Source organism: Francisella sp. LA112445 (genome assembly GCF_012224145.1).
Lineage (GTDB): Bacteria > Pseudomonadota > Gammaproteobacteria > Francisellales > Francisellaceae > Francisella.
In genome coordinates this window covers 1-57,671 of the sequence record NZ_CP041030.1, presented here as the reverse complement: position 1 = coordinate 57,671, position 57,671 = coordinate 1, and the positions used below count along the sequence as shown (strand labels likewise).

Below are 57,671 nucleotides of genomic sequence, written 5' to 3'. Positions count from 1 at the left end.
CCTGTACTAATGGGACTATCAATGTTCTTACAGCAAAGACTTTCTCCAGCTCCAGCTGATCCTATGCAAGCTAAGATAATGATGTTCTTACCTGTAATATTCACATTCCTATTTGCATCATTCCCATCTGGACTTGTGTTATACTGGTTAACAAACAACCTAATAAGTATCTTGCAACAATGGATGATTACAAAACGCTATCAAGCAACACACAAAAAATAATACTTATTTAGCCTATGGATAAATCTTTTCTAAAACCAAAATATTGGAGTATTTGGATCCTAGTTGGCCTATGTAAGGCTATTGTAAATATCCTACCATACAAAGCTTTAATGCGACTAGCTATAGGTATCGGCTTCTTAGCAAAACCTCTTGCAAAAAAGCGTAATCAAATTGCTATCACAAACTTAAAAATAGCTTTCCCTGAAAAATCAGACCAAGAGATAAAGAAACTTGCTGACGAGAGTTATAAATCAGCATGCATGGCAGGTTTTGAAAGTTTGATAGCATGGTTTATGTCGGATAAGAACTTCAAAAAATTAAATATAGATACTTCAGAATTTGATACTTTTATTAACACTCATAATGATCCAAACAAAACTCTTTTAGCGTTAGGATTTCATTTTCATTCATTAGAGATCGCTGGTAGATATGTTGGTGATAATATTAAACCTCTTTCAATAATGTATCAAAAGCATAGTAGCCCCCTAATGGAGCATATCATAACCACCTCTCGTGAAAAGTATATTGACAAATGCTTTCAACGTAAAAATATAGTCTCTGTAATAAAGAGTCTAAAAAGAGGTATGACTATGTGGTATGCACCTGACCAAGATTTTAAGGAGCATATTATTTTCGTAGATTTCTTTAGTAAACTTTGCTCTACTTTAACTGTTACACCATGGCTTGCACAAAAAACTGGTGCAACAGTAATACCTATGTACTACGTTAGAAAAAAAGATTTATCAGGATATAAACTAATTTCTTGTGAACCAATTGAGTTTACAGGAGATCCGTATAAAGATGCAAATATGACAAACAGGTTCCTTGAGGATGCAATTAGAAAGTATCCTGAGCAATACTTGTGGCAACATAGACGCTATAAAACAAGACCTCCAGGTGAAGAGGTAATTTACTAACCCTATGCTTTTCTCATTATATAAGCACTAATACTTAACTAAAAAATAATCAGAGAGATTAAAATGGATAAACATCTTCTAAAACCCAAGTATTGGGGAATATGGTTTTTAATTAGTATTTCTAAAGTGCTAGTCAATACTCTTTCATATAAGGCTCTAATGCATCTTGCTGTTTTCATAGGCTATTTGACAAAGCCTATAGTAAAAAAACGCCAAAAGATAGCTATGACTAACTTAAAAATCGCTTTTCCAGAAAAGTCAGATAAAGAGATAAAAAAGTTAGCTAATGAGAGCTATAAATCAGCATGTATGGCAGGCTTTGAGAGTCTTATTGCTTGGTTTATGTCAGAGAAGAATTTTAAAAAGATAAATTTTGATGATTCTGAGCTAACTACTTTCATAGATGCCCACAATGATAAAAGTAGACCAGCCATCTGCCTTGGATTTCACTTTCACACCTTAGAAATAGTTGGTCGCCATTCAGGAATAAGTTATTCACCATTAACATTGATGTATCAAAAGCATAAGAATCCATTAATGGAATATTTAATTACAACTTCACGAAAGAAATATGTCCATGAATGTTTTCAAAGAAAAAACATTATCCCTGTGATAAAAAGCCTCAAAAGAAAATATACTTTATGGTATGCTCCTGACCAAGATTTTAAAGAGCATATAATCTTTGTCCCATTTTTTGGTAAGCTATGCTCGACCCTAAAAGTTACACCATGGCTTGCGCAGAAAACCAATGCTTTAGTTGTTCCAACGTATTACATCAGAAAACCTGATTTATCTGGCTACAAAATAATATCTGGAGCTCCCCTAGAATTCACTGGTGATGACTATACTGATGCAAGAATGACTAATGAGTTTCTTGAAGATGCTATTCGCAAATATCCAGAACAGTATTTATGGCAACATAGACGTTATAAAACAAGACCTCCAGGTGAAGAAAAAATCTATTAATTATTTATGATTGATTTACTATATGTTAAACTTGAATGCAGTAACTTAAATGAAGAGTAATATGAGCAGTAAAAACTTTAAACCTGGAAATTGGGGAATATGGCTTATAGTTGGCATAATGAATTGTACTGCAAAACTGCCTTTGTTTACACATAAATATATTGTGCTAGCTATCGGCATCATTATCAAACCTTTTCTAAGAAGTCGTAATCAAATTGCTCGTGAAAATCTCAAAATTGCTTATCCAGAAAAATCAAATAAAGAAATCAATAAATTAGTACGCAAAAGCTATTATTCTATGGTTCTTTCTGGGGCTGAAACTAATGCTGCTTGGCTTTTATCAAAAAAAAGATTTAACAAAATTAAATTTGAATGGGGTGAAGGCTCAAGAGAAAGATTTGAGAAGTATCATAGTGATCCTAATCAAAAACTAATTATATTAGGCTTTCACTTTCACTGTATCGAGATAATTGGTAGATATATGGGACAAGAGTTCCCTCCTTTTACGGTAATGTACCAAAAAAATGGTAATGATCTTATTGAAAACTTGATAAAAGACTATCGTGAGAGAAACCTTTATAAATGTCTTGATAGTAAAAACTTTATCTCAGTTATTAGAAGCCTTAAGAAAGGCTATACCATGTGGTACGCTCCAGATCAAGATTTTGGCTTAGAGAGCTCAGGTCTTGAAAACTCGGTTTTTGCGCCATTTTTTGGTAAACTCTGTGCTACGCTTACGGTGACTCCATGGCTTGCCCAAAAAACAGGAGCGGTTGTAATCCCAGCGTATTATGTAAGAGAAAAATGTTTGAAAAAATATAAAATTGTAACTGGTGAACCTTTAGAGTTTACAGGTGATGCTTATAAAGATGCAGAAATTACTAACAAATTTCTTGAAGATGCTATTCGCAAGTACCCAGAACAATATTTATGGCAACACCGTCGCTATAGAACAAGACCAAATGGCGAGCCTCAAATTTATTAGAGCTTATTAATATGTTTAAAAAAAAATTATTACATATAGTTAAAGGATTTTCTTTAGTTGAGCTAATGGTTGTCATAGCTATTATAGCTATTCTTGCATCTATAGGTATACCAATGTATAACAACTATATTTTAAGAAGTCATCGTAGTGAGGCAACATCTGAACTATTATCAGCATCAAATGCTGCGGATAATTTTGAGATTCGTAACGGATCTTTCCCGCCTGGTAACGACATAAACTCTTTCTACCATGCAAATTCACAAAGCAGGCTTTATAGACTATCATACTGCTCTGGAAATACATGCCCTAACGCAGATGCAGACTATACAATTACAGCTACTGCTCAAGGAGCACAAGCTGCGGACACCCCGTGCACAAATATTGAGTTACAAGTCAATGGTGCTATCGTTGATAGAACGCCTACTGCATGTTGGAATTAACAAAATATAAGAAGTAATACTTAATAAAAATCAAGGACTACTAAAAATGGCAAATTATAGTACAAATGAATTCAAAGGCGGCTTAAAAGTTTTAATAGATGGTAACCCAATGGTTATTGTGGAAAATGAATTTGTTAAACCAGGCAAAGGCCAAGCATTCAATAGAGTTAAACTTAAAAATCTACTTAATGATAGAGTTATAGAAAAGACTTTTAAATCAGGAGAATCTGTTGAAGCTGCTGATGTCGAAGAACTAACTGCTGTATACTCATATTTTGATGGTGATAGCTATGTATTTATGCACCCAGAAACATTCGAACAATATATGGTTTCTGAAGAAGGGCTAGGCGAAGCTAAGAAATGGTTAAAAGACCAAGATGAGTACCAAATAATTTTATTTAATGGCCAGCCTATCTCAATAATTCCACCTAACTTTGTAAACCTTGAGATTATCGAAACAGATCCTGGTCTGAAAGGTGATACTGCTGGAACTGGTGGTAAACCTGCAACATTATCTACTGGTGCTGTTGTGAGAGTTCCTCTTTTTGTACAAACTGGTGAAGTTATTAAAGTTGATACTAGAACATCTAGCTATGTATCTAGAGTTAAGGACTAATAACATATGCAATCTTCAAATAACTTAGTTTGGATTGATCTAGAAATGACAGGTCTTGACGTAGATGAGTGTAAAATCATTGAGATCGCGGCAATTATTACAGATAAAGACTTAAATATAGTCGCTGAAGCAGAGCCTATCGCAATCTACCAACCTAGAGAAGTCTTAGAAAATATGAATGAATGGTGTATCAAGACTCATGGTGAGACTGGGCTTACTCAAAGAGTTAAAGATAGCAAAATTTCTCTTGAAGAAGCTGAACTAAAGATTCTTGAGTTTATCAAAGAATATGTACCATATCAAAGCTCTCCTTTATGTGGCAATTCAATATGGCAAGATAGGAGATTTTTAGCTAAATACATGCCTAAAATAGATGACTACTGCCACTATAGAATGCTTGATGTCACAAGTTTAAAGCTTCTAAATGAATACTGGGGCGATGGCGAATTCTTTAATAAAAAAGCTACACATAAAGCATTAGATGATATCCAAGAATCTATCGCAGAGTTAAAATTTTATAGAAAAAAACTATTATCACTTTAAAGAGATAAGATAAATGAAAAAAATATTGCTTTTAGTTATTTCAACTCTTTTAATAACTAGTTGTTCTACCCACCCTCTTGGTATATCTGATGAAACATGGCAGAACATGACTCCTGAACAACAAGCCGATGCTTACCAAAAACAAGCTGACATAGATGCAAAACAGCATGCTCAAGAGTTAGCTTATCAACATCAACAGCAGCAGGAAATTGCTAACATAAAAGCTCATCCTGAGTATGGCCAGTATATCCAATGTGTGATTAGAAAAGGTCAATATCAAGCTTTCATAAATAATTGGAATGATATTCAAGCATTTAGTTTTGATGCTATTAAAGGTAAAACCACTACAGCTAACCTGACCTACTATCAAAACAACAATAAATTTTTTAATGAGAACCAACAGCTATATATCTCATTCACAGGAACTCAAATTAAGATTTGTAAGGACCAAAATGCTTTTTCAGATGATTGTTCTGTAATAACTGCAACGATGCCTCAATATGCAAAAGGTGCTAGAGTAAAGATAACCTCTGGAATAATTAAAGGTACTGCTAGATGCGATATGGTTTATGATAATAACCGATCACAAGGGGGAAGTCCTAATATCATAATAAATGTTTGATAATAATTCTCATTATCGTATATCACAATTAAATATCTTTTGCTATACTTGTTACACCAAATTACCTTTAAAAAGATTTCTTGAGTACAAATTATGAAATATGCTTTAGTTGGCAATCCAAACTGTGGTAAAACAACGATATTTAACTCTCTAACTGGACTTAATCAAAAAGTTGGTAACTGGTCTGGAGTTACTGTTGACAAAAAAGTAGGTACTTTTAATTCAAATAACAAAAAAATAGAAATTATAGATATACCTGGCATTTATTCTTTGTCAGTATCAGATGAAAACTCAATAGATGAACAGATAGCTTATTCTTTTATTGTCAAAGAAAAACCAAATGCAATTATCAATGTTGTAGACGCATCAAACTTAAATAGAAGCTTATATTTAACTGTGCAACTTATAGAGCTTGGTCTACCAGTGATCTTAGCTGTAAATATGGTAGATGTCGCAACTAAAAAAGGTATTGTTATACATTATGATAAGTTAGAAAAAACTCTAGGATGTAAAGTTTTACCAATAGTTGGCTCAAAAAACGTTGGTATTCAGGATCTAAAGCAGACTTTAGCAAATCCTCAAGACACTCCATGCTTTGACCTTACAAAATTCTATCCTAAAACAGTATTTGACTTAGAAAAGCAAATTAGCGAACTTCGTCATAATCATATAGGCAACCTATGGCTTACAACTGAGCTACTAGATGGTAGAGACATCCAAGTTGCACAAGAAATTAAAGCTGAAGATTTAAATACTCTAAAAAAGTCTATAGATAAAAGTCAAAACTTTGATATTGCTAAATCTCGCTATCAGGCTGTTGCAGAAATTATAGATATTTCAACAGAACGTAAAAAAGTCTCAAGAATTAATCTAACTAAAGCTCTAGATGCAATATGTATGAATAAATATTTAGGAGTCCCTGTATTTTTATTCATGATGTATCTAATGTTCCTATTCTCTATTACTTTAGGGGCTGCTGTACAACCATTATTCGATGATTTCTCTAGTGCTATATTTATTGATGGTGTTGCTTACTACTCAAACCTAATAGGCCTACCAATAACCGTCACAGAGATATTATCACAAGGATTTGGTACCGGTATTAATACTGTTTTAGCATTTATTCCTCAGATAGGATTCTTATTTATATTTCTATCTATACTTGAAGACTCTGGTTATATGTCACGAGCAGCATTTGTTATGGACAAGTTTATGCAATCTATCGGCTTATCTGGTAAAGCTTTTGTTCCTCTTATTGTTGGGTTTGGTTGTAATGTTGCTTCTGTAATGGCTGCTAGGACTTTAGAAACGCGAAAAGATCGACTAATGACAATCATGATGGCTCCGTTTATGTCTTGTGGTGCAAGGTTAGCAATATTTTCAGTATTTGCGACAGCATTTTTTCCAAACCACGGAGCATCTATAATATTCTTACTTTATATCACAGGCATAATAGGTGCCATTATAACTGGCTATGTAATTAAATTTACCTTTCTAAAAGGTGATACATCTCCATTTATTTTAGATATCCCCAATTATCACCTTCCTCACGCTAAGACAATCATGCTATATAGTTGGAATAGACTAAAATCATTCCTTATCCGTGCAGGTAAAGTTATTGTACCTGTAGCAATTATTGTAGGTAGTTTAAACAGTATTTATGTAACTAAAGACGAAACTCTTCTAAGCTATGGAAGTAAAGAAATCACACCTATATTAAACCCAATTGGAGTTAGTAATGATAATTGGCCAGCAACAGTTGGTCTAGTAACAGGAACACTTGCAAAAGAGGTTGTTGTCGGTACGCTAAACACTATCTACACACAAGCGGATGATGATGGTATACCTAAAAGCTTCAGTGCGATAGATAGCTTTAAAGAAGCTTTGAGTACTACAATAGATAACTTTAGGCATATTGATTTTAACCCAATAACTTCAAATGAGGCTGATGCAAATATGAGTACTGCGGCTATGGGTAATATGGTTAGCAAATTTGGCTCTGGTATTGCAGCTTTCTCATACCTACTTTTCGTACTACTATATATCCCTTGTATCTCAGTAATAGGTGCTATGGTTAGAGAAGCTACTCGTGGATGGGCTATTCTATCAATAATCTGGAGTACATCTATTGCATATGTGGCAGCCTTATTAGTTTATCAAACGGCAAATATTCTTAATACTCCTGTAAAATCGATAAGTTATATTGCTGGAGCTCTTATATATACAATATTTATAATTTTTATTATGAAATATCTATCAACTAAAATAAGGTTTGTCGCCAACCTTACAGGATGTTCAAGTTGTAATACCAAGTGTTCTTAGGATTATTTTGAGATATAAATATGATTTCATCTTTCTAGATTCTTGATATCTTTAACATAGAACTATATGATTTAATATTATAAGACTTAAAAACGTATAAAAGCTTATGTTATATTTGATAGTCGGAATACTTATATGGTCTTTGATACACTTTATACCTACCTATTTTTTTAATTTTAGAAAAAAAATTATTAATATTACTGGTGAAAATTCCTACAAAGGAATCTTCTCAATACTAATAGTAATATCTATAGTTTTAATGGTAATTGGCTGGAGAACATCATCTGCTGAAACAATATACTCACTACCAGAAACTATAGCTCATCCGATCACTTTTATATGTGTAACAATAAGCTTTTTGCTATTCTTCTCAGGGCGTCTTAAATCAAGAATTATCAAATTCATACATAACCCTCAGTTGGTAGCTGTCATCACATGGGGAGTAGGTCATATAATTAGCAATATAAACCTAAAAGCAATAATCCTATTTGGAGGTCTAGTAATATGGGCTATTATCTCAATAATACAAACAAATAATAGAGATGCAAAAGTTCAAAAAAGCCTCCCTGAAAAGTTTTCTATAAAATCAGATATCTTAAATATTTTGGTTGGATTAATCGCACTCTGTATATTTATATTTTTGCATCCATTTATAGCAGGAGTTAAATTAGTTTAAAAATTTTCTTCATAAAGACCTTCCTTTTATTCATAAAAATATGATACGATGAAAAATAGTTGCACTTGAGGGTGTAGCGACATCAATTTAATTTATAAAAAACTTGAGAGGAGTTTTTATGTCGAAGTTTGTCTATGCCTTTAGTGAAGGCAATAAGTCTATGCGTGATTTACTAGGTGGAAAAGGTGCAAATCTTAGTGAGATGCTAAATAGTGGTCTTCCTGTACCCGATGGATTTACTGTAACAACGGAGGCTTGCCTTAAGTACTACGATGATCGTCAAATACTAAGCAAAGATGTTAGAGAGCAAATATTTGCTCACATTGCTGATTTAGAAAAAAGAACAGGTAAAACTTTTGGTGGTGGTAATAACCCTCTACTTGTATCAGTACGCTCTGGAGCTAGAGTTTCTATGCCTGGAATGATGGATACAGTTCTAAATCTAGGCTTAAATGATGAAGTTGCCAGAGCGATGGTAGCTAAGACAAACAATGAACAATTTGTTTATGACAGCTACAGAAGATTCATAATGATGTTTGCTGATGTTGTTATGGACTGTGAGAAAAAACCTTTTGACAAAATTCTTGATGATAAAAAAGAAAAAAGAAAGGTAAAAAATGACTGTGACCTAAGCGCAGCTGATTACAAAGATATTGTTGCTGAGTATAAAAAAATCTATAAAGATCTAGTTGGTAAAGAATTCCCTACAGATCCGATTCAACAGCTACTAGCTGCTGTCGAAGCAGTATTTAGATCATGGAACGCTGAAAGAGCTATCATATATAGAGAGATCAATAATATCTCTAATAACTGGGGTACAGCCGTTAATGTTCAAGAAATGGTATATGGTAACTCTGGTAATAATTCTGGTACTGGAGTAGCTTTTACAAGAGACCCTTCTACTGGAGAAAATAAACTCTTTGGTGAATACCTAATCAATGCTCAAGGAGAAGATGTGGTTGCAGGTGTAAGAACTCCTGCGCATATATCTACTCTTAAAGACAAAATGCCACAAGTATTTGAAGATTTTGTAAAAATTGCTAAAAACTTAGAAAGAGTATACAAAGATATGCAAGATATGGAGTTTACTATCGAAGATGGTAAGCTTTTTATGCTACAAACAAGAAATGGTAAAAGGACAGCTAGAGCGGCATTAAAAATAGCTGTTGATATGGCAAAAGAAGGCCTAATCACTAATGAGGAAGCTGTAATGATGGTAGAGCCTCACTTATTAGAGCAACTTCTTCACCCTAAATTTGATGAAAAAGCCCTAGCATCAAAACGCCCTCTTGGATCAGCTCTTGGGGCCTCTCCTGGCGCTGCTAGTGGTAGAATTTACTTTGACGTTGAATCATTACTTGCCGCAAAAGCTCGAGGCCAAGAGAAAACTATCTTAGTTAGAATTGAAACATCTCCTGAGGATATTGCCGGTATGAATGCTTGTAACGGTATTCTTACATTACGTGGTGGTATGACTTCGCATGCAGCCGTTGTTGCTCGTGGTATGGGTAAATGCTGTGTCTCTGGATTAGAGTCTGCGAGAATTAATGAAGAAAAAAGGACGATTACTTTTGAAAGAGGTCAAGTTTTCACAGAAGGTGACTACTTATCTCTTGATGGAACAAAAGGTAATGTATATAGAGGTATTATCAAGACTGTAGATCCTGAAGTTACTAAAGACTTTGAAGATTTTATGAAGTTTGTTGATAGCGTGCGTAAACTTCGTGTACGATGTAATGCAGATACATATAAAGACGCTTCTATCGCTAGAGCATTTGGTGCTGAAGGTATTGGGTTATGCCGTACTGAGCATATGTTCTTTGAAGAAGATCGTATCTCATATGTTAGACAGATGATCCTAGCAAAAGACAAAAAAGAAAGACAAAAAGCTCTGGATAAGTTACTTCCTGTACAACAGCAGGACTTTGAAGAGCTGTTTGAAGCAATGGATAAACTAGCTGTAACAATTAGATTTATTGATCCACCTCTACATGAGTTTTTACCTCATGAAGTTGATGAGATAGATGCTCTAGCAAGAGAGTTCAATATTAGCTATAGTGAGCTAGAAGCACGAATTGAATCTCTTAGTGAAATGAATCCAATGATGGGGCATCGTGGTTGTAGACTTGCTGTTACATATCCAGAAATTATAGAAATGCAGACAAAAGCAATCATATATGCTGCGATTTCTAGTAAGCGCATGGGTATCGATGTTAAACCTGAGCTAATGATTCCTTTAGTAAGTACTCTTGGTGAGTTTAAACTTTTAAGTGGAATTGTTAGAGAAGTTGCTGATAATATTCTTAAACGTGAGAATATGGATATTGATTATAAAGTTGGTGTAATGCTTGAAACTCCTCGTGGTGCTATTGGTGCTGGTATGCTAGCTGAAGCTGGTAGTGAGTTTTTCTCATTTGGTACAAATGACCTAACACAAATGACTTTTGGCTTTAGTCGAGATGATGCTAATAAGTTTATCAAAGATTATCTTGAGCATGGTATCTTAAGCTTTGATCCATTTGCTAGACTTGATCCAAAAGGTGTTGGTAAGCTGATGGAAATAGCTAAAGAAGGCGTAAAAGCTGTCAATCCTAATGCCAAAATGGGTATCTGTGGCGAGCACGGTGGCGAACCATACTCCGTAGGATTCTGTCATGATTTAGATCTTGACTATGTATCTTGCTCACCATTTAGAGTACCAATCGCAAGATTATCAGCAGCCCAAGCAAAAATTTACGCAGATCGTAAATAATATTTCTTTTAACTCTTAGATACTAACTATCTCTCAATTATATAAAACTGCTGTTGTTAGGTATTTGATAATAACAATTTTTAGTATAATTTCCTGATAAATATATAACTTAATATAATCATTTTACAAAAATATACCTTTTATAGAGTGATAAAAACTCTTAACTTTATAAAAAATTTTATAAAAAATCAACCGTTATGCTAAAACTAGGTTTACTCTAAAATATTATATGGCTACAATAACTGTATTAACTTTTAACTAAGAGTATTTTTACTCGAAAGTATTCTTTGTACTAAAAAGATAAGGGAAAATGCATAAAATAGTGAATTCATGTATACGAATGCGAATACATATAGACATTGTCTCTATAATTAAGATATATAGTAACAGCAAAGTTTTCTTAAACTCTGTAACTACTGTGTTCTTAAAAAAAAGCAAATCTCAAAGTAATTCTTCTCAAGCACTCCTCCCCCTCACAAAAAGTACTCTCTGTCTCTAATAGCAGGCAAAAAATAAAACATTCAAAATTTTAAATTTAAAAAAAATAATAATTAAATATCGAGGGTTAAAATGATAGATAAAATTTGGAAAAATGGCGCAATTATATCTTATGAAGATGCAAAAGTTGGTATAAATACACACTCTCTACACTATGGTTCATCAGTATTTGAAGGCATAAGAGCATATGAAACGCCAAATGGCGTTGGTGTTTTAAAACTAAAAGAACATATGGAAAGATTTGTATACTCAATGAATGTTCTTGGTATGAAATGTAAATATAGTATCGATGAGTTATGCCAAGCTGTACTAGATATAATTAAAGCAAGTGGTAAAAAATCCTGCTATATAAGACCTTTAGCATATTATGCTGAAGGTGGAGTAAGTGTGCTACCAGCAGATAATCATCCAGTAGATATTGCTATATATTGTATTGATATGGGCAAATATATGTCTGCTGACAAAGTTGACATCAAGGTTAGTAAATATATCCGTATTCACCCCCAATCAACTGTTTGTGATGCAAAAATTGGTGGTCACTATGTAAATAGTATCTTAGCCTCTAGAGAAACTTTAGATACTCATTATCATGAGTCTTTATTACTTGACTCAAATGGATATGTCGCTGAAGGTGCGGCAATGAATGTGTTTTTAATAAAGGATAAAGAAGTAATAACAACTCCTTTAGGAACAATACTAAATGGTATAACAAGAAAACTTATTATACAAATAGCTAAAGACTTAGGCTATAAAGTTACAGAGCGCTTATTTAAGGTAGAAGAGTTAGTTGATGCAGATGAAGCCTTCTTCTGTGGTACCGCAGCTGAAGTAACTCCAGTTGCAAGTATAGATGATAATAAATTAAAAAGTTCAGATCATACAATAACTAACCAAATAAAAGAAGTCTTTGAAAAAATTAAGCAAGGACAAGCTTATAAAGAAATTTTAACTTATGTAGAGGGATCTTAATATGGATAAGAAGAAAGTTTATATCTTTGATACAACTCTTAGGGATGGTCAACAATCTCCTGGAGCAGGAATGTCTTTTGAAGATAATATCACATATGCTGATCTAGCAGATAAGTTAAAAATTGATGTGTTAGAAGCTGGATTTCCTTCTGCAAGTAAGACTGACTTTGAAATAGTAAATACTATCTCAAAAAGAATGACTGAAAGGAAGTCTAACATGATTATTGCTGGACTATGCCAATTACGTAAAAACCAGGTTGAAATCACAATGGATGCTCTACGCCCTTCGCTAGAGATAGGTAAAGCAAGAGTTCATATGTATCTGCCGGTAGACCCTAATTTAGCTCAAGCAAGCTTAGGTAGCAAAAATGATAATGAACAAAATATCAAAAATGTTTACGAACTAGTTAAGCTAGCTAGTGATGAAGGCTTTGAGGTTGAGTTTAGTGCTGAGGGATACTCTAAGCTTGGTGATACTTTTGACTATGTAACAGATGTTTTTAGAGCTGCAGTTTCTGCTGGGGTTTCTGTAATCAACTGTCCAGATACTATTGGTGGAGCATGCGAAAGAGAAGGCGAAAACTACTTTGTCCATAATATGTCTAAACATGCAAAAATAATTAAAGAAGAATTTCCTGACAGGGATATAATTTGGTCAGCACACTGTCACAATGATTTAGGCTTAGCATTAGAAAACTCTATGAATGCTGTCTTTGATGGTCCTGCAAGGCAAATTGAGGGTTGTATTAATGGTGTAGGTGAAAGAGCTGGTAACGCATCTTTAGAACAATGTGTAATGTTTTTAAATCTTTTTGGTAAACAAAAAGAGTGTCACTACTACAATGATATTGATATTTCTAACTTTAAGACTATCTCTGACTTTATTGGTGAAAGGATGCTATCAAGACAACCTCATTACCCTATTACTGGTCTAAACTCTGCTAGACATACATCTGGTGGTCATACTAATGCTATTTTAAATAATCCATTAGCATACCAACCTTTTCACCCTGAATCTGTAGGTAATGAAATTAGCTTTGTTTTTGGACCTCTTTCTGGTGGTAATCATGCTAAGAAGATTATCGAAGAAAATGGTTATATTTGTGATGACAAAGAAAAAGCAAAAATTGCACAACAAATAAAAGATATTTATCATGAGCGTAGAAAAGGTATCACAGATGAAGAGCTTATTACTGCTTATAAAAAAATTAGAGCTCCGATCAATGCCACAAGTATTGATTATGGAAAATCTAATGGCGAAACATTTGTAGAGCTTAAAGGTAACTTCTTTGGTAATACAGACTATAGAATCACAGATCATAGTGAAAACTCTGCCTTATCAGCTTTATTAAAAGGTATCCAAGAGCACATTCCTGAAGTAAACATATCAGACTACTTCTCACGCTCATTAAAAGATGCTGGGATAAACTCCAAATCAGAAAGTACTATTATAATTAAAGCGGGTGAAAATAGCCCTACAGTTGAAGGAGTTGCTACTGATCAAGATATAGAAATATCTACTCTTAAAGCTTTAATTGCGGCTACAAATAAATTATTTATAGAAACAAATTATAGGAAATAATATGGCAAAGAATATTATAGATAAAATTTGGGATGCTCATGTTGTAAAACAAATACCTGATTTCCCAGATATGTTATATATAGATAGAATGTTGGTGCACGAAGTAACTTCGCCTCAAGCATTTGATAAAATTAGAGAACTAAAAATACCTATAAATAACCCAAAATCTATCATTGCAACTGTAGATCATAGTATATCAACATCTCCTATTAATCGCTTAGAGATGAAAGACAAAGTTGCTCAAGCTCAAGTTGAGAAGCTTCGTAATAATGTCAAAGAGTTTGGTCTTGATTTTTATGATTTCGAGAGCCAACATCAAGGTGTCGTACATGTAACAGGTCCTGAGCTAGGTTTTACCCTACCAGGAATAACTCTTGTGTGTGGTGACTCTCATACTTCAACTCACGGGGCTTTTGGAGCTTTAGCATTTGGTATAGGTACATCTGAAATTGGTCATGTACTTGCGACTAACTGTATACTACAGTACAGACCTAAGACAATGAAAGTTGAGTTTGTAGGTAAACCTTCAGAGTTAGCAACAGCCAAAGACATTGTAATGAAACTAATTGCTCAAATTGGTATTGGTGGTGCTGGTGGATATATTATTGAGTACACTGGTGAGGTAGTCAAAAATATGTCTATGGAAGAGCGTATGACTTTGTGCAATATGTCTATAGAATGTGGCGCAAGGGCTGGTCTAGTATCTCCAGATGAGAAAACTTTTAATTACCTTAGAGGTAAAAAATATGCTCCTCAAGGAGCTGATTTTGACAAAGCATTAGATAGCTGGAAATCCCTAAAAACTGATAAAGGTGCAAGCTACGATAAATATGTAGAAGTAGATGTTGCTAACCTTGGGCCAATGGTAACTTGGGGAATAAATCCTCAACATGCTATTAATATTTCAGCTAAGATTCCAAATCTTAAAGATATTCCAACTCATCAACATAAATTAGCTCAACAAGCTTATAGCTATACAAAATTTAATGCTGATGAAGATATTCTTGGTAAAGAAATACAGTGGGCTTTTGTCGGTAGCTGTACTAATGGTCGTATAGAAGATATGCGTGCTGTTGCTGAAGTTTTAAAGGGCAGAAAAGTAGCTAAAAATGTAACTATGTATATAGTTCCTGGCTCTGAGCAAGTTAGAAAAATAGCACTAGAAGAAGGCTTAGATAAGATCTTTACTGATGCTGGTGCTGACTTTAGAATGCCAGGTTGCTCAATGTGTCTAGCAATGAATGATGATAAAGTTCCTGCAGGCCAAAGATGTATAAGCACCTCAAATAGAAACTTTATCGGTCGTCAAGGTAAAGGTAGTATAACTCATCTTGCATCACCTCAAACAGTTGCTGCTAGTGCTGTAATGGGTAAAATTTGCAGTGTTGATAAACTATAACTAAGGAGCTATAAGAAATGCAAGCTTTTAAAAAACTAACATCTAATGCAATTCCTTTATGGCTAAGTGATATTGATACAGATATGATTATCCCAGCTAACTTTCTAACTCAAACAAGTAAAGATGGTTATGGGAATAGTTTATTTCATAATTTAAAAGAAAAAGATCATGATTTTATTTTTAACAACCCTGATTACTCCGATTCACAAATACTAATCGCAGGAAGTAATTTTGGTTGTGGTTCATCTAGGGAACATGCTGTTTGGGCTCTTACTCAAGCTGGTATAAGAGCTATAATTGCCCCTTCTTTTTCTGATATTTTTTTCAACAATGCTGCTAAAAATGGTTTGTTACTAATATCTCTAGATAAGGATATTGTTAAGGATTTATGCGATAAAGCAGAAGATCCAAAGTTTAATGTAACTATTGATTTAGAAAACCAGATAGTTTCTGCAGATAAAGATTCGTATAGCTTTGATTACGATCCTTTTCGTAAGACTTGTCTTATCAAGGGGCTTGATGATATGTCCTACCTTATCGAGAACTTAGATCTAATCAAACAATTTGAACAATCAAGAAGAGGCTAGAATGGAAAAAAATATTGCTATATTAGCTGGTGATGGCATTGGTCCTGAAGTAATGGAATCGGCAATAAAGGTTCTTGATGCTACAGCTAAAAAATATAATCACAAATTTAACTATACTGAAGCTCTAGTCGGCGGAGCAGCTTATGATAAATACAAAAGTCATTGCCCAGAAGAAACTTTAGAAATATGTAAAAACTCTGATGCGATACTTTTTGGCTCTGTTGGTGGGCCTGTTGAAGCTCAAAATGAGGAAAAATGGCAAGGCTGTGAAGCTAATAGTATCCTCGCGCTAAGAAAGCACTTTGGATTTAATATAAACATTCGTCCTAGCCAAATATTCCCATCACTAAAAGAAGCATGTCCTTTGAAAGATAGTCGTATCGCTAATGGTGCTGATATTGAGATCTTTAGAGAGCTTTCTAGAGATATCTATTTTGGGGAGCATAAAACTTTTACTGATGAAAATGGTACAAGGTGTGCTACAGATATCGCTGAATATGATGAACATACTATTAGAAATATTGTTACTCAAGCATTTGAAAGAGCTACACAACGCTCAAATAGATTGACTTCAGTAGATAAAGCTAATGTCTTAGATACATCAAGACTATGGAGAAATATAGTTAATGAGGTAGCAAAAGACTATCCAAATGTTACAGTCAATCATATGTATGTCGATAACTGTGCTATGCAAATGGTTCTTAACCCAAGTCAATTTGATGTAATGGTTACAGGAAACCTTTTTGGAGATATTATATCTGATTTAGCATCTGTACTGCCTGGATCAATTGGTTTAGTACCATCTATAAGCTTAAATAAAGATGGTTTTGGTCTTTATGAGCCTTCTGGTGGTTCTGCTTATGATATCAAAGGTCAGAACAAAGCAAATCCAATTGCACAGATATTATCAGCATCACTAATGCTTTCTTACTCATTTGGATTAGTATCAGAAGCTGAAGCTATTGCAAATGCAATTAATTTAACTCTTGAAGATGGTTTTAGAACTCAAGATATCTATACTCAAGGAACTAAATTAGCTTCTACTCAAGAGTTTACAGATGAGATTATAAAGAGATTATAATCTTATTTATCCTAATGAAATATTATGTTTATTAGCTATAGTAGTCACAATCTTGGCTACTACTCCATATACAACACCTAAAATGATCGTTATTACGCCTAGCCATAAGAAATAACTCTCATAAATACTTAGACTTACCATTGGATCAATCTTACCATCAGGCATAGCAACAAGCTGACCTAATTTACCAGATAAAGCACCTCCTAGAGCTATTGCAAGCATAAAAAAGCCCATACCTAGTGTTACTATTTCTTTTCTAAAGTAAATAGCAATCATTGAAAAACCTATTGCAGCAACTAATAACTCAGCTAAAGCTCCAAAGAAGAAATAGACAAACATCCAGTTACCATCGACAAAGCCACTTACCTGTGTCAGCTTTATCACCACATATAAACTTAGAGGCGCGATACCTGCAATTATTGTTCCTATAGAGTATTTATAAGGTACAGATAAGTGTTTTACACTCTTTTTGTATAAAATAGCTAATAACGGACTCAAAACGATTAACCAAAAAGAATCTAAAGATGCATAAGTTGCTGGAGATACATCAAACCCTATCAAGTTAAGTGAAACATTATGCTTTGCAAATAACACTAATGTCGAAAACATTTGGCTATAGACAATAAAATAAATCACCGCTTCAATAACTAAAATCACCCCTATTACTTGTAGAATAGTCTCTTTGCGATCACAAGCATTTCTTGCATCATTTAACATATATATGAATGTTAGAATACATAAGATTATTATCAAATATAAAGAAATATCTGTAACTTGGAATAATCCATAGCATATTAATAACTGAGCTAAGCATATTAGTGATATTAAAAGCTTAACCTTAGTAGTCATTGGTGGTGTATCAGACCCTATACCTTTTAAAAGCTTTGCTCGCCAGAAAAAGTTTGATATTGCAAGAAACATACCAATAACACATATGATGAATGCATAAGAATAACTAGTATATTTTGCAATTATTGGTGTAAATGCTATAGCAAGAAAACCACCAATATTTACTCCCATATAATATACTGTAAATGCTGAGTGAGACTGTGATGGATTATCATCAAAAATTCTTGAAATTAGTGAAGTTGGTGCAGGTTTAAAAAGCCCATTACCAACTATTATAAGTGATAAAGCCCAATTTACATGACTTAAATCCGTTGATATTGCTAAAACAATATAGCCTAATAATAAAAATACCGCACCTATAACTAAAGCATTTTTAACACCTATATATTTATCAGATAAATACCCACCTATCGTTGGTGTGATATAGATTAGTGAAGCAAATATTCCAAAGATTAAATACCCTTGTGACTCACTAATATGACTAGCTGTTATAAAAAGCATAAAAAGAGCTTGGAAACTATAAAAAGCATACCTTTCCCATAACTCTACAAACCATAATACAGAAAACTGCCTTACTTTTATGTCTTTTATCAAAACTATCCTCTACTTAATATTTAAATTAAAGAGATAATTTAACCTAAATAATGCTAAATCTAAAGGATATTTTATTTTATAAACTATAAATTGACTCTAATCATCTAGTCACATAAACTTTTTTATACACTAACTCTATTTCTAAAGAAATGGTTATAGATAAACTTGACGAAAAATCTTTTCGAATTCATGTCGCAAATAATGCAGTAATATCTTTTGACTATAGTACAAATCACCATGGTCAATTTAGACTTTATGACGGTAATAATATTGTTGAATGTTGCCCTATACAAACAACATCATTAAAAACAAAATACTATCATGTAGAATGGCTACTAGAATCAAACAAAGAGTATACTCTCAAAATAACTTGTGATATCCAAGATTTGAATATTGAAAATGGCTGGATATATGATGATACATTACTTGAGTATGGAGGAGTTTGCTTTAGCCTTAAACATGGACAATTCCAGTCACATCACTCTCATGATAACTCTAAGCTAAAAGATACCAAACACCTACAATATCACTTTACAGCAAAAAAAGCTTGGTTGAATGATCCTAATGGTCTGGTTTACTTTAAAGGTAAATATCATATGTTCTATCAGCACTACCCTTATGGTAAACATACCGCAATGCTGCACTGGGGACATTCTGTTTCTGATGATATGGTACATTGGCAACATTTACCTATTGCTATTTATCCACAAAACGATCTTGATGAGAGATATATAGGTGGAGCTTTCTCAGGTAGTGCCATGGTTGTTGATGATGAATTATTTCTTGTCTATACAGAGCATTTTGAGGATCTAGAAAATTCTCCTGATATTTTCATCGAAAAACAAAATCTAATAAAAAGTAAAGATGGTATACATTTTTCAAAACCTAAAACTATTGTTAATCGTAAGCCTGATTTTTGCTCTTATGATTTTAGAGATCCTAAAGTATGGTTTGATAAAAATTTCAACTGCTATTATATGGTGATTGGTACTTATGCAAACAGCTTCCCAAGCGTTGCATTGTATAGATCTGATGATGCTAAGAGCTGGCACTATCATAGCATCTTATTTCAAGAAAAAACTATCTCTGGGAGAACACTAGAATGCCCAGATTTATTTTATCTAGATGGCAAGTATGTACTAGTGCTTTCAATTTTTACAACAGAAAATAAAAAGGACTTCGATTATAAGTCTTTCTATTATATTGGTGATTTTGATGGTAAATATTTTTCAGCTAAGACACCTGCTACATATATAGATTCTGCAAAAGAGTTTTATGCCCCACAGACTTTTGAAGCTAACGGTAATAGGTATGCTATTGGTTGGATGAACTGTTGGGAAGATCATAAAAACCGAGCAAAAGAAGATTCAGCTGGTGCAATGAGTCTAATGAGACAATTCAAGGTAGTGAATAATAAGCTTATTTCCTACCCTACTGATGCTTATAATAACCTTAGAGTGCAACGTTTACAGATAGAAAACTTTAACAAAAATATTGATCTCCCATCAGATCTTATTGAACTAAATTTAGAGTTTAATTCAAACAATACGTGGCAGCTAGAGCTTTTAAAAGATAATCAAGGATCTGTGATTGATATTTGTTATCAAGATAGCCAAATCTCAGTAAAAAATAGCCTTAATCAAGTTATGAATGAAGCTTTTATAAAAGATATAAGTTCAGAAAACATATCTGTAGATATCTTCTTAGATACAACAAGTATTGAGCTTTTTGTTAATAAAGGTCAAGAATCTATCACAATGAGATTTGAACGCTCCAGCAAAATAGAAAATACTATGAAGATTAAAGTTGCAGACCAAAAAAGTCTAACTATCAAATTATATGAACTAAATTCAATATGGCAATAAAAACTAGAGAGAATACAAATGGCATCAATTAATACAAATAATCAATTATCGACATTCACTGTTCCAGAAAGTTTAATACTAAAAGCTGTGAGCATCTGTTTCTTCGCAGCATTTATTACAGGAGGCTTTGGTGCAATACTTGGACTAGTATCACCACAGATATCTAGTCATTATGGCGTTAATGTTTCTCATATTGTTTATATTGATGTTTTAAATATATTAGGGCTTTTGGTAGGTAATGCTTTAAGCTCAAAAACTATGAGCTCTTTAGGTTGTAGAAACACGCTACTCATTGCCCTGGTAATCGGTCTAATTGCACAATTTACTATCGCTGCTGGATTTCCTTTATATATCTATGCTATTTGTGCTCTTTTAAATGGTACTTGCGTAGGCTTTTTGGTACCGGCTGTTAGCCAAACAATCCATGCAGCATATACAAAAACTGGTAAAAGTGAATCACGCTTAAATGTTTTAAACTTTTTCTTTGGTGCCGGCTCGGCATTTGTACCTTTTGTCGGTGGTCATATAGTTGAGCAATTCTCATGGCGTGCAGTGTTTATAGGTATGGGTTGTTTATATTTGATCCTATTTATTATTATCTTTTTATCAAAATTTGAAGAAAAAGCAGCTGTAACTATTAGTGATGATCTAGTTGATGAATCTGATACAGCTAAACCAAAACTTTTAAATATAAGTGTAGTTCTAATAGCTCTAGCTATAATGATTTATGTATATATTGAGTATATTGTTTCATATTGGTTCTCACCATATTTACAAGAGGCTAAACATGTAAGTGTTACAGATGTTGGACTAGTTATTGGTCTATTTTGGGGAATTATTGCTATTTCTAGACTAATCGTAGGTCTATTTGTACTTACAAAAATTAAGCCTGCTGTTTATATTATGATTAGCTCATTTATTACTCTAGTTGGATTTATCATATTCTTAATTGCTAATAGTCTTACAGGATTTATAATAGGCGGTATAGTACTTGGTTTTGGTTGTGCTGCAATGTTCCCAACACTTCTTGGATACGGTATCAATAATGCAAACTACTCTAGTCCAAAGATCTCCTCTTTTTTAATAATGTCAGGCTCTATAGGTGCTTCAATTTGTTTATTTATTTCAGGATTCTTAGGTCAACATATCGATAAGCAAGTACCTATAATTCTTGGACCTATACTTTGTGTGATTATAATTATTTTGGTATTTATTACTCATACTAGAAAAGCAAAACTTTCTAAATAAAAAACCTCTCACTTTATTTTATATTTTCAGTAGTATTTTTGATACAATCTAAAACTGTTTATAAGACAAATATTTTTAAAAATGCTTAGTATAATTCAAAGAGTCAGTTGTGCAAATGTAATTGTAGAGCAGCAAAAAGTTGCTGATATAAATAAAGGTATCTTAGCCCTAGTATGTGTTGAAAAAGAAGATAGTCACCAAAACTTTGAGAAAATGGCTGAGAAAATCCTTAAATATCGTATATTTGAAGATGAAGCTGGTAAGATGAACTTATCCCTTAGAGATATCCAAGGAGAGATAATTCTTGTACCGCAATTTACTTTAGCTGCCAATACTCGTAATGGTAATAGACCTAGTTTTAGTGACGGCTGCCCTCCTGATATTGCCAAAGGTAAATTTGAAGAATTTCAGAAAATCTTCAAGAGTAAATATGAAAAAGTCCAATCTGGAATATTTGGTGCTGATATGAAAGTATCACTAACTAATGATGGACCAGTAACTTTTAGTTTTAAGATTTAGTAATTAGTAAAACTATAGATGACTTACTTCTTGTAGAAAAATAAATGCACATTAGCGATTAGTAATTTCAAAAATGAATAATAAGAAAATAAAACTGTTTGAACAATGTGAGTTTTTTATTTTCTATTTATTTTGAATTACGTTAGCGTAGTGCTAGGCAGTTTTGCATACTTTTTCTGCCATGAAAAAAGTATGTCGCTATAGCTTACAGAGTAAGCAGCGAAAAAATTAAAATTAAGGATTTTAAAAATGCAAAAAAGAATTTGTATAATTGGTGGTAATGGTGAAATGGGTCAGATGACTCAAAATATCTTTAGTAAGTTTTTACCTGAATATACTCTAACTATTTTTGGTCAAAATGATTGGCAGAATCCTGAGCAAAAGCTTACTAATCAAGATATTGTAATACTATCAGTACCAATATATATGACAGATGAGATTATTAAAAAGACTATCCCTTACCTCTCTGAAGGAACAATTTTAGCAGACTATACTAGTATCAAAAAAGAGCCTCTAGATAGCATGTTAGCAAATTATGACGGTCCAGTTGTTGGTCTTCACCCTATCTTTGGCCCAACTATTAGCTCTCCAGATAATCAAGTAATTGTAGTCTGTGATGGTAAGCAACAAGATAAGTATCAATATTTTATCGATGATCTAGCAAGGATTGGCTTTAGTATGGAGAAAATGACTGCCGAAGAGCATGATGAAGCTATGACTTTTATCCAAGGTATTGAGCATTTTAGTGTATATTGTCTTGGAATGTTTCTTAAGCATAAGAATGTTGATATTCAAAAAATGCTAAAGCTAGCTAGCCCAGTATATAAGATGGAGCTTAATATTGTTGGAAGGCTTTTTAGTCAAGGTCCTGGACTATATGCTGATATTATTATGTCTGATAAACAAAGACAACAAACTATCGCCGAGTTCGCGGAATTTGTAAATTCTAATGCTGAAAAAGTATCTGATGGAGATAAGCAAACATTTATCGAGAATTTTAAAGCTGTTAAAGAGTGGATGGGAGATTTTGCTCCACAATCATATAAAAATACAGATAAGCTACTACTTAAAAAGAAAGGTTATTGATGCCTAGTGTTCATAATACTACTAATCCAAAAGTATTCTGAAAAAATGTTCTGTCATCAACTATGTTAATAATTATAGCTTATAAAATTTTCAAATCTCTTTTTAAATCTCTAATTTTAGCGTTAGCTATAACAATAATTTTTCTCATAACAGCAATAAGAGCAACCATCTTCTTTTTTCCACTTTCGACAAGTTTATTGTAAAAAGTTCCAAGCTTTCCATTACTCCTAGAAGCTGTCATAGCAGACATAAATAATACTGGCTTTAAGTCAGCTCTACCACCATAAGTTTTCCTATAACCAATCTTCTTACCACTTTCATAAGCATAGGGAGCGACTCCAGCTAAAGAGGCTATTTGCTTACGATTCAAATTGTCTAGCTCAGGCATAAGTGCAAGTAATGATACTGCAGTAGCTTTTCCCAAACCTGCAACTTCTTTAACTAACAAGTCTCTTGCTTTTGTTAAATATTCACAGTCCTTTATAAGATTATCTATTAAGCTATCTAGAATAGCAATTTCTTGTTCAAGGAACTCTATTACTCTTTGATGAGATTCTTTTGTACACTCTTGATCTGGAGCTTGAATCCTGTTCTTTTCAGCAGCTAATTGTTTCTTAAGGTCTTGCTTTCTAAGTGTATATTTTACAAGCTTTTGAAGATTATTCTCATTAGGTTTATAGCAATCGAGGTGAGCATGTCTTTCATAGCCATATCTAGCTAAACCTATAGCATCAATATTATCTGATTTAGCTAACTGTCCAGTTGAACGAATAAAATGTTTAACAACACGAGTATTAGCTCTATGTACTATAATTTTTTCAACTAATAAATATTCAAGCAAAGCTTTTTCATACCCTCCTGTAGTCTCTAGAACCACAAGACTGTTATCTTTAAGTATAGGATGTTTTTCTAACAGATCATTAAAACCTTTAGAATTATTAAGATATTTAAAAGTTTTTTTACTACCATGTATAGCTACTACAAAATCATTTTTTGACATATCAATACCTATGAAATTATGATACATTTTTAAATATCTCCTTAGTATATTTGTTCTATGTTTACGATTGTAAGCGGTCGTTATAGACCATCCAACTATTCAAACGTATTAAGGAGATAACCTAAGTACCTTGATGACAACGATTGCTTAAATCTATCCTATGACGGTCGCTTAGGTTATAACTAAAGTTTTACACTTTAGTTTGACTCCTTAAACATAAATTATAAAGAAGATTTAACTTACAATCCTATGGCTTGACCATAGGATCTACTCATGATTAGTTTTAAAATTAGATTCTACGATCAAGTCGTAGAATGACAGCTTGGACGTTTTTATTTATGTAGTGTCAGATTAATGTAATAAGATAGTTCATCGCGCTGCTATTACAATAAAGATAATTAATTAAATAGTTGTAATAGGTTCTGTGCACAAAAATAAATTCTCATCGAAGCCAAATAAAAGTACAAGCTAATTTAATCATACCCAGATATGCTGAAATGGTTTTATCAAACCTAGAAAATACTCTTCTAAAATGCTTAATTTTAGAAAAGAAATTCTCAATCAAATGTCTTTCTTTGTATATTTGAATATCAAAATCTATAGGGTTTATAGTATTTGATTTGCAGGGAATAACAGCTTCAGAGGATATATTTTGAATATGTTCTCTAATTTCATTAGAGTGATATGCTCTATCAGCGATAACTTTTGTATTATATACCTTCTGTAGTAGGTCTATTGCCACTTTACTATCATGAGTTTTACCTTCTGACAGTAATACTTCCAGCGGGTTGCCTAAAGCATCGGTCATAGCATGAATCTTGGTGGTTACTCCACCAACTGATCTACCAATTGCTTGGTTATCATTCTTGTCATATCCTGTAGCACAGGCATGTGCTCTTGCTATCGTTGAGTCAAGCATAACTTCTTGTAAATCAGGATTTTGCACTGACTTAAATAATTTAGAGAATATGTCTTTATCACTCCAATCCTTAAAACGCTTATGTATTGATCTATATTTACCATAATAAAATGGTAACATTCTCCATTGGCAGCCTGTACGTAATACATAAAATACTGCTTCAATAAACAATCTTAATTTGTCTTCATCATTGGTATGTATACCTTTTTGTGATTTTAAGAATAATAAAATACTTGACCAGAATACTTCTTTTATATGATAATGCATTTGCTAAACCCTTGGTATTTATTGTCTTTCAACTTCTAAATAACAACGGTTTAGCTATCTTCAATCTAATTTAGCTTTTTTTGTGCACAGAACCTAGTTAAAAAAGAATCCTTTAGCCAAAATTTTTAATAATCTCTTTAACTAATTTTTTACCTTTAATAGGATTAAACATTATAGAACTTAGCGATAAATGATCAGCTCCTGCATCTATATATTTTCTAGCATCTTCAAGAGTATAAACTCCACCACCACCAATTATAGTAATGCTATCACCAAACTCTTCTCTAGCTTTTTTGATAGCAGGCAAACTATATTCATGTAACGGATAACCTGAAATACCGCCCTTATCTGTAGGTATAGTATTACATAAATGAAAAGTTGTAATACCTACTGCAAGGTACTCTCTAATCTTAGCATTATGATCTACAGTTGGTGGCATTTTGATACTGATATTTCTATCTTCAAATAAAGATGCTAGCTCAGTTGGAAAATCGACAATACTAGCATTTGGGCAACCTATATTTATCTCAATATTTTTATGATTAGCAAACTTTGGTAATTTTAAAGTTTCTGCAAAGCTATGCCAGTCTGCTATCTCTAGTGCCGCTAATGATATTATATCCTGAGCTCTCTTAGGTGGATTTGCATTTGCCAGTCCAGGATTACGTAAACCAATTTTATTACGCCAAGCATTTTTCTCTACCTTGCGAATAGTTTTAATTGCTTGTTTGATAAGTCCCCAACGTCTACTTACTGTAAAAGATCCATAGACATTAGAAGTTTCTCTAAACTTAAGATATTTGCCAAACGGCGGTGATATTATGATTTTCTTTAGATTATGATTTCGCATAGAATAAAGCTCAAAAACATTTTGGAAATTCTAACATCTTATAAACTCTTTGCATAGTATTATCAAAAACTGACATTGACTTGTTATAGTATTTATTCTATATTTATATTATGCATTTAAAATACATAATATAATTTACTAAGGAGATAGATATGGCAAAATTTATAAATTTTGTTGAAGGTGCTGACTTTAACCAAGATAAAGTTATTATAAAAAAACTAATAGAAACACCTCTGACTAAAGAGATGCAAGTGAGCATACCCAAAGATATAACAATGAAAGAGCATGCTGCTCCACACCCAATAACTATCATGTTAGTTAAAGGAGATCTTAACTTTTATATAGGTGAGGAAAAACATAATCTAAAAATTGGTGATTTAGTCTACCTAGAGCCAAATACTATGCATAGCTTAGAAGCTATAGAAAATAGTATTATCCGTCTATCATTAGCAAAAACAGACTCAGCTGAACATGTTAAAAAGATAGTAGATTAAAAATTTTATAAGCTAAATTCCCTTAACTTCTCAACTATATTTTCAGCACGTAGAAGAGGTCTACCTACTATGATATAGTCAACGCCAAGCTCTTTAGCTTTTTTAGGTGTCAAAGCATTAAAATGATCATCACTTAAATCACTCTCAAGCCTTACACCTGGGACATATAACTTGATTTTATCCCCAAACTTAGCTCTAACATCAGTAACTAAATGTGGATGACATATAAAGTTTTCCACACCTAAATTCACACATCTTTCAAATTTAGCTAGGCTATCTGCTTTATCAAAGTTTGCATCACTACTTAATGTAATCACTGCTAATGGAATAGCCTGTGTATCAGCATTAAGAGCTGCTTTGACCATTTCATCACTTGCAGTACCGTGAAAAGTAAAGTACTTAAAGTTTGGAATAGCTTTTGAATAATTTTCTATCGCAGTCTTAACTGTATTTGGAATATCATGAAACTTAAAATCTAAGAAGATATCTTTATCTCCTACTAGCTCATGAATTTCTTTAAATGATAGTGTCGAACATAAAATATGACCTATTTTGACACAGTCAACATGCTTTGAAACAGATGCTGTCTTCTCTAAGTCTGATTTAGAGATACCATCTGCTGAGAACATTATTTTCATTGAGTTTCTCAAAAGATTAATCGATGTTGAAACTATATATTAGTTCAATTTGTGTCGATAGTAAACTATATTTTAAAGTTAGTATTTTGTAGTTATTGAAATATTAAAGATAGTACTAGAATTAGTTAGTTTTTTTGATATTTTGTAAGCTATTAGCTATTAAACCTAAATATTTAGGATCTTGTGGAATCCCTTTAAGATCTTGCTTCTTGACAAGTTTTTTCAACTGAGATTCTAGGTTTTTATTTTTATGAATCGATGTAATATTTTTACTTATTGCTGGATATAGTTGCTCATCAACTTTCTTAATCTTATCGCGATAGTTAGTCAAACAATCTGAACCTTGTTGCTCAAGTTGCTGTTTTGTCGCGTTATTTAGATAATAATTTTCTATCTGCTTTGATAAATCCATTTGTAATTGAATAAATATTAAAAATGAATTCTTTTCTAGCTTATTTTGCTTTGCTAATTTTTCAGCATTTTGTAGCACACGCACCTCTTGACTAGCATCGTAAATAGATCCTTTAATCTTTGATTTACATATCCCAACACCTTTCATTAGTTCTGCTCTTTGTACCAAAAGATTAAGTGGCTTATTAACTCCAGCATAACAAACTCCTAGTAGCATAGAAAACAATACTAGTACTTTAATCAACCTTTTCATTTTTTATCCCTTATATATTTTTAGTGATGTTTGTAACTACTAAAAACTAAACCTTACAAAATTTTAACTGTGTAATACTATATTGTGATCTATAATTACTATTATAAATATCTTTTACAACAAAACTAGGAGTACTAGATATGTTAAAAAAATCTTTCTCAATAATCTCAGCTCTAGCATTATCATCTTGTAGTGTTTTAGGTATAAATGATACTCCTCAAGCTAAATATACAAATATTAAAAAAGACAAGGACTACTCTGTTAGAGTTTATGCCCCTCTCACAGAGGCTCAAGTAACAGTAGAAGATCCAAATTATAAGTCAGCTGTAAATAGAGGCTTTGGTTATCTGTTTAAGTATATAACAGGAGCAAATATATCTAAGAAAGATATTCAAATGACAGCACCTGTTAAAATAGAACAAACATCACAAAATATAGAAATGACAGCACCTGTTATGATAAAAGGCGATGATAAGATATGGACTATAGCTTTTGTATTACCTGCTAAATATACTCTAGAAAACGCACCAAAACCAACTAATAACAGAGTAAAGCTTGTTGAAAAACCTGAAACAAAAATGGCTGTCATTACATTTAGTGGATTCTTAGACAAAGATTCTATAGATTCTAATACCGAAAAGCTTAAAGCATGGATAAAATCTAATAACTATCAAGTCACTGGTCAACCAGAAGCAGCGGGATATAACCCACCTTGGACTATACCATTCTTACGCACTAATGAAGTTATGATACCTATTAAATAACCAATCTCATCATGAGAATTTCTTAATATATCTAATTTTTCAAAATAAATTAAAATAATATTTACTAATCTAAGTACATCTTTTTAATTTCTGATAGAATAAATCAAATACAAAAACTCAAATTTATAGATAAGAATATGGAAAAAGTAAGTTTTAAATCTCACGGTTCAAATATCGCGGCTTTACTATACAAGCCTGAAAACTTTAACGAAAATAACAAATACCCAGCAATAGTTCTTTGTCATGGTTTTGCTGGTTTTAAAGAAGTACTACTTCCAGCATACGCTGAAGCTTTTGCTAAAGCAGGATATATAGTTCTTAACTTTGATTATAGAGGATTTGGTGAGAGTGAAGGTGAAAGAGGTAGATTAGTACCAAAATTACAAATAGAAGATATCAACTCAGCGATAGACTATGTTACTAGCTTAGACTTCGTTGACTCTAGTAAGATCGGACTATGGGGAACTTCATATGGTGGCGCAAATGCTATCACTGCAGCAGCTCAAAATGATCTAGTTAAATGTCTATCTGTACAGCTAACTTTTGCTAATGGTGAAAGAGTAATCACAGGCGAGATGTCTACTGAAGAGAAAGAAAAGTTCTTTGGAATGATCGATAAAATGTTAGCTAAAAAAGAAAAAACTGGTAAGGAAATGATGGTTCCTTTACATAAGGTTCTAACAGATGAGCAATCTTTAGGTTTCTATGAAAGATATAGTAAAGAGTATGATGCTTTTGATATTAAGATTCCATTCCTTACAGTTAATGAAACTATCTCACACAAACCTGAAAACTATATAGGCGATTTAAAGATACCTGTATTAATAGTTGCTTCAGATACAGATTCTGTAAACCCTGTAGAAGAGTCTCATATCCTATATGAAAAAGCTAATGATCCTAAAGAGCTTATGGTTCTAGAAGGTGTTAGTCACTATGAATGCTATGAAGGTGAGCCCTTGCAGCAAATACTTACTAAACAAATAGCTTGGTTTAATAAGTATATTAAATAATTTTCTTAGAATATTTTCTAGCTTTAATCAAATTAAATTAAGCCAGTGATATTGAATAGTTTAAATGATTCTTATTTAACATTTCTTGTAATGCCAACTCTACAAGTAATCTTTTAGATTGCCCTAAAGCTTGAGCTATTTTTATAGCTTTATCTACGCTTACAGATTTTCTATTATTTTCTATATCACATAAGTACTGTTTAGATACTCCTAATTTTTTGGCTAGCTCAACCTGAGTCAACTCCCCACACTTACGTAAAGATGCTATAGTTTCGCCAAATGTAGGCTTACCCCCCAAGACATCATCTAATATATTTAAAGCTTCTTTACTCATAATAAGCTCCTTAATACTTGTGTTTATTAACTTCTATGACTTCAATATAGTTTAATTCTATATTTCCATTATCATGTTGTTTATAAATTGCTCTATATGCTTTATTTAACCTTACTGAACGTTGCCCTTTTCTGTCTCCATGTAAAGGCTCATCATGGTAGCCTTTTAATTTTCTTGTTTGAAGCAAACCAATCTTACTAACAGTAGCTATCCATGTTCTAAGGTTGATTACTATATGTTTTGGTAAACGTTTAATATCTTTAATAGCTTTACTATTTATCTCAACCTTTCTAGTATTCATAAGACTTTTAAAGTTTATTTATACCCATATAGTACTCCTTTAAAGTGTACTTTTCAATATTTAGGAGTTACTTTTCTTCTCCCTTCATTCAAATATAGTTTAGAATAACCCATTATTTTTTCAAAAAACTCTTCAAATGATCTAAAAACCAAGTGTATCGAACAGGTAGATCTTTATATTTTTTATATAAAACATATATGCTCTCATATGTCGGAACTTCTAAATCTAGAATTTTCAACTTATCAGAATATTCTGAGTTCTCTACTGTAAATCTAGGCAATATCGTAAAGCCTAGACCTAGAGACACCGGTAATAAAATCTGACTTAACTGATTAACATAACCAGTCTCTCTAACACCTTTTAAACTACTATGAGATTTGTTGTTATTTTTAAATATTTTCTCAAGGTAATATAACCCATCTGGATGATTAATAAATCCTGTATTTATAATGTCTTCTAAAGATTTCTCTTGTTGTCTTTTTGAGATCACTACTACAAGTTCTTGGACACCCACCTTTAATTGTGTGAACTGTTCTGAGTCTTGTTTATTTGTCACTATACCAATATCAATATCATTAGAACTAAGCATATCTATAATTTTCTTGTTTGGTATAGACTCTAGTGATATCTTAAGATCTTGATGTTTAGTTTGGTACTCAAGAAAAGGCTTATATATCTGTATTAAAATGCTTCCAGAGCAGCCAAATTTACACTCTCCTTCATAAGGATAGTCATGCCCTATTTCTGATACTAACTCTTGTTCTCTATCTCTTATATCTACAGCATATTTATAAAGCAAATGCCCTGCTTGGGTTAACTCAAACTTTTTACCAGTATTATTTATGATTGTTTTGCCGATACTTTGCTCGAGCTTGTCTATATGTTGGCTAACTCCTGATTGAGTCATATTTAGAAGCTTCGCAGTCTTTGTATAGTGACCAACCTCAACTAACTTTAGGAAAGTATTGAGAAACTTACTATTAATCATTTTTTATAATCAAAACTATTATTTTTAATAATTTTACATTATAACACTTAAACAATATAATCATCACATAAATTAAAGACTCTAATTAAAAAAGGAAGAAACAATGCAAAACACATACCCAAGAAATTTCTCACACATTGGAATATCTGTACCAGATCTTGAGGCAGCTGTTAAATTTTATACTGAAGTTTTAGGCTGGTATACGATTATGAAACCTACCGAAATCATTGAAGATGACAGCGCTATTGGAGAAATGTGTACTGATGTTTTTGGCGCAGGCTGGGGATCATTTAGAATCGCTCATTTATCTACTGGTGATCGTATTGGGGTTGAGCTGTTTGAGTTTAAAAACCAAGAAAATCCAAAGAATAACTTTGAATACTGGAAAACAGGTATTTTCCACTTCTGTGTCCAAGATCCTGATGTTGAAGGATTAGCTCAAAAAATAGTTGATGCTGGTGGTAAACGTAGAATGGCTAAACCTAGATTTTATTATCCTGGTGAAAAACCATATAGAATGATCTATATGGAAGACCCATTTGGAAATATCTTAGAAATCTATAGCCATAGTTATGAATTACACTATTCTGCTGGTGCGTATAACTAAGGTATAGTTAACTACATATAAGAACCTCGTACTGGATTTATCTCCTTTATATTTCATATGCTAGTGCAGTTGTTGTAATCGTTGTTATCGGTAGCTTACCTGGTTGACTTACATTAGTACCATTTAGTTGGAACTGAAGCTGGAGACTCAAGTTTTTATATAATTTAGCGGATAATATAGTATTACTCTGATAGATAAATACATTAGGATTGACCGTATTATTATTTTGATAAGCATAGTTAACTATAAAGTCTTCTTTAAAACTTGAATCTTTCGTAAAGTTCCATACATATTGCACACCTGATTGTGCACCAAAACCATTAGTAAATTGACCAGTGCTGTTAAGTTGGCTTTGTGTTAAGCTTGGTCCTGCTGTTACATTTAATGACATATTATCATTTTTATACAAAATTCTCTTATAACCTGCAGATTCCATAAAGACATAATTAAATACATCTAACTCATCACGTAGTACATTTAAATTACCGTATACCCCATTTCTCTTATCATAATCCCATGAGCTTTTCGCGCTTAGCTGAGCCCTATTTACTCTAACCCCTGATTTATCAGAAACTGTATCATCATGGCTATATAAGTAATTAAAGAGTAAATTATTTTGCCACTGCTCTGTTGGATTATAATTAATATTTATTCCAACATTTAAGTTTGTAGTAGCACTATTACCTGTAACAATACTTCCACCTAAACCGATAGATGTACCTTTCCAAGGACTAGTGTCTTTTTTATCATCTTTTAAGGCTTCTTGCTTAGGTTTAGAAGATGCTTCCTCTTTCTTTTCTGTGTTATCTTTTGGAGTGGTTTGAGTGGCCTTTTTAGCCTCTGTTTTATCTGCTACATTATCTTTAGTTGTAGAAGTTGTTTTATCTTGTTCTTCTTTGGCTGTATCATCTGATTGCTCTGCTAATTTTTTATATTTCTCAGCAAGCTTTTTATACTCTAAATATTTCTGCATAGCCTCTTGTTTGGTGATCGCTTCTAACGGCGTAGAAAAACATAAAAATGCAAAAAGCACTATAATGAATTTCTTAAAATTGCCACCTTGCATTGAGTATCCATTTCAGAGATAAAAATATCATTGCTAGTAGAGTAACATATTTTATAAAAACACCAATATATTTGAAGTCTAGCAGATTAAATATTATCCCGTTTTGCTTCGCAATCCACCCCATCACACTTCGACTCCGCTCAGTGACCATGAAGGGGAATTTCTACACATTAGGGTTAGTAGTCTCAAAAATAAATGACTCGAAATAAAACTATATAAAAGTAGTACGTCATTCCGTCAGGCTTGACCACGGAATCTAGCAAATAGCTTATTAATAAGCTATTTTGATCAAGTACTACTTTTAAACATAGTAGATATTTTAGGCTACGTTAGCGTAGTGCTAGGCAGTTTTGCATACTTTTTCTGCCATGAAAAAAGTATGTCGCTAAAACTTACGTAGTAAGTGGCGAAATATTATGATTTATTACATTCAAGATATTCTATAAGCCTTCTTTTAACAGCATATATCTGCTTTTTAAAAGTATTTGGTTGTCTAGGATGAATAACCTTTGTTAAATCTATCTTTAATTCATCTATAGCATTTTCTAGCCTACTTATATCTTCTTCAAGAGCAGGTAAGTCACAATTTATAATATCTTGTTGAGATGCAATGATTAAAGTAATTTTTTGTTCAATTTTTGCAAATAACGTTTGTAAAGACGGCCTTAAAAAAACTAATTTTTTATCTAAAGCATCATAAAGTTCGGCAGAGGAGTTATAAGCATCTATATAAGCAATAAGCTCACAACTATTAGATTCAAGATTATAAATATTCCCTTGTTGTCGTATAAATAATTTATTAACTTCTTGTATATATTCCTTTTTCTCTTCAGCACTTAACTTAAACAATAATTGTTCTAAATGTAACTTACATCTAATAACTTTAGTTTTAGTTTCTGATAGCGTTGTCCATAAAGACTCTATTGTTTCCAGTTCTTTATCTAACCATTTTTGTTCACGAATATATTTATAATCTGTTTTAATCTTTAAAGAAGTAATTATGTAAGTAAAAAACGCTGTAATAAAAACTATTAAAAATTTAGTCATATAAGAAAACTCTTTTTATATCAGGTCAAAACTCATGATTAAACTCTAAGCACTGCCCTCTTTGATCACTAACAACCTTACCTTTATGATACTTCACTACCCCATTAATAATAGTTGTCTGAACTTTTGATTGGAAAGTAACATTGTTAAACGGAGTCCAACCACACTTATAGTGACAACATTCATCTGTCACAGTATGCGGATCATTAAGATCTACCAGTACTAAATCTGCCATGTAACCCTCACGGATAAAGCCACGATCTTTTACTTTATAAACTATAGCTGGAGCATGGGCTGTCTTTTGCACGACTTGCTCTAAAGTTAAGAAACCTTTATGATAATGCTCTAATACTGAGATAAGAGCCTGCTCGACAAGTGGTAAACCAGCTGGCGCTTTAAAGTAAGTACCTTGTTTCTCTTCCCAAGTATGTGGTGCGTGGTCTGTTGCGATCACATCAATAGTATCATTGGCCACACATTCTAGAAGCTTCAAACGGTCACTTTCTTCTTTAACCGCTGGATTACACTTAATACGCGCGCCTTTATCAGCATAATCTTTACGTGAGAAGAATAAATGATGAGCACAAACCTCTGCTGTGATACGCTTTTCCTCTAATGGAATAGTATTATCAAAATGTACCATCTCTTCTGCTGTAGTTAGATGTAATACATGTAATCTTGAGTTATATTTCTTTGCTAAACCTACTGCAAGCTCAGATGATTTAAAACAAGCTTCACGTGAGCGAATCTCTGGATGTAAATCCATTGGCACATCTTCACCATATTTTTCACGTGCTTTGTTTTCAAGTTCTGTAATCATTGGCGTATCTTCGCAATGCGTCACAATAAGTAGCGGACTATCTTTGAAGAAACCTTCTAAAGTCTCAGGGTTGTTTACCAGCATATTACCAGTTGAAGCCCCCATAAAGATTTTGATAGCACAAGCATCGTTTGGTTTTAGACGTTTTAACTCCTCGACATTATCATTTGTCGCACCTAGATAAAAAGCATAGTTTGCATGTGACCTAGCTGCAGCACGCTCTTTTTTCTCATCGAGGCGCTCAACTACTGTAGTAGCTGGATTTACATTTGGCATCTCCATATATGATGTGATACCACCCATCACCGCAGCGCGAGATTCTGACTCGATATCTCCTTTATGCATAAGTCCAGGCTCTCTAAAATGCACCTGATCATCTATCATCCCTGGCAGTAGATGAAGGCCTGTCGCATCAATAATTTTATCTGCTGCTTTATTTATATTTGCAGCAACTTGAGCTATCTTGCCATTCTCAACTAAGACATCTGACTTAAAAGTTTTTCCCTCATTTACAACTGTAGCATTTTTGATAAGTAAGCTTTGGTTTTGCATTTTTCCCTCCTTTATAAATCTTAGAAAATTATAATAAACCGTACTCTAAATCACCAGGTTTAAAACTAATATTTACTTTATATCCATGTTAACATGTCTAATTAGCTAATAATTTCAAATCATAAGAGAATGGACAAAATAGAAACAAACAACAACCAATACTGGCTAGATAGATGGCAAAATAATGATGTAGAAAACTTCTGTCAAGAATCTCCTAATGAGTTTTTAGTTAAGCATTTTTCTAAGCTTCAAGTAACTAGCTCATCGACTTGTTTTATGCCAATGTGTGGCAAAAGTATAGATATATTATTTTTCCTCTCAAAGGGAGTTAAAGTGGTAGGTGTTGAGTTATCAGAAAAAGCAGTTATTTCGTTTTTTACTGAAAATCACATCAAATATGAAGTTATCGAAGAGAAAGACTATAAATATTATAAAAGTGATAATGTTGTAATATATGTATCTGATATTTTCAATTTGCCTAAAATAGCTAAAAATTTACCTAGTTTTGATATTTGGTATGATAGAGGTGCGTATATTGCCTTACCTCCTGAGTTAAGAGAAAAATATGCAAAGATGATGCAAGAGACATGCTCAGATAAAACACAAATATTACTCCTAGTAATGGAGCATGACAAAGAGTCTCAGACACCACCGTTTAATGTCTCTCAAGAAGAGTTAAGCAGAAACTTTTATCCAAGGATAAATCTTGGATTAATTGATAGTCAGTCAAGAGATAGTATTCCAGACTATAGAAAAGCGGAGGGAATGACTTTTCAATATTATAAAACTTATATAAGAGAATAAAACTTATAGTATAAAAGCAAGCTATTATCTTACAAGGCCACTGAGCGGAGTCGAAGTGTGACCATAGGATCTATAATATTAAGCTAAAACTTTAAATAGATTCTACGATCAAGTCGTAGAATGACACATATTTATGAAATTAGTTATATTTTTCAAACTTCTTATTGATACTCTGCATATACTCTTCTAATGCTACTAAAGTAAAGCTGTCATCTTTATTCATAATTGGTAATCTAACATACTTACCATCATATCTAAGCTTAACTGTGTAGTTGCTACCATCTTTGTATAGCTCAAACTGCAAATTACTTGCATAACCTGGAGCTTTTTCTAAAGGTACTCCTAAAGTTCCCATAATCTCAAGTAACGTTAAATCATGACCTGAATAATAAGTCATCTTATATTTTGATTTACCTACAGCAGCTTTATCAAGATCACTAATTATTCTATTAGTAATCTTACCACCCATGATATAAGAAACTTTCTGCGATTTAAACTGATCTGCTAAGCCCCAACTTGTTAGAGCAATTATTTTATTAGCATCATCTTGAGATAGGCCTTTTGGTAGTGGTTTATCATGAGCTTTAGCAACAATCAAAACATCACCTATTACTAAGATATCATCTAAACCAGATATTTTATTGCCTAATATTTTTTGCCACTTTGCAAAATCAGGCGCAACTTCTTTAGTCTTGTTCTGCCAAACCGGTGAATTATAAACATACTTTTTCAATACTGCTAAATACTTTGGATAAGGAAATTGAAGAAGCTTTGAATCAGCTGTTAGAGTCATTATAGGAACTAGTTGGACTCTATCTTTGATAGCTGCTTTACCATTACCTAAAACAGGACCAGTCCCAGGAGGATAAAGACCCATTAGCAAGCTTTGCGCACTTTCAACTGTTCTATTTGTATGACTCGATAATACATAGATACTTTGGTTTTGATAGTTTTTTGGCAAAAGTTTAAATTGCTCAACATATCTCTTTCTTAGCTGTCTACCTTCGGTGTAAGTTCTGATAAAGAAGTCCCCCAGTCATAGTTCGCATTTTTGATATTCGCAAAAGGAGCTCTATCACCATGACGAGTTACCAACGATACAAAAACTAGTTTACCTTAAGAGTATGCTACAGGAATTAATAGCACGAATAATGTAATTGCTGTGACAAATTTTTTCATTTGATTTATTACCTATCATATTTAATTTGCATAATATTAGCATTTTTGAAAACTAAAGTCAGAATCAACTTAGAAAAACGCTAGAAGCATTGAAAATAAAGGGGGTTGCTAAATAAACTGATATGCTTTTTATATAATTTTAGCAGTATAAAACCTAAGGGATAAAAATCAATTCTAATATAAAAATGGCTCTAAAACTACCCTAAAAACTAATTTATGCAAAAGTTAAAAAAACACCCTTTACATATAGTAATCGAATGCCTAGAATATTTTCAATTTGTCTATTAACTTTATAAGAAGTAAATGATAAAAAATTTTTTCAGACACTTTTTTTCTTTAATTCTCACTCATCACAGTAAGGTTGTTTTATGATATTAGCTAATGATATGACTAATGCGATATTGGTTTTCCCAGATGGTACTTATTATCTAGGAAGATCAATAGGTGTTCGTGGCTGGACTGACGGCGAAATTTGTTTTAACACGTCAATGACAGGTTACCAAGAGACTCTAACAGATCCATCATATGCCGGACAGATTATCACATTTACATTTCCACATATAGGTAATGTTGGCATAAATAATGAAGATAACGAGTCACTAGGCGTATTTGCCAAGGGTCTAATTGTTAGAGAAAACCTAACTAGCCCATCAAACTTTAGATCAAAAAAACATATTGATACATGGCTTAAAAACAGAAACATCGTTGGTATATGTGGTGTTGATACTCGAGCAATCGTTCGTAAAGTACGTAAAGAAGGTGCTGTAAGGGTTGCGATACTATCTGTAAAACCAGGTGAATTTCTTGATGCAAACTATGTCAGATCAAGAATCAAAAACAAATCAAACCTAAGTGGTAGAGACTTAGCAATAAGTGTCACAACAAATAGAGAATATGACTGGAATGAGCATACTTTCTCACTAGGACAAAGAGTTTATAAACATCAAGAAAGCTATAAATACAGCGTCGTAGTTATAGACTATGGTGTTAAATACAACATCCTAAGAAACCTTGTAGATGCTGGATTTAAGGTCACAGTAGTGCCTGCTGATAGTACTTATGAAGATATTATGAAACATAACCCAGACGGTGTATTTTTATCAAATGGTCCTGGAGATCCATTTGCGACTTCTGACTATACTATGCCGGTTATCAAAAAGCTCCTAGAAGATAAAATGCCAATATTTGGTATCTGTCTAGGCAACCAGCTACTAGCTCTAGCGGCAGGTCTAAAGACTAAAAAAATGCATAAAGGTCATCGAGGTGTTAACCAACCTGTATTAGATGCAAATACTAAAAAAGTACTTATCACAAGCCAAAACCATGGTTTCGTAGTATGTGATGATACCGTTCCTGAGAATATCCAAATCCACATGAGTTCATTATTTGATGGTACTGTTGAGGGTCTGAGATTTACAGATAGGCCAGCTTTTGCAGTGCAATATCACCCAGAGAGCTCGCCTGGCCCTCATGACTGTAAGTATTTATTCAATGAATTTGCCGAAATGATAGCAGAAAGTAAAAAAGGGAATTAGTAAGATGCCAAAGAGAACAGATATAAAAAGTATTTTGGTTTTAGGTGCTGGACCGATTGTTATTGGTCAGGCTTGTGAATTTGATTACTCAGGAACTCAAGCATGTAAAGTTTTAAAAGAAGATGGCTATACAGTATTTCTAGTCAACTCAAACCCTGCAACGATCATGACCGACCCAACAACTGCTGATAAGATTTTTATCGAACCAATCTCGGTTGAAAGTGTTGGTAAAATCATAGCTAGAGAAAAGCCTGATGCTATCTTACCTACAGTAGGTGGTCAAACAGCTCTTAACTGCGCTTTGGAGTTAGATAAAGCGGGTATCTTAGAAAAGTATAATGTTGAAATGCTTGGTGCAAAGGCTGACTCTATCGATAAAGCAGAAAATAGAGAAAGATTTAACAAAGCAATGGCAAAAATTGGCTTAGAAGTACCAAAAAATGTTGTTGTGCAATCTATGGAGCAAGCTTATAAAGCTCTAGAAGATATCGGCTTACCTGCAATTATTAGACCATCATTTACACTTGGTGGTAGTGGTGGCGGTATCGCTAATACTAAACAAGAGTTTGAAGCAATTGTTAAAAATGGCTTGAGCCTATCTCCGACTAATGAAGTACTAATTGATGAATCTATCTTAGGTTGGAAAGAATACGAAATGGAAGTAATCCGTGATAAGGCTGATAACTCTATCATCGTGTGTTCAATAGAAAATATTGATCCTATGGGAATCCATACTGGTGATAGTATTACAGTAGCACCAGCTTTGACTCTAACAGATAAAGAATACCAAATAATGCGTGATGCTTCGATTGCTGTACTTAGAGAGATCGGAGTTGAAACTGGTGGTTCAAATGTACAGTTTGCGGTAAACCCTAAAGATGGTAAATTAGTCGTTATTGAGATGAATCCTAGAGTATCTAGATCATCAGCATTAGCATCAAAAGCTACTGGTTACCCTATCGCAAAAGTAGCTGCTAGACTAGCAGTTGGTTATACTCTTGATGAGATTGATAATGATATTACAAAGGTTACACCTGCTTCATTTGAGCCAACTATTGACTATATAGTTACAAAGATTCCTCGTTTTACATTTGAGAAATTCCCAACAACTAAAGCTAACCTATCTTCACAAATGAAATCTGTTGGTGAAGCTATGGCAATCGGTAGATCATTCTCTGAAAGCTTACAAAAAGCTTTGGTATCTCTTGAAACAGGCTTAACAGGTTTAGATCAAGTTGAAATCCCTGGTTATGATGAAGAGAAGTCTTTCTATCAAAACAAAGCTGTAATCCTAGAGTCACTAAGAGAGCTATCTCCTATGCGTATCTTAAGAGTTGCTCAGGCTATTAGATATGGTATCAGTGAAAAAGATATTCATGATGCTTGTAAGATAGACCCATGGTTTATCGAACAAATTGCTAATATTGTTGCTGCAGAAGAGACTCTTAAAAAGTCTGGTTTGCCAAATAGTAAAGAAGAGTTCTCATATTATAAGAATATTGGTTTCTCAGATGCAAAAATTGCAGAGCTTGTTGGCAGAACAGAGAGATATATTAGAAACTTTAGATTTGGTAAAGAGATCTACCCTACTTTTAAACGTGTAGATACCTGTGCTGCTGAGTTTGAATCAAAATCCTCATATCTGTACTCAACTTATGAGCACTACTGCTACGAAGAGATTGTGCGTGACTGCGAGTCTGATATATCAGATAACAAAAAAGTTATAATTTTAGGTGGCGGTCCAAACCGTATTGGTCAAGGTATCGAGTTTGATTATGCTTGTGTTCATGCAGCAAAATCTCTTAAAGAAGAAGGTATCGAAACAATCATGATCAACTGTAACCCAGAGACAGTTTCTACAGATTATGATACTTCTGATAAATTATACTTTGAGCCTCTATGTGCTGAGAATGTTTTAAACATTATCAAAAATGAGATGCGTAAAGGTGAAGTACTTGGAGTGATCGTACAGTTCGGTGGTCAAACTCCTCTAAAACTAGTATCTGCCCTTCATGAAAATAATATCCCAATACTAGGTACAGACCCTGATAAAATTGATCTAGCTGAAGATAGAGAAAGATTCAAAGAATTACTGGATAATGTCGGGTTAAAACAGCCTCTAAATACTATCGCATACACTATTAATGAGCTAAAGAAAAATATTAGTAAAGTTGGCTATCCTGTAGTTGTCAGACCATCTAATGTACTAGGTGGTAGAGCTATGGAAATTATCCACTCTCAAGAGGAGCTAAACTCTTATATTGAAACAAATGCTAAATGTATCCTTGAAGGGCCAATCTTGATAGATAAGTTCCTTGAGAATGCCATTGAGCTAGATGTTGATGCTCTTGCTGATGGTGGTGATCGTGTATTTGTGGCAGGTATTATGGAGCATATTGAAGAAGCGGGTATTCACTCTGGAGATTCAGCTTGCTCTATACCAACTAGATCTCTTAGTGATGAACAGATTGAAGAAGTTAAACAAGCAACTATCAAACTAGCTAGAGAACTAGATGTAATAGGTCTAATGAATGTTCAGTTTGCTTACCAAAATGGTGAACTTTTTGTGATCGAGGTAAACCCTAGAGCTTCAAGAACTGTACCATTTGTTGCAAAAGCTACAGGTAACAGTATTGCTAATATAGCTACTAAACTTATGATTGGTAAAAAGCTTTCTGACTTTATATTAAATAACCCAATACCAAGACACTTCTCTGTAAAAGAAGCTGTGTTTCCATTTGGTAGATTTGAAGATGTAGACTGCTATTTAGGTCCTGAGATGAAATCTACTGGTGAAGCAATGGGTATGGATAGAACTTTTGGTGTGGCATTCTATAAAGCTCAAGAAATGGCCTTTAATAAGCTTCCTCTAAAAGGAAATATATTAATATCTGTAAGTGATGCAGATAAGCCTAAGATAGTTCAACCTGTTAAGGATCTTATTGAACTAGGCTTTAATATCTTTGCTACAAAAGGTACAGAACGCTTCTTAAGAGAAAATGGTATTGAGTGTAAATTCTTTGATAAGGCTTCTGATAATATTGGCAATGATCAAGTACATAGTACTGTCAATGCTATAGAAGATGGCGAAGTTGATCTACTTGTTAACACTTCTATCAGACAAGAATTAAAGATCAGTTTAGCCCTAAGAAGGTCAGCTATTATGAGTAGAGTTCCTTATGTAACAACAGCTGGTGCTTTTGAAGCTTTTGCAGCTGCAGCAAAAGATATGAAAGCTATTGATAACTCCTTTAGTGTTAAAACTGTAAAAGAGTGGATTAATAGTTAGATTAAAACTACCCTGTCAGTCTACAACTGTCATCCTTTCCCTACTAAAGGGAAAAAACATTGCTTAATAATAGATTCTACGGTCAAACCGTAGAATGACAGCATTTTGGGAGGATTTAAAATGCTATCGTTTCAAAAGCTTCTACGCGGCGATCAAATAAATAAAGCTGATCTATCAAACCTTTTTCACCAAGCTGATATTTATAAAGATAAGTTAGCTAAATCAGAGCCTATAAAAGATCTAGAGAATAAGGTTTTAGCATCTTTATTTTTTGAACCAAGTACTAGAACAAGATTCTCATTTGAATCAGCTATGAATAGGCTTGGAGGAAAAGTTATATCACTAGAAAATGGCTCATCTAGTTCTACTCAAAAAGGTGAAACCCTTGATGATACTGGTCGAATGATGGATCAATATGCTGATATTATCGTTATGCGTCATCCGAAGCCTCACAGTGTCGAAGAGTTTTCTAAATATGTAGAGTCTCCTGTTATAAATGCTGGCGATGGTGATAATGAACACCCTACTCAATCTCTAGTTGATTTATATACTATTTATTCTGAAAAAGGCTCTCTTGATAATCTGAAGGTAGGTTTTATTGGTGATCTAAAATATGGGCGTACTGTTCACTCTTTAACAAACATCCTTGCTAAGTATAATGCTTCGTTTAAGTTTATATCATCAAAAGAGTTACAAATACCTGAAAAACTTAGAGATTTTGTTAAAGAAAATGGTAACTCTTTTACTGAACTAGAAGAAGTAAGTGCTGAAGCTTTGAAAGACTTAGATGTGCTTTATGTAACTAGAGTGCAAAGAGAGAGATTTCCTAATGAAGAAAGCTACCTAAAAAATAAAGACCTTTGTTATCTTGATAGAAAACATATTTCAACAGAAAGTAATTTTATAATCCTTCATCCACTACCAAGAGTTGATGAAATGGATAGATCTATAGATGAACTTAGTTGTGCAAAGTACTTTGAACAAGTTAGATATAGTATACCTATTAGAATGTCTTTGCTTTATTCATTGTTAAAACCTCAAAAATAATTCTTCATTTTTTCATCTATCTTTTGACAAAAATCTTAGTTTACATTAAAGTCTATTAATTATTTTTTTAATTGTTACATAAATTTATATAACTTTTATCCTAATTTTAGTATGAAAAGAAACGAAGATTTAATGTGGTCACTTAGCTTATTTGGTACAGCTATTGGCGCAGGGGTATTATTTTTACCCATCCAAACCGGTATCTCAGGAATAGTTCCTGTTTGCATTGTTTTACTATTTATATTCCCTATGGTTTTTTTATCTCATAGAGCTCTTTGTAGGTTTGTAATATCAAACCCAAATACAAACTCTGATATCACGGTAGTTGCTGATGATTATTTTGGTAAGATTGGAGGGATATTTTTTAATATTCTATACCTATTTGCAATACTTCCTATACTACTTGTTTATAGTGTTGGTATTACAAATACTTTGGCAAATTTTTGTTCACATCAACTGCACTGTGAAGTTCCAAGTAGGCTTCTTTTAAGTTTCTTAACTATAGCTTCTCTTGTATTTATTATTAATTTTGGCCAGAAGCTTATTATACGAGTTATGAGCTTTTTGGTTTTTCCATTTATTTTTGCTTTAATAGCTCTATCTCTATGGATGATTCCTTATTGGAATTTTTCTATAATCTATACTAGCTTTGAGCATAATCACTCATTTTCAGGAGTTATATTAGCCATTTGGGTAATTATGCCTGTGCTTATTTTTTCTTTTAATCACTCACCGATTATTTCTTCATTAGCTGTTTATACAAAAAACAAATATAAGCAAAATGCTGATGATAAAGCTTCAAAGATTATTGCTTATAGTAATATTTTAATGATTATTACAGTAGTAATTTTTGTTTTCAGTTCAATGCTAACACTAAGACCTGATGATCTAGCATTAGCAAAACAACAAAATGTTTCTATTCTTTCATTCTTGGCTGATCATTTTAATAGTCCCTTATTAAAATATATAGCTCCTTTGGTAGCCTTAGTTGCAATGAGTAAATCATTTTTTGGTCACTATTTAGGCTCAAAAGAAGGTATAGATGGTATAGTTTGCAAAATATCTAAAAATAAAGTCAAAGAAAAAAATATAAAACCTATAACTCTTAGTGTTGTATTTTTATTATGTTGGCTTGTAGCTTATTTAAACCCTAATATCTTAGATATGATCTCTAGTATTGGTGGTCTTGTACTAGCTGTTATACTATTTATAATGCCTATATACAGTATTTATACAATCAAATATTTAAAGCCTTACAAAAACCTACTTGCTGATATATTTATCCTAGCCGTGGGAGTTATCGCACTTTCCTCAGCTATCTACGTTTTATTCTAATTGATCATATATATTTGACATTTAGACAAATAAGATATAAATTGTATCCACCCTAATGGGGGCGAATATGGTTTCGACATGAATGTCAAAATCTAAGGTGCATGCCGAGGAAGTACCGTAACCTCGTTAATAACAGTACAAATGCCGATAATAACTGGCAATAAAAAAGCAAACCGCGTAGCGGCTAACGACAGCAACTTTGCTGCTGTTGCTAAAGCTGCCTAGTCTAGCTTAAGAACCTAGATGCGCACGGATATGATAGTCTTTCTTATGACACTATCTTTACATCCGTTCATATTCCGCATAAGACGGTCTTTGCTTTTTGTCTGGAAGTTCAGGCTGTATTTAACAGACTCGCTAACTATTACCCTGGCTAATTGGGGAATAGCTAAGCTAAACTCAAATAGATTAGCCTAAGCATGTAGATCCAAGGACGGAGAGTTTGTGGACGCGGGTTCAAATCCCGCCGCCTCCACCAGTGAAAATCCCTTATTTTCAATCAATTTCACTAAATACTATAAACTTTAAAAGTTATAAATATTTCAGAGTAGTGTATATAACTTATTGTTATTGATTTAATAAAAACTATATATTTTACTTTAATCAAGTCAAAGACCATAATAGCAGTATAAAATTTATATACCTTAGAGATCATCAAAATGAAAAAAGTAATATTAACAACAGTAATAGTTTTAAGTTTAATTTCAACTGGTTTTAGCTATAGTGCTTTTGACCAAGTTTCTAGTAGTTCTTTTCCTCCTCCAGTAATGCAGTTAGCACCTTAAATATGAAAAATATCAAAGCTACACCTTTTTTAATCACTAGTTTATATTGATGAATAAATTAAATAATTTTTTATTTTACAAATCCTTATACAGCAAATTTTAATGATTATATAGCACACCAAACTCTTAAATATATTTATAAGCCATTGAAACTATTGTCAGCTCTATTTTTCAACCATAGTGTAACCTCAAATCTAAAAAAATAGTCTGTAAGTCAAGCAAAAGCATATAAGAATTTCTTATATATTAATTTATGTAGAAATATCAATAAGGAGAGCAATTTTAGAAAAATTTCAAGTCTATTTTAGAGCAAAAAAAATGCTAATATTAATCTCCGTACTCCTTATAGTACTTTTTATAAATGAAGTTTTTATACCAAAGATAAATAACAAAAGTAGGTTTAAAGATGCAAGAAAATAATACAAAAATAAAAATATTATTTACTGATAAATCTACTTTATTTAGCAACTATAAGGAGACTAACCATGTACAAGAGTATCTTAGTTGAAAACCGACAGATGAGACTTTTATTATCAGTTATAAAATCTCATTATATATCAGATAATCATAATAGAATACAAGAAGTAAATATGATTCATGTAGTTAATAGAATTAATGATGAGACAATAAGAAACTATGTAATAGATTGCTGGTACAATCTTCAAAGAAAAGTCGGATATGAAGTTACTTTATTAGAAGATAACTCAAAAAAAAGTATTATTAACAAATTATATAAAAGATCTAGCTCTTTAAGCTTTGTCATTAAAACAAAACCAGATCAATCATCTTATGAGATCCATAAATCTATTAAAAGAATATCTAATATTGATGTAATAATTAAAGAATTTAAAATTTAATATTTTAACTGTGTAACCCTACTAAACCTATAAATCTTCCAAGATTAACCTATACTTTTTAAAAAAAGTATCACTTTAATAAGTGTAGTATTCGATTTAATTGCATATAAACTCTGTTTGAAACTTTTGCCAAGAGTAGCTCTCTTACTTTTTTGTTGATCTTCATCAAAAATATGCTATAAAAAAATTTTTTTGAAAATTTATAATTTATAGTTAATTATGAAAAAATATACATTTATACTTGCGAGTATTCTTATTGGTGGAATTTTAGCAAGTTGTACGCCTCATAATGGAGGTCTAAAAAGCTCTACAACTGTAGTCTCACCAAATAGTACATCGCTTGTTGACTACGGTGGTTGGCCTATTGGTCCTGGTGGTCGCCTCCCTCAAGCTATTTTTGATAATAGTATAGCATTCGATCAAATCTCAAGTGCTCCACCAACATTTAAAGTAACATGTCCAGATGGTCAAGTTTTACTTATACAAAAAGATCTAGCTAACGGTTCATCCGCCACCAAGAAATGCCAACGTGAAGGTGGTTGTAGCTATGTAGGTATTGAAGCATATAATCCAGGCAGTAATCAGAAAAACATAACTGATAATAATGAAACAGCTCCTAATCAACAAGAGCTTACAGTATATAATAATTCAGCTAATTATAGCGGTGTAGTATGCATTCCTAAAAATCAATATGCTGACTGGGTTGATGAATAGTTAAAACTTTAGAGTATTGTCCTTCTTATCATTAACTTAGTTCGAATAATATTTGACTCCTCTTTTAATTTTTTCTTTACCATTTTCAACTCGCCATTTATTAGTATCTCGAAGGCTATAAGCACAGCCACAATACTCTTGCTGATAAAACTTCTCTTTTTTAGATATTTCTAACATTCTGTATGAACCACCCTTCTTTCGCCAGTTAAAATCCCAATACTGAATATTTTCAAACAAAGAAGCCGCCTTTTTACCTGAAGTGTTTATTTGCTCCATATTTTTCCATTTAGAGATTCCTAATGTACTTGATATTAGAGTAAAGCCATTTTTACTCGCATATTCAGCTGTTTTGACAAACCTCATATCAAAACACATTGTACATCTGATACCTCTTTCTGGTTCATCTTCCATACCCTTAGCTAAATTAAACCAGTTATCTTTGTCATAATCAGCATCAATAAAAGCCATACCTAACTTTTCAGCATATCTTTTATTCTCTTCTTTTCTAATTATGTATTCTTCAGTTGGATGAATATTAGGGTTGTAAAAATATATAGTAACATCAATATCTGAAGCAGCTAAAGCATCCATAACTTCTCCAGCACAAGGAGCACAACATGAATGTAATAATATTTTCTTACTACCATCAGGAGTTTCTAATTTAGGTCTTTTATAGTTATCTAATAGATATTCTTCATTCATCATAGTCGATAGCTTCTCTAAACTTATTATAATTTCTATAACATAGTATTTATTTTAAAAAATAAATAAAGCGATGACATACCAAAGATGCTATTTTTAAATCTAACTCTATTAAATTAATTTACAAAAAGATATCATTTACATAGTAGGTAACCATTATAAATATTAGAAAATGAAAAAAACCTTTCTATTTATTTTTTTAGTAATATTTTTGAATAGCTGCACATTCCAGCATAGACCTGATCACTTTTCTGTTGCTCCATTAACAAAAAACAATCAAAAGAAGCTTATTACAAATAAAACTGTTAATAATCACGATTTCTTTTAATAATAAATAACTTTCTTATTTCCTCTCAAACTAGCATTCTCTAAAATTTTTTTATAAAATTAGCCTCTAATTAATATAATGTTAAATAAAAATGCTAAAAAAATATTCTCTATTGCTTGCTATAGGTCTTATTTGGGGATCTCAGTTTATTTTTCAGAAAGAAGCTATAGAGAACTTTCCTCCTATATTAATAGCTTTAGCAAGGTCTTTTATTGGCTGCATAATACTTTGTTGTGTTTGTTATTTTCTAAAATTAAAATCAAACTCTTTTAAAAAAGATTTTGCGATATATTCATTAATTGCATTTTTAGAGGCCACGATGCCTTTTATGCTGATACCATGGGGACAAAAGTTTACTAGTCCATCAATCACAGCTATTCTAACAGGTACTGTTCCTTTTTTTGTCGTTTTGCTAGGTCCTATAATAATAAAATCAAGAATTACTCTATCAAATATACTAAGTATATCTGTTGGATTTATTGGTCTTTTAGTACTATTTTATCCAGATCTAATATCTCAAAATCATTCTATTAATATAATTGGGATATTAGCTATATTAATAGCAACTACATCTTTTGCTTTGGCTTTACTCTTATTAAGTAAATTTTGTTTTCATGATAATCCTGTTATAGTTTCTAGAAATATCCTGATCGCATCAACTATACAGATAATCATATTAATGCTTATATTTAGACCTAATTATAGTAGTATTCATTACTCTATTTTCTCCTTGTCTTCACTGTTATATTTAGGAGTTTTTTGTGCAGGAATTGTTTATTTTTTATATGCATCTCTTATAAAACTTGCTGGTCCTGTATTTACATCTTTTACAAACTACCTTGTCCCCTTATTTGGTGTTATTTTTGGAATTCTAATAAATCATGATCCTTCTAATTTAACTGTTTGGATATCTCTAATAATTATTCTTTTTGCTGTTAGTCTAAACTATATAACTAGACACTAAATATGAATTTTTGTTAATTCTTATCCCCTATGCTTATTTTGTTTTTATTGGTAGAATATAACTGCAATTAAACAAAAGGAGAATACAAATGAAGTGTCCATTTAAAGAAAGTGAATCTTGTGGTAAAAAGTTTGGATTATGTGCCTTAGCTATGTTCTTGACAATTCTTGGTGTTGCTATAGCATTAAAAATTATTACTTTAATTCTTTGTATATTTCCAGGGTCTATACATGAAAATACATGGTTAGTAGTTATTTCTATTATTCTGGTTTTATTTGCTGCTAAGTGTCATAAAAGTTGTCACTGTTGCGATTCTAAATGTAGCAAATCTTGTGATAAAGAAGATTCTGGTAAAAAATGTTGCACTAAAAATGAAGAATCTCAAAATTAGTTTTCTTTAGTATTTTATTCTACCTTTCATCTATAATAATTTTAGGGGCTGTCCTAGATAACTAAGTTATGTTAGGATGGTTTTGATGAGGAAAAGTAGATTAAGTACATACAAGCAAGACAAATTAATAGAGTTATTTATAGCAGGAAGTACAGCACGAACTGCATCAGAATTAGTATCAGTAAATAAAACCACAGCCAGCTATTATTTTCATAGATTAAGATTATTAATTTATGAAAATAGTGAGCATTTAGAAATGTTTACAGGAGAGATTGAAGTAGATGAAAGCTATTTTGGAGGAACTCGTAAAGGGAAACGAGGTAGAGGAGCTGGTGGTAAAGTTCCTGTATTTGGCTTACTTAAACGTAATGGTAAGGTATATACAGTAATCATTCCAAATGCTAAGAGTGATACTCTATTACCAATAATTAGAGAAAAAGTTAAACCTGATTGTATCGTTTACACTGATACTTTTAGGAGTTATAATGCCTTAGATGTTTCAGAGTTTAAACATTATAGAATTAACCATAGTAAGCTGTTTGCAAAGAAGCATAATCATATAAACGGTATAGAAAACTTCTGGAATCAAGCTAAGAGACATTTGAGAAAATTTAATGGTATTCCTAGAGACCATTTTTACTTGTTTTTGAAGGAATGTGAGTGGAGATTTAATCACAGTGATTCTAAGGAACAGCTAAAGCTAATTAAACACTGGGTTAGAGAGAGTTTAAAGTAAACTTATCTAGGACAGCCCCTAATTTTATATACAAACAATCATTTCAAATCTATAGTTAAATGAAATACCTAAAACAAAATTGTGAACTTACCTTAAATCAAGGCTTACAAGAATATAATAAAAACTATCCTTTTTTAAATTCTAATGATGGTCATGATGAAGCTAGTAAATGGTTCAAAAACCATGATATTACCCATGTTTTATTTGGAACTGTTCCTTTTGAGATTAGAGGAGAAGCTATAAATGACACATGGACTTTATTTGGTTCTAATGTCACTTTAAAAGGTTATAAAAAATTCTTTAAATTTGTAGATTATAAAACTGTTATAAATAGTTATCTCAAAAAGTACAAATATAAATTTGTAGTCTATTTTGTAATGCTAAGGTATAGTCCTATATGCTTATTAGCCGCATTTAAAGCCTATAGAATGTCTAAAAAATGGGATTGGTATAATTATGATAGTTATTTAAATATCCCTCTTAAAGATATAAGGAAAGAGTTTAATATAAAGGTTATAAAAGCCTAATTATTATCAAAGCCACTTCAATTTTTTGAATAAATATATCTGAAATATAACTATAACTAATAAAATAACTAAAAATGTCCAAAAAGCATATGCATTTTGAGAACCTGGTATTCCAGCAACATTTATACCTAAAAGCCCCGTAAGAAAACTCAATGGTAAAAATATAGCTGCTATAATAGCTAAAAAATACATTTTTTTATTGAGCTTATCACTTAGAGCATTGCTTATTTCATCTTTTACAACTTGTAGACGATCACGAGCCTCCTCAAGATCCTCTATATAACGTACAACATAGTTATATATTTCTACTAAATAACGCTTATGAGAGTTTGTTAACCAACTTAGACTACTTAAGCGTAACTGCTCTATTACATCTCTTTGAGGAACTAGGTATCTTCTAAAAACTATTGTTTGTTTACGCAAAGCAGCTATTGATTCTCTCAAGTCATTGTCTGTTGGTTCTATAGTTTGTTCTTCTATATCTATAAGCTTATCATCAAGATCTGACAAAACAGGCTCCATACGATTAGATAGCTTCGCTATCACAGTTGTTATAAAGTCTGCAGAATTTTTTGGTCCTGTATTATCATTAAAGCTTTTTTTAATATCGTTAAACAAATTTAAAGATCTAAAGCGTGTGCTAATTATACGAGTTTTATCTATCCATAACCTTATTGAAATCATATCTTCAGGATTACCCTCTTTATTAGGATTCATGCCTCTCAAAATGATTAACATACCATCATTTATTTGTATAAATCTAGGTCTTGTTTCTTCGGCAATTAAAGCATCTGCAATAAAAGGATCTAAGGAGCCTAACTCTTGATTTAACCATTCTTTAGTTTGTGGATTTTTGGCATCTAAATGTGTCCAAATGATTTCTTTATTAGTACTCATTAATTGATGAGTATTATTTTGGGCATCTAATCGCGTCGCATTACCTTTACCATCCAAAAGATAAGAAAATAAAATATGATTCATATGTAAAAACTATTATTCTACATATTAATAAATAATATCAGGATAATTTATTTTTAATAGTATAAGAAGAATCTTTTATTTAGAGTAATAATCTCTTTGGTTTACTAATAGTAGATATAAACCTGCTGAAACCACTACAAAGACTAAGAAGAATAAGTTACAAGTAGTTATATTCTCATATGCAAACCCAAGTATTAACTCTACTATTAAATATGCAAAAATAGCCCATGAAGAAGCAAAAGCTCTTAAAATATTAGCTATATTTCCTTTGCTATCCATATATGCATATATTAAGAAAAATACTATATGAAGTACTAAAGCTACTACTAAATTAAGAGTCCCTGCTATCATCAACAAATACGTTAAAACTAGATATACAAGAAAAGCTACAGTTCTAGGAAAAGGTATATAGTTTATTGGCAATGGATCATCTTTATTACTTTTAATTTTTGCATAAGCAATAGGTAAAGCAATACAAGAAACTAGAATAAAAGTAGTTGTCAAAGATGCTATCATCTGCCAGTTTCTAAAGAAAAATATCAAAACTATAGAACAAATAAAGGTAAATATAAGTGAAGTACGCGATATATTAACTCCTTGAGTTACCTTAGCAAAATAACCAGGCATTTGCTTTGCTTTTGACATTTCATTAAGCATACGAGCACTACCACCTAAATATACAATACCTGTTCCTGACGGGCTAACCAAAGCATCTGCATACAAGACTATTGCTAACGCATTTATACCTAAAATACCTGCTAATTGAGCTAGTGGAGATTCAAAATTTAATCCGCCCCAACCATTTGCTAACATCTTTTCAGGTACACCACCTATAAAAGAGATTTGCAGTAAAAGGTAGATAAATAAAACGATTAGTACACTACTAACCAAAGCTATAGGTATGTTTCTTCTTGGATTTTCTAATTCTGCTGAAAAGCTAGCTGCCATTTGAAAGCCAAAGAAAGAATAAAAAATACCACAAGAAACTATAGCATTGAATACCCCACTTACCCCTTTAGGCATAAAGCTGACATTGCTACCACCAAAGTTACTAGTGTGAAATGCTGCAAACATTATTATCAAAGATGTAACTATTGGGATAATAATCTTTAACGAAGTCAAAGAGTTATTTATTTTTGATAATGATTTTATACCCCAATAATTTATCAGTGTATATAGCAACATAAATAAAACAACTACAACAACTCCTAAAAAAGTAAGTTCTCCAGCGCTAAAAACATAAGGAGTAATTGGCTTATATATCGAAGAAATATATTGTGTAGTAGCCATAGCTTCTGATGGTACGATAATAAGTCCTAACATCCAGTTTGATAACCCTGTTACAAATCCAAAATGTTGGTTATGTGATAAAGTTATCAATTGAGTAAATAGCCCATTTGTTTGATATTTAACAGCAAGTTCTGCAAGTAAGAAAGCCATTACAAGAATTATAAATGCACCTATAATCCATGAGAATATTGATGCCGCTCCAGCTGCCTGAGATGCATAGTATGATGCATATAGCCAACCACTTCCTACCATAGTCCCTACGCTTAATGCTATAGCTGTAAATAAGCTAGGTTTTTTCGTGTTTTTCATATTTTTTATAAAATATTAGCTTTTTAAAGTAGGTATATTATTCTTAACTACGAATAAATAATCAATATTTTTATCCTAACGAAATTATATTTATATAAAAACTAACTGTAAAAAAATTATATAACTAAATAACTTCAAGAGTATAAACGCTTTTTTTTATACCCTTAAACTGAAAATATATACTTAAAACTTTTGAGATATTATCTAAAAATGCTATAAAGTTAATAACCAAATTAAAATTATAATAATCGTTATATAAAAAGTTAAGGAACTCCATGAATAAAGATCGCTTTAGTAAGAATATATTACCTGCATTAGCTGGAAATATTGCAGATTGGTACGAGTTTTATATATATGGAATGTTTGCTGCTCCAATTGTAGCTAAACTCTTTTTACCACAGCAAGAGTACTTTATTGCTTTATTATATACATATTTAGCCTTTGCTTTAGGTTTTTTTATTAGACCTTTAGGAGCATTAGTCTTTGGATACTTTAGCGATAAATATGGTAGAAAAAAAATATTATTTTATTCACTGCTGCTTATGGGTATACCAACTCTAGTTATGACTATACTTCCCACATACGCTTCAATAGGTATATATGCACCTATTTTTCTTATGATTATTAGAATATTACAAGGGTTTGCTGTTGGTGGAGAAATAGGTGGAGCTGCTGCATTTATTTTAGAAAGCTCTAATAAAAATAAACAAAATCTCTCTGGGGCTTTACTTATAAGCTCTTCATTTTTTGCATTACTAATTGCTAGTGGTATTAGTTATTGTTTACTTAAATTACTAAATAGGGCTCAGATACTAGAATGGGGCTGGAGAATTCCTTTTATTTTTGGATTTATAATAATACTTACAGGCCTATATATCAGATATAAATCATCAGAAACTCAAGAATTTATAGAACTTAAAACCAAAAACGCTACCGTTAAAAATCCTATTAGTGATGCTATCAAATATGAATGGCATAATATGATTATTACTTTCTTTATTTCTTCTTTAGTAGCAGTCTTAGTTTTCATGGGTATTTCATATATGCCAACATATGCAAGTCATTATCTAGGTTATGATTTAAAACATATTTTATTAATCTGTACATTAAGCATCGTTGTATTAATGATTTCAACAATATCATTTGGATATATTGCTGATAAAATTGGCGGTAAAAATGTCCTAATTTATGCCTCAATAACATTATTTATTTGTGCTTTCCCTATATATCAAACTATTATTAAAAGTCATCATTTTGCAGCTATCGCTATATTTACTTTAGCTATAATAAGTGGTGCTATCATAGGCCCTATATTTGCAAATACAGCAGGATTATTTCCTGTTAGAAATAGAAATACTGGTTTTGGCCTAAGTTTTAATATAAGTGTTTCTATATTTGGTGGAACAGCTGCATTTATTATGACATTATTAATTACAGCTACTGGAAACTATTTGATCCCTGCTTTTTATATAATCTTTTTATGTATACCTTTTTTTATTGCTGTACTATTTATTCCTAAAGATTTATTTTTATGAAGTTTTTCTCAGAAAATTAAATAATATAGATAAAAAATGATCAATTTTTTGAATTAATTTATAGAATTTATTCAGATAAATATTATCTAAATTTTCATTGGCATAATAATAAATAAACTATTATCTTTTTCATCCTTAATCAAAGCACTCATATTAGGATTATCAAGATAAATAGTCATTGTTTCTTCACTAATTACATTGATTATGTCTAGTAAATATTTATAGTTAAAGCAAATTTCCATTGCATTATCACTATATTGAACTTCTACTTTATCTTCTGCTTTTTCATTATCAGGGTTATTCGCTGATAAAAGCACTTGTCCTTGAGATATATTTAAACGAACACCCTTATACTTATCATTTGCAAGAATTGATGTTCTTAATAATGAATTTTTCAAAACTTGCTTATCAACAGCTAAAAGTTTTGTATTATTCTTAGGGATTACTTTTTGATAATCAGGATAACGCCCATCTATAAGTTTAGATATAAATGCATAGCTACCAAATTCTGCTTTTAGATAGTTTTTGCCTAAATAAATTTTGATAGTTTCTTCAGATTTACCAACAATCTTTTTAAGCTCTAATATAGCCTTTCTTGGGATAATTGACTGGCTAGCACTATCAAGAACTTTACTATCTATTATAGCCTCTGTAATAGACATTCTATGTCCATCAGTAGATACAGCTCTTAAAAGATTTGAGTTTATCTCCCAAAACATACCATTAAGGAAATATCTAGTATCATCATTTGCCATAGAGAAATCTACTTTTGAAATAATATGATGAAAGTCTTGTTGAGATATATCAAAACTTGCTTGTTCACTTATATTATTATCAATAAGTGGGTAGTTATCAGCATTTAATGAAATCAGATTAAAAGTACTATTATTAGAAATAATAGTTACTTTATTATCTACGATTCTAAAATCAATCATAGAATTATCATTAAGACTTCTAACTATGTTATAAATTTTGTCAGCATTTAATGCTAATTTTACAGTTTCATTACAACTAACAGTTATATTACAAGATATCTCAGTATCTAAATCTGATGCTGTAATTTTCAAATTATTATTACTTATATCAAATAAGATACAAGATAATAAAGGCATTGTACTTTTGCTATTAGCCACAGATAGCATAGACTGCAAAGGCTTTAGTAAGTCATCTCTATTTAGTACAAAATTCATTTTTTAAAAACCCCTATGAATCATATATATATTTAACGAGAAATTTTATCTAAAAGCAACTCATAATCATCCGATATAGATGTATTGCTTTGTCTTAATTTAGTTATAGCTTTAACAGCATGCATCACAGTAGTATGATCTCTACCACCAAAAGCATTACCAATTTCAGGCAAGCTATGTGATGTAAGCTCTCTTGCTAGACTCATTGCTATTTGTCTTGGTCTAGCTATATTTCTACTTCTTTGATTAGAAGTTAGATCTTTTACTCTAATTCTATAAAAATCAGCTACTACCTTCTGGATATTATCTATTTTTACCTTTTTTTCTTGGATTTTTATAACATCTCTTAAGCAAGATTGAGCAACTTCTATAGTTGGATCTTTGTGATTAAATTTAGAAGTTGTTAAAACTCTATTTAAAGCTCCTTCAAGCTCTCTAACATTTGTTCTGACATTCTCTGCTATAAATGCAGCTGTTTCATTAGGTAGTTTTTGTCCTAAATCATGAGCTTTTTTAAGCAAAATAGCTATTCTAGTTTCTAAATCTGGCATATCTACAGAAACTGTTAAACCATATCCAAAACGTGATACTAGTCTTTCCTCTAATCCTTCTATTTCATTAGGATATTTATCACTAGTTAAGATTATCTGTTTACCACTTTCATATAATGCATTAAAAGTATGGAAAAACTCTTGAGCTGTACCTTCTTTACCTGCTATAAACTGAATATCGTCTATCAAAAGAATATCTGCTGATCTATATACTCTTTGAAACTCATCTTGATCTTGTAGACGAATAGAGTTTACATAGTCTTTAATAAACTGTTCTGAGTTTGTATAAATAATCCTAGCATTTGGATTAACTTCTCTAGCATGATTACCAATCGCTTGCATTAAGTGAGTTTTACCTAAACCACTACCGCCATAGATAAATAAAGGGTTGTGTAATTTACCAGGATTAATAGAAACTTGCATAGCAGCTGCTCTAGCAATTTTATTAGCATCACCTACAACAAAACTATCAAAAACATATTTTTCTTTTAAAGGTAAACCAAAAGAATATTGCTCATCATCTTTTGCTGTGATAAGCATAGCTTCATCAAAACCAAATAATTCTTGAGATGAAGATTTAGAACTCTTTTTTTGTGTTTTTTTAAGTTCTTTAAGTTCTTTAAGTTCTATTTGATCTTCTGGATCATCATCTTTAATTTCAATATTAGTTTTATTGAAAAAATTTGCTTGTGGGCCAGCTGAAACAGCTTCTAATTTTTTTTCGCCAGAAAATTTTTTATTTGAATATTCAATAACTAAATCACCATCATGAAATTCTTGAATTGTTGATAAAATAAGATTTCCATACTTAGATTTTATATGTTTTTTGAAATACTCATTATTACAGTAAATTGTGAATAAGTTACTATTTTGATCTACATAGATAGGCTTTATCCACGTTTTATATTCAAACGTAGAAAGACTTTTTTTTATTTTTTTTAAGCATTTATTCCATGTAGTCAT

The 57,671-nt window shown here is 32.0% G+C and carries 53 protein-coding genes, 1 other RNA gene and 2 pseudogenes (1 of these 56 running past the window's edge); 38 read left to right on the top strand and 18 right to left on the bottom strand.

Annotation, left to right across the window (positions count from 1 at the left end):
* The 16 genes from yidC to leuB all read left to right on the top strand — a co-directional run.
* Positions 1–222, top strand: the 3' end of a protein-coding gene (gene yidC, locus FIP56_RS00275; RefSeq protein ID WP_192577012.1) for a membrane protein insertase YidC. Its footprint begins 1,431 nt before the window's first position; the window shows 222 of its 1,653 coding nt (coding positions 1,432–1,653); its start codon lies off the left edge, out of view; it ends in the stop codon at positions 220–222.
* Between the two features lie 14 nt (positions 223–236).
* Positions 237–1,139, top strand: coding sequence for an LPS biosynthesis protein (locus FIP56_RS00270; RefSeq protein WP_192577011.1), 903 nt, complete (start codon positions 237–239; stop codon positions 1,137–1,139).
* A gap of 63 nt (positions 1,140–1,202) precedes the next feature.
* Complete coding sequence (locus FIP56_RS00265; protein ID WP_192577010.1) at positions 1,203–2,105, top strand: lysophospholipid acyltransferase family protein; 903 nt, start codon at positions 1,203–1,205, stop codon at positions 2,103–2,105.
* 61 nt (positions 2,106–2,166) lie between these two features.
* Entirely contained in the window at positions 2,167–3,090 is a 924-nt protein-coding gene (locus FIP56_RS00260; RefSeq protein ID WP_192578812.1) for a lysophospholipid acyltransferase family protein, read from the top strand.
* Between the two features lie 11 nt (positions 3,091–3,101).
* Entirely contained in the window at positions 3,102–3,530 is a 429-nt protein-coding gene (locus FIP56_RS00255) for a type IV pilin protein (RefSeq protein WP_192577009.1), read from the top strand.
* 46 nt (positions 3,531–3,576) lie between these two features.
* Positions 3,577–4,146 carry an elongation factor P gene (gene efp, locus FIP56_RS00250; RefSeq protein ID WP_192577008.1) on the top strand — a complete coding sequence of 190 codons (570 nt, stop codon included), beginning with the start codon at positions 3,577–3,579 and terminating at the stop codon, positions 4,144–4,146.
* Positions 4,147–4,152: 6 nt separating this feature from the next.
* Positions 4,153–4,689: an oligoribonuclease gene (gene orn / locus FIP56_RS00245; RefSeq protein WP_192577007.1), complete on the top strand. Its 537-nt coding sequence runs from the start codon at positions 4,153–4,155 to the stop codon at positions 4,687–4,689.
* Between the two features lie 13 nt (positions 4,690–4,702).
* Complete coding sequence (locus FIP56_RS00240; protein ID WP_192577006.1) at positions 4,703–5,311, top strand: hypothetical protein; 609 nt, start codon at positions 4,703–4,705, stop codon at positions 5,309–5,311.
* A gap of 93 nt (positions 5,312–5,404) precedes the next feature.
* Positions 5,405–7,633, top strand: coding sequence for a Fe(2+) transporter permease subunit FeoB (gene feoB, locus FIP56_RS00235; protein ID WP_192577005.1), 2,229 nt, complete (start codon positions 5,405–5,407; stop codon positions 7,631–7,633).
* A gap of 106 nt (positions 7,634–7,739) precedes the next feature.
* Entirely contained in the window at positions 7,740–8,309 is a 570-nt protein-coding gene (locus FIP56_RS00230) for an NnrU family protein (protein ID WP_192577004.1), read from the top strand.
* Positions 8,310–8,427: 118 nt separating this feature from the next.
* Complete coding sequence (ppdK, locus tag FIP56_RS00225; protein WP_192577003.1) at positions 8,428–11,061, top strand: pyruvate, phosphate dikinase; 2,634 nt, start codon at positions 8,428–8,430, stop codon at positions 11,059–11,061.
* A gap of 570 nt (positions 11,062–11,631) precedes the next feature.
* Positions 11,632–12,528 carry a branched-chain amino acid transaminase gene (locus FIP56_RS00220; protein ID WP_192577002.1) on the top strand — a complete coding sequence of 299 codons (897 nt, stop codon included), beginning with the start codon at positions 11,632–11,634 and terminating at the stop codon, positions 12,526–12,528.
* Position 12,529: 1 nt separating this feature from the next.
* Positions 12,530–14,110, top strand: a complete 1,581-nt coding sequence (locus FIP56_RS00215) for an alpha-isopropylmalate synthase regulatory domain-containing protein (protein WP_192577001.1) — start codon at positions 12,530–12,532, stop codon at positions 14,108–14,110.
* Position 14,111: 1 nt separating this feature from the next.
* A complete protein-coding gene (gene leuC / locus FIP56_RS00210) occupies positions 14,112–15,509 on the top strand; it encodes a 3-isopropylmalate dehydratase large subunit (protein ID WP_192577000.1) in 1,398 nt (465 codons plus the stop codon).
* Between the two features lie 17 nt (positions 15,510–15,526).
* A complete protein-coding gene (gene leuD, locus FIP56_RS00205; protein ID WP_192576999.1) occupies positions 15,527–16,096 on the top strand; it encodes a 3-isopropylmalate dehydratase small subunit in 570 nt (189 codons plus the stop codon).
* A 1-nt stretch (position 16,097) separates the two neighbouring features.
* Positions 16,098–17,177: a 3-isopropylmalate dehydrogenase gene (leuB, locus tag FIP56_RS00200; protein ID WP_192576998.1), complete on the top strand. Its 1,080-nt coding sequence runs from the start codon at positions 16,098–16,100 to the stop codon at positions 17,175–17,177.
* A gap of 6 nt (positions 17,178–17,183) precedes the next feature.
* Here the strand turns inward: leuB and FIP56_RS00195 are convergent, their stop codons facing one another.
* On the bottom strand, positions 17,184–18,620 hold the full coding sequence (locus FIP56_RS00195) for a peptide MFS transporter (protein ID WP_192576997.1): 1,437 nt from the start codon (positions 18,618–18,620) through the stop codon (positions 17,184–17,186).
* Between the two features lie 149 nt (positions 18,621–18,769).
* Between FIP56_RS00195 and FIP56_RS00190 the strand changes: the two genes are divergently transcribed.
* The 4 genes from FIP56_RS00190 to tyrA all read left to right on the top strand — a co-directional run bounded on the left by FIP56_RS00190 (position 18,770) and on the right by tyrA (position 23,338).
* Positions 18,770–20,485, top strand: coding sequence for a glycoside hydrolase family 32 protein (locus tag FIP56_RS00190; RefSeq protein ID WP_192576996.1), 1,716 nt, complete (start codon positions 18,770–18,772; stop codon positions 20,483–20,485).
* 18 nt (positions 20,486–20,503) lie between these two features.
* Positions 20,504–21,733, top strand: a complete 1,230-nt coding sequence (locus tag FIP56_RS00185; RefSeq protein ID WP_192576995.1) for an MFS transporter — start codon at positions 20,504–20,506, stop codon at positions 21,731–21,733.
* A gap of 81 nt (positions 21,734–21,814) precedes the next feature.
* Positions 21,815–22,252 carry a D-aminoacyl-tRNA deacylase gene (gene dtd / locus FIP56_RS00180; protein ID WP_192576994.1) on the top strand — a complete coding sequence of 146 codons (438 nt, stop codon included), beginning with the start codon at positions 21,815–21,817 and terminating at the stop codon, positions 22,250–22,252.
* Between the two features lie 249 nt (positions 22,253–22,501).
* Positions 22,502–23,338 carry a bifunctional chorismate mutase/prephenate dehydrogenase gene (tyrA, locus tag FIP56_RS00175; RefSeq protein ID WP_192576993.1) on the top strand — a complete coding sequence of 279 codons (837 nt, stop codon included), beginning with the start codon at positions 22,502–22,504 and terminating at the stop codon, positions 23,336–23,338.
* 79 nt (positions 23,339–23,417) lie between these two features.
* Here tyrA and FIP56_RS00170 read toward each other — a convergent pair whose 3' ends face one another.
* The 3 genes and pseudogenes from FIP56_RS00170 to FIP56_RS00160 form a co-directional block, all read right to left on the bottom strand.
* Positions 23,418–24,365: an IS110 family transposase gene (locus tag FIP56_RS00170; RefSeq protein WP_192576992.1), complete on the bottom strand. Its 948-nt coding sequence runs from the start codon at positions 24,363–24,365 to the stop codon at positions 23,418–23,420.
* A 415-nt stretch (positions 24,366–24,780) separates the two neighbouring features.
* Positions 24,781–25,524 (bottom strand): IS5 family transposase, encoded by a 744-nt coding sequence (locus tag FIP56_RS00165; protein ID WP_192576991.1) that lies wholly within the window; start codon positions 25,522–25,524, stop codon positions 24,781–24,783.
* A 65-nt stretch (positions 25,525–25,589) separates the two neighbouring features.
* Positions 25,590–26,374: pseudogene (locus FIP56_RS00160) on the bottom strand (diguanylate cyclase).
* Positions 26,375–26,526: 152 nt separating this feature from the next.
* Here FIP56_RS00160 and FIP56_RS00155 point away from each other — a divergent pair.
* Positions 26,527–26,868 carry an AraC family ligand binding domain-containing protein gene (locus FIP56_RS00155; protein WP_192576989.1) on the top strand — a complete coding sequence of 114 codons (342 nt, stop codon included), beginning with the start codon at positions 26,527–26,529 and terminating at the stop codon, positions 26,866–26,868.
* Positions 26,869–26,873: 5 nt separating this feature from the next.
* On the opposite strand, the gene pyrF is transcribed toward FIP56_RS00155, so the two are convergent.
* Positions 26,874–27,506 carry an orotidine-5'-phosphate decarboxylase gene (pyrF, locus tag FIP56_RS00150; RefSeq protein WP_209451845.1) on the bottom strand — a complete coding sequence of 211 codons (633 nt, stop codon included), beginning with the start codon at positions 27,504–27,506 and terminating at the stop codon, positions 26,874–26,876.
* A gap of 121 nt (positions 27,507–27,627) precedes the next feature.
* The gene (locus tag FIP56_RS00145; protein ID WP_192576988.1) at positions 27,628–28,170 is read right to left on the bottom strand and encodes a chorismate mutase; all 543 of its coding nucleotides are present in this window, start codon (positions 28,168–28,170) and stop codon (positions 27,628–27,630) included.
* A 140-nt stretch (positions 28,171–28,310) separates the two neighbouring features.
* Between FIP56_RS00145 and FIP56_RS00140 the strand changes: the two genes are divergently transcribed.
* Together FIP56_RS00140 and FIP56_RS00135 are read left to right on the top strand one after the other, a co-directional pair.
* Entirely contained in the window at positions 28,311–28,934 is a 624-nt protein-coding gene (locus FIP56_RS00140) for a heme-binding protein (RefSeq protein WP_192576987.1), read from the top strand.
* A 137-nt stretch (positions 28,935–29,071) separates the two neighbouring features.
* Positions 29,072–29,944: an alpha/beta fold hydrolase gene (locus FIP56_RS00135; RefSeq protein WP_192576986.1), complete on the top strand. Its 873-nt coding sequence runs from the start codon at positions 29,072–29,074 to the stop codon at positions 29,942–29,944.
* Positions 29,945–29,981: 37 nt separating this feature from the next.
* Here the strand turns inward: FIP56_RS00135 and FIP56_RS00130 are convergent, their stop codons facing one another.
* The 3 genes from FIP56_RS00130 to FIP56_RS00120 form a co-directional block, all read right to left on the bottom strand.
* Positions 29,982–30,278, bottom strand: a complete 297-nt coding sequence (locus tag FIP56_RS00130) for a helix-turn-helix transcriptional regulator (RefSeq protein WP_192576985.1) — start codon at positions 30,276–30,278, stop codon at positions 29,982–29,984.
* 10 nt (positions 30,279–30,288) lie between these two features.
* Positions 30,289–30,579: a type II toxin-antitoxin system mRNA interferase toxin, RelE/StbE family gene (locus FIP56_RS00125; RefSeq protein WP_192576984.1), complete on the bottom strand. Its 291-nt coding sequence runs from the start codon at positions 30,577–30,579 to the stop codon at positions 30,289–30,291.
* A gap of 112 nt (positions 30,580–30,691) precedes the next feature.
* Positions 30,692–31,567, bottom strand: coding sequence for a LysR family transcriptional regulator (locus FIP56_RS00120; RefSeq protein ID WP_192576983.1), 876 nt, complete (start codon positions 31,565–31,567; stop codon positions 30,692–30,694).
* Between the two features lie 103 nt (positions 31,568–31,670).
* Between FIP56_RS00120 and FIP56_RS00115 the strand changes: the two genes are divergently transcribed.
* A complete protein-coding gene (locus tag FIP56_RS00115; protein WP_192576982.1) occupies positions 31,671–32,174 on the top strand; it encodes a lactoylglutathione lyase family protein in 504 nt (167 codons plus the stop codon).
* 46 nt (positions 32,175–32,220) lie between these two features.
* On the opposite strand, the gene FIP56_RS00110 is transcribed toward FIP56_RS00115, so the two are convergent.
* The 3 genes from FIP56_RS00110 to FIP56_RS00100 all read right to left on the bottom strand — a co-directional run bounded on the left by FIP56_RS00110 (position 32,221) and on the right by FIP56_RS00100 (position 35,659).
* Positions 32,221–33,240 (bottom strand): DUF481 domain-containing protein, encoded by a 1,020-nt coding sequence (locus tag FIP56_RS00110; protein WP_192576981.1) that lies wholly within the window; start codon positions 33,238–33,240, stop codon positions 32,221–32,223.
* Between the two features lie 414 nt (positions 33,241–33,654).
* Positions 33,655–34,287 carry a hypothetical protein gene (locus FIP56_RS00105; RefSeq protein WP_192576980.1) on the bottom strand — a complete coding sequence of 211 codons (633 nt, stop codon included), beginning with the start codon at positions 34,285–34,287 and terminating at the stop codon, positions 33,655–33,657.
* A 25-nt stretch (positions 34,288–34,312) separates the two neighbouring features.
* Positions 34,313–35,659, bottom strand: a complete 1,347-nt coding sequence (locus FIP56_RS00100; protein ID WP_192576979.1) for a dihydroorotase — start codon at positions 35,657–35,659, stop codon at positions 34,313–34,315.
* 129 nt (positions 35,660–35,788) lie between these two features.
* Here FIP56_RS00100 and FIP56_RS00095 point away from each other — a divergent pair, with 129 nt between their 5' ends.
* Entirely contained in the window at positions 35,789–36,463 is a 675-nt protein-coding gene (locus FIP56_RS00095; RefSeq protein WP_192576978.1) for a thiopurine S-methyltransferase, read from the top strand.
* A gap of 139 nt (positions 36,464–36,602) precedes the next feature.
* On the opposite strand, the pseudogene FIP56_RS00090 reads toward FIP56_RS00095, so the two are convergent.
* Positions 36,603–37,642: pseudogene (locus FIP56_RS00090) on the bottom strand (histidine phosphatase family protein).
* A gap of 368 nt (positions 37,643–38,010) precedes the next feature.
* On the opposite strand from FIP56_RS00090, the gene carA reads away from it, so the two are divergent.
* The 8 genes from carA to FIP56_RS00055 all read left to right on the top strand — a co-directional run bounded on the left by carA (position 38,011) and on the right by FIP56_RS00055 (position 47,204).
* Positions 38,011–39,177: a glutamine-hydrolyzing carbamoyl-phosphate synthase small subunit gene (gene carA, locus FIP56_RS00085; protein ID WP_192576977.1), complete on the top strand. Its 1,167-nt coding sequence runs from the start codon at positions 38,011–38,013 to the stop codon at positions 39,175–39,177.
* A gap of 4 nt (positions 39,178–39,181) precedes the next feature.
* The gene (gene carB, locus FIP56_RS00080; protein ID WP_192576976.1) at positions 39,182–42,466 is read left to right on the top strand and encodes a carbamoyl-phosphate synthase large subunit; all 3,285 of its coding nucleotides are present in this window, start codon (positions 39,182–39,184) and stop codon (positions 42,464–42,466) included.
* Positions 42,467–42,586: 120 nt separating this feature from the next.
* Entirely contained in the window at positions 42,587–43,513 is a 927-nt protein-coding gene (gene pyrB, locus FIP56_RS00075) for an aspartate carbamoyltransferase (protein WP_192576975.1), read from the top strand.
* Between the two features lie 111 nt (positions 43,514–43,624).
* On the top strand, positions 43,625–44,848 hold the full coding sequence (locus tag FIP56_RS00070; RefSeq protein ID WP_192576974.1) for an aromatic amino acid transport family protein: 1,224 nt from the start codon (positions 43,625–43,627) through the stop codon (positions 44,846–44,848).
* Between the two features lie 57 nt (positions 44,849–44,905).
* Positions 44,906–45,326: a transfer-messenger RNA gene (gene ssrA / locus FIP56_RS00065) on the top strand.
* 181 nt (positions 45,327–45,507) lie between these two features.
* Positions 45,508–45,633: a hypothetical protein gene (locus FIP56_RS10375; protein ID WP_281062962.1), complete on the top strand. Its 126-nt coding sequence runs from the start codon at positions 45,508–45,510 to the stop codon at positions 45,631–45,633.
* A 485-nt stretch (positions 45,634–46,118) separates the two neighbouring features.
* Complete coding sequence (locus FIP56_RS00060; protein WP_192576973.1) at positions 46,119–46,490, top strand: normocyte binding protein 2b; 372 nt, start codon at positions 46,119–46,121, stop codon at positions 46,488–46,490.
* 219 nt (positions 46,491–46,709) lie between these two features.
* On the top strand, positions 46,710–47,204 hold the full coding sequence (locus FIP56_RS00055; RefSeq protein WP_192576972.1) for a hypothetical protein: 495 nt from the start codon (positions 46,710–46,712) through the stop codon (positions 47,202–47,204).
* Between the two features lie 36 nt (positions 47,205–47,240).
* Here the strand turns inward: FIP56_RS00055 and FIP56_RS00050 are convergent, their stop codons facing one another.
* On the bottom strand, positions 47,241–47,909 hold the full coding sequence (locus FIP56_RS00050) for an epoxyqueuosine reductase QueH (protein ID WP_192576971.1): 669 nt from the start codon (positions 47,907–47,909) through the stop codon (positions 47,241–47,243).
* Between the two features lie 416 nt (positions 47,910–48,325).
* Here FIP56_RS00050 and FIP56_RS00045 point away from each other — a divergent pair, with 416 nt between their 5' ends.
* From FIP56_RS00045 to FIP56_RS00030, 4 genes are all read left to right on the top strand, one after another.
* The gene (locus FIP56_RS00045; RefSeq protein WP_192576970.1) at positions 48,326–49,198 is read left to right on the top strand and encodes a DMT family transporter; all 873 of its coding nucleotides are present in this window, start codon (positions 48,326–48,328) and stop codon (positions 49,196–49,198) included.
* A gap of 88 nt (positions 49,199–49,286) precedes the next feature.
* A complete protein-coding gene (locus tag FIP56_RS00040; RefSeq protein WP_192576969.1) occupies positions 49,287–49,589 on the top strand; it encodes a hypothetical protein in 303 nt (100 codons plus the stop codon).
* Between the two features lie 85 nt (positions 49,590–49,674).
* The gene (locus tag FIP56_RS00035; RefSeq protein ID WP_192576968.1) at positions 49,675–50,325 is read left to right on the top strand and encodes an IS1595 family transposase; all 651 of its coding nucleotides are present in this window, start codon (positions 49,675–49,677) and stop codon (positions 50,323–50,325) included.
* A 59-nt stretch (positions 50,326–50,384) separates the two neighbouring features.
* Positions 50,385–50,852: a hypothetical protein gene (locus FIP56_RS00030; RefSeq protein ID WP_192576967.1), complete on the top strand. Its 468-nt coding sequence runs from the start codon at positions 50,385–50,387 to the stop codon at positions 50,850–50,852.
* A 6-nt stretch (positions 50,853–50,858) separates the two neighbouring features.
* Here the strand turns inward: FIP56_RS00030 and FIP56_RS00025 are convergent, their stop codons facing one another.
* Both FIP56_RS00025 and FIP56_RS00020 read right to left on the bottom strand, forming a co-directional pair.
* Positions 50,859–51,833: a zinc transporter ZntB gene (locus tag FIP56_RS00025; protein ID WP_192576966.1), complete on the bottom strand. Its 975-nt coding sequence runs from the start codon at positions 51,831–51,833 to the stop codon at positions 50,859–50,861.
* Between the two features lie 75 nt (positions 51,834–51,908).
* Entirely contained in the window at positions 51,909–53,432 is a 1,524-nt protein-coding gene (locus tag FIP56_RS00020) for an APC family permease (protein ID WP_192576965.1), read from the bottom strand.
* Positions 53,433–53,707: 275 nt separating this feature from the next.
* Between FIP56_RS00020 and FIP56_RS00015 the strand changes: the two genes are divergently transcribed.
* Entirely contained in the window at positions 53,708–54,967 is a 1,260-nt protein-coding gene (locus FIP56_RS00015; RefSeq protein ID WP_192576964.1) for an MFS transporter, read from the top strand.
* Between the two features lie 86 nt (positions 54,968–55,053).
* Here FIP56_RS00015 and dnaN read toward each other — a convergent pair whose 3' ends face one another.
* Both dnaN and dnaA read right to left on the bottom strand, forming a co-directional pair.
* The gene (gene dnaN, locus FIP56_RS00010) at positions 55,054–56,157 is read right to left on the bottom strand and encodes a DNA polymerase III subunit beta (protein ID WP_192576963.1); all 1,104 of its coding nucleotides are present in this window, start codon (positions 56,155–56,157) and stop codon (positions 55,054–55,056) included.
* 32 nt (positions 56,158–56,189) lie between these two features.
* Entirely contained in the window at positions 56,190–57,671 is a 1,482-nt protein-coding gene (gene dnaA, locus FIP56_RS00005) for a chromosomal replication initiator protein DnaA (RefSeq protein WP_192576962.1), read from the bottom strand.

Excerpts from the sequence above, each read along its gene's own strand:
- FIP56_RS00270 (WP_192577011.1), top strand. The coding sequence starts at position 237 with ATGGATAAATCTTTTCTAAAACCAAAATATTGGAGTATTTGGATCCTA.
- FIP56_RS00265 (WP_192577010.1), top strand. The coding sequence starts at position 1,203 with ATGGATAAACATCTTCTAAAACCCAAGTATTGGGGAATATGGTTTTTA.
- FIP56_RS00260 (WP_192578812.1), top strand. The coding sequence starts at position 2,167 with ATGAGCAGTAAAAACTTTAAACCTGGAAATTGGGGAATATGGCTTATA.
- FIP56_RS00255 (WP_192577009.1), top strand. The coding sequence starts at position 3,102 with ATGTTTAAAAAAAAATTATTACATATAGTTAAAGGATTTTCTTTAGTT.
- efp (WP_192577008.1), top strand. The coding sequence starts at position 3,577 with ATGGCAAATTATAGTACAAATGAATTCAAAGGCGGCTTAAAAGTTTTA.
- orn (WP_192577007.1), top strand. The coding sequence starts at position 4,153 with ATGCAATCTTCAAATAACTTAGTTTGGATTGATCTAGAAATGACAGGT.
- FIP56_RS00240 (WP_192577006.1), top strand. The coding sequence starts at position 4,703 with ATGAAAAAAATATTGCTTTTAGTTATTTCAACTCTTTTAATAACTAGT.
- feoB (WP_192577005.1), top strand. The coding sequence starts at position 5,405 with ATGAAATATGCTTTAGTTGGCAATCCAAACTGTGGTAAAACAACGATA.
- FIP56_RS00230 (WP_192577004.1), top strand. The coding sequence starts at position 7,740 with ATGTTATATTTGATAGTCGGAATACTTATATGGTCTTTGATACACTTT.
- ppdK (WP_192577003.1), top strand. The coding sequence starts at position 8,428 with ATGTCGAAGTTTGTCTATGCCTTTAGTGAAGGCAATAAGTCTATGCGT.
- FIP56_RS00220 (WP_192577002.1), top strand. The coding sequence starts at position 11,632 with ATGATAGATAAAATTTGGAAAAATGGCGCAATTATATCTTATGAAGAT.
- FIP56_RS00215 (WP_192577001.1), top strand. The coding sequence starts at position 12,530 with ATGGATAAGAAGAAAGTTTATATCTTTGATACAACTCTTAGGGATGGT.
- leuC (WP_192577000.1), top strand. The coding sequence starts at position 14,112 with ATGGCAAAGAATATTATAGATAAAATTTGGGATGCTCATGTTGTAAAA.
- leuD (WP_192576999.1), top strand. The coding sequence starts at position 15,527 with ATGCAAGCTTTTAAAAAACTAACATCTAATGCAATTCCTTTATGGCTA.
- leuB (WP_192576998.1), top strand. The coding sequence starts at position 16,098 with ATGGAAAAAAATATTGCTATATTAGCTGGTGATGGCATTGGTCCTGAA.
- FIP56_RS00190 (WP_192576996.1), top strand. The coding sequence starts at position 18,770 with ATGGTTATAGATAAACTTGACGAAAAATCTTTTCGAATTCATGTCGCA.
- FIP56_RS00185 (WP_192576995.1), top strand. The coding sequence starts at position 20,504 with ATGGCATCAATTAATACAAATAATCAATTATCGACATTCACTGTTCCA.
- dtd (WP_192576994.1), top strand. The coding sequence starts at position 21,815 with ATGCTTAGTATAATTCAAAGAGTCAGTTGTGCAAATGTAATTGTAGAG.
- tyrA (WP_192576993.1), top strand. The coding sequence starts at position 22,502 with ATGCAAAAAAGAATTTGTATAATTGGTGGTAATGGTGAAATGGGTCAG.
- FIP56_RS00170 (WP_192576992.1), bottom strand. The coding sequence starts at position 24,365 with ATGTATCATAATTTCATAGGTATTGATATGTCAAAAAATGATTTTGTA.
- FIP56_RS00165 (WP_192576991.1), bottom strand. The coding sequence starts at position 25,524 with ATGCATTATCATATAAAAGAAGTATTCTGGTCAAGTATTTTATTATTC.
- FIP56_RS00155 (WP_192576989.1), top strand. The coding sequence starts at position 26,527 with ATGGCAAAATTTATAAATTTTGTTGAAGGTGCTGACTTTAACCAAGAT.
- pyrF (WP_209451845.1), bottom strand. The coding sequence starts at position 27,506 with ATGAAAATAATGTTCTCAGCAGATGGTATCTCTAAATCAGACTTAGAG.
- FIP56_RS00145 (WP_192576988.1), bottom strand. The coding sequence starts at position 28,170 with ATGAAAAGGTTGATTAAAGTACTAGTATTGTTTTCTATGCTACTAGGA.
- FIP56_RS00140 (WP_192576987.1), top strand. The coding sequence starts at position 28,311 with ATGTTAAAAAAATCTTTCTCAATAATCTCAGCTCTAGCATTATCATCT.
- FIP56_RS00135 (WP_192576986.1), top strand. The coding sequence starts at position 29,072 with ATGGAAAAAGTAAGTTTTAAATCTCACGGTTCAAATATCGCGGCTTTA.
- FIP56_RS00130 (WP_192576985.1), bottom strand. The coding sequence starts at position 30,278 with ATGAGTAAAGAAGCTTTAAATATATTAGATGATGTCTTGGGGGGTAAG.
- FIP56_RS00125 (WP_192576984.1), bottom strand. The coding sequence starts at position 30,579 with ATGAATACTAGAAAGGTTGAGATAAATAGTAAAGCTATTAAAGATATT.
- FIP56_RS00120 (WP_192576983.1), bottom strand. The coding sequence starts at position 31,567 with ATGATTAATAGTAAGTTTCTCAATACTTTCCTAAAGTTAGTTGAGGTT.
- FIP56_RS00115 (WP_192576982.1), top strand. The coding sequence starts at position 31,671 with ATGCAAAACACATACCCAAGAAATTTCTCACACATTGGAATATCTGTA.
- FIP56_RS00110 (WP_192576981.1), bottom strand. The coding sequence starts at position 33,240 with ATGCAAGGTGGCAATTTTAAGAAATTCATTATAGTGCTTTTTGCATTT.
- FIP56_RS00105 (WP_192576980.1), bottom strand. The coding sequence starts at position 34,287 with ATGACTAAATTTTTAATAGTTTTTATTACAGCGTTTTTTACTTACATA.
- FIP56_RS00100 (WP_192576979.1), bottom strand. The coding sequence starts at position 35,659 with ATGCAAAACCAAAGCTTACTTATCAAAAATGCTACAGTTGTAAATGAG.
- FIP56_RS00095 (WP_192576978.1), top strand. The coding sequence starts at position 35,789 with ATGGACAAAATAGAAACAAACAACAACCAATACTGGCTAGATAGATGG.
- carA (WP_192576977.1), top strand. The coding sequence starts at position 38,011 with ATGATATTAGCTAATGATATGACTAATGCGATATTGGTTTTCCCAGAT.
- carB (WP_192576976.1), top strand. The coding sequence starts at position 39,182 with ATGCCAAAGAGAACAGATATAAAAAGTATTTTGGTTTTAGGTGCTGGA.
- pyrB (WP_192576975.1), top strand. The coding sequence starts at position 42,587 with ATGCTATCGTTTCAAAAGCTTCTACGCGGCGATCAAATAAATAAAGCT.
- FIP56_RS00070 (WP_192576974.1), top strand. The coding sequence starts at position 43,625 with ATGAAAAGAAACGAAGATTTAATGTGGTCACTTAGCTTATTTGGTACA.
- FIP56_RS10375 (WP_281062962.1), top strand. The coding sequence starts at position 45,508 with ATGAAAAAAGTAATATTAACAACAGTAATAGTTTTAAGTTTAATTTCA.
- FIP56_RS00060 (WP_192576973.1), top strand. The coding sequence starts at position 46,119 with ATGTACAAGAGTATCTTAGTTGAAAACCGACAGATGAGACTTTTATTA.
- FIP56_RS00055 (WP_192576972.1), top strand. The coding sequence starts at position 46,710 with ATGAAAAAATATACATTTATACTTGCGAGTATTCTTATTGGTGGAATT.
- FIP56_RS00050 (WP_192576971.1), bottom strand. The coding sequence starts at position 47,909 with ATGATGAATGAAGAATATCTATTAGATAACTATAAAAGACCTAAATTA.
- FIP56_RS00045 (WP_192576970.1), top strand. The coding sequence starts at position 48,326 with ATGCTAAAAAAATATTCTCTATTGCTTGCTATAGGTCTTATTTGGGGA.
- FIP56_RS00040 (WP_192576969.1), top strand. The coding sequence starts at position 49,287 with ATGAAGTGTCCATTTAAAGAAAGTGAATCTTGTGGTAAAAAGTTTGGA.
- FIP56_RS00035 (WP_192576968.1), top strand. The coding sequence starts at position 49,675 with ATGAGGAAAAGTAGATTAAGTACATACAAGCAAGACAAATTAATAGAG.
- FIP56_RS00030 (WP_192576967.1), top strand. The coding sequence starts at position 50,385 with ATGAAATACCTAAAACAAAATTGTGAACTTACCTTAAATCAAGGCTTA.
- FIP56_RS00025 (WP_192576966.1), bottom strand. The coding sequence starts at position 51,833 with ATGAATCATATTTTATTTTCTTATCTTTTGGATGGTAAAGGTAATGCG.
- FIP56_RS00020 (WP_192576965.1), bottom strand. The coding sequence starts at position 53,432 with ATGAAAAACACGAAAAAACCTAGCTTATTTACAGCTATAGCATTAAGC.
- FIP56_RS00015 (WP_192576964.1), top strand. The coding sequence starts at position 53,708 with ATGAATAAAGATCGCTTTAGTAAGAATATATTACCTGCATTAGCTGGA.
- dnaN (WP_192576963.1), bottom strand. The coding sequence starts at position 56,157 with ATGAATTTTGTACTAAATAGAGATGACTTACTAAAGCCTTTGCAGTCT.
- dnaA (WP_192576962.1), bottom strand. The coding sequence starts at position 57,671 with ATGACTACATGGAATAAATGCTTAAAAAAAATAAAAAAAAGTCTTTCT.